Raw genomic sequence first — 57,671 nt, 5'->3', positions numbered from 1 at the left:
GCAAGCGCCGTCGCGAGGCAGGCCGGCAACGGCGAGGGCCCGCCGCCAGTGCTGGTGGTGCACGGGCCACCAGGGCTCGGTAAGACCGCGCTCGCGGTGCGGATCGCCGACGAACTACACGACAGCTTCCCCGACGACCGGCTATATCTGGACCTGCGCGGCACTGACGTGGATCCGCTGTCAGTTGGTGAGGCCCTCCAGCGCCTGCTTCGAGCCCTCGGTATGGACCAGCGACGCATCGCGCATACGGACGACGAGCGGTCGGCCCAACTGCGGGCGGTGCTGCGTGAGCGGCCCTGCCTGCTGGTCCTCGACAACGCCGGATCGGAGGCGCAGGTGCGACCGCTGCTGCCCGCCAGCGGTGAGTGCATGGTCGTGGTGACCAGCAGACGAGCGCTGGGAGGTCTGGAGGGTGTCCTGCGGATCGGGCTGACGCCGCTTGCTCCGGCCGAGTCGGCCAGCATGCTGGGCATGATCGCCACCCAGGCCGCTGATCCGGCCGCGGTCGAGCAGGTGGACACGGTGGCCCGGATGTGCGGGCACCTGCCGCTGGCGCTGCGGATCGCTGGTACTCGACTCGCCAGCCGTCCACAATGGACTGTTGGTAACCTGGTCGACCGGCTAACCGATGCTGATCGGAGGTTGGCCGCCCTGACCGCTGGTGACACCGGAGTGGGCGCGGCGTTCGCTCTGTCGCACGCCCAACTGTCCGCCCCCGCCGCGGTGCTGTTTCGTCGGCTCGGGCATGTGTCGGGGGTCGACTTCGCAGCGCCGTTGGCGGCGGTGCTGACCGAGACCGGGCTGCCGGACGTCGAGGATCGGCTCGATGAACTGGTCGAACTCGGGCTCCTGCAGCCGGTTGGTGTCGACAGGTACCAGTTCCACGACCTGATCCGGCTCTATGCCGAGGAGCGGCTGCGCGCCGAGGAGTCGGCCGCCCGGGCCGCCACTGAACGGCGGATGAACGACTGGCTGCTGCAGACCGCAATCGTCGCCGGCCGCTGGTACGAGCCCGGGTACGGGTCGCTGCCCGACGGTTGGGACGGTCTGGTGCCCCTGGCCACGCGGGAGGAGGCTGGCGCCTGGCTGCGCGCGGAGACCGACAACTGGCTAGCAGCCCTCCGCGCCACCGCCGCAGAAGGCCAGCACCAGCTCGTCGCTGATGTCAGCGAGGCGCTGAAGCAGTACTCGGACGCGTCCTATCGCTGGCCTGGCTGGTATGAGGTGTACGGCCTGAGCCGTGCTGCTGCGGCCGCCCTGCCCGACCTTCGTCAGCGGGTCGAGCACCTCAACAACTACGCCTATGCCGCGCTGCAGAGCGCGCGTCGCTTCGACGAGGCCGCCGAGGTGGCGATCGAGGCCTATCAGCTGGCAGAAACGCTCGCGTATCACGAGGAACAGGTCCAGGCTCTCCAGGCCATCGCCTCCGCCTGGCGCTTGTCGGGCCGGCTGGAGGAGTCGCTGCGGGCCTACGGCAGGGCACGCGACCTGGCCGATCAGATCGCCGACCACGACGCGTACGTCGCGCAGTTCTACGGCATCGGCGTCGCGCTCATCAGGCTGAACCGCTCCGCTGAGGCTATCGACGAGTTTCGTGTGGCGCTGGCTGAGGTTGACCGTCGCCCGCTGTCGCCGCTTCGTGTCCTTCTCGTCCGCGCAGCAGCGTTGTCCGGCATGGCCATGGCGTGCGGCATGCTCGGACGCTGGTCGGAGTCACAGCACCTGGCTGAGTTGGCCCTGCCGTTGGCAACCGAGCACGGCGAGCCGGGCCTGATGGGCGAAATACATGTTTCGATGGGACGAGCCCGTGCCGCCCTCGGCCGTACCGCCGAGGGCCGCGCCAACCTCACCCGTGGCCTCGAACTGATCGCCCCCGACATGTGGTATGCACCCTTCGCCCGCAAGACGCTGTCCAGCCTTGACGATTGACCACCAGAACATTCTCCCTGGTCAGCGTCGGCAACGGCAGCCCCCGGCGTCGCCTTGGCGGTCTGTCAGCGGCGGAGAGGGCCACCAGCAACCGCGGCCCGGCCCAGGCCAACGGGTGAATCGCGCGGACGGACGGTGGGAGATGGGTAGGCTGATGGCCTCGCGGCCGAGGTCGAGATCTCGGCCCGGCACACGGCTCCTTCCAAGGGACGGGGCGCCGCGCGGCTGCCAGGCTCGTTCGCCGTCGACCGCGGTGAACTGCGACAACGCGGACAGTCGCCTTCCGCGGGGAGTGCCGTCCGCACCTGCTCGACGGCTGTCCGGAGACGTTCTTCGGCGACCCCGAACACGGCAGCGGCCGCCGCGCGTCGGCTCACACGCGCCAACGCATCGGTGGTCCGGGCGGGGCGGGCAAGCGGGCCGCAGGCCCACAGGTGATGCGCGAGGCGAGCGGCGACGGGCCCGGTGTCTCCGTCGGGATGCGCGAGCGCGTGGGCTATACGCAGGTGAAGCCTGGCAGTTCGCCGTTGTGGTGTGGTCATGGCGACCGACTCGCGCGCCAGTTCGTGCGGGAAGCGGACCGAGGACGGATCGACGGGTTCGAGCAGTCCGAGGGCTTCCAGCGACTCGAGGCGGTCGAGGCACGTCGGTCCGTCGATACCGGCCGCGCGGGCGAGTAGCGCGAGCTCGACGTCGCGGCCAATCAGAGCGGCGAGTTCCAGCAGCACGAGAGCTTCGTCGTCAAGGCCCGTGGTGCGGTCGCGGACGACGTCCCGAACGGTTGGTGGGACCGGGATGGCGGCTACAGTTTCGCCGCTGATGATACCGCCGGGCGGCAGAAGTCGGCACAATTCCCGGACGAAGAATGGGTTGCCCCCCGCGCGACTGTGGATGGCGCGGGCGGCATCCGCGTCGGGCCGGTGTCCGGTCTCGCGGTAGAAGAGGTCGGCCACGTCGCCGACGCACAGCGGGCCGAGCCGGATCCGGCGATGAGAGGCAAGCCGGCTGGCCGCGGCGAGCATCCGGGTCAACGCGATCCGAGGAACGGGCGCGCGGTCGCGCAGCGCGCTGATGGCGACGGTGCCGGGCGGCAACCGGGTCGCCAGGTGAGCGAACATCTCGAGCGACGCGGTGTCGGCCCACTGGAGGTCGTCGACGACGAGCACGACCGGCCGCACCGCCGCGGCCTGAGCGACGAGGGCAACGGCCTGCTCGAACAGGCGGAACCGGGTGTCGCCGACGAAAAGGTCGGGGACTGCGGGGTCGGGGCGGCGTGGATCCAGCAAACAGCCCAACTCGCTGGCGCGCCAATCCTCGCGTGCCGCATCCGGAAGCGAGTCCAGCAACGTGCGACCTGCCTGGCGCCACGGCCACATGCCCGGCGTCCCGTCGCCCGCCAGACATCCGCCCCACGCGATCAGCGCGCCACGTCGGTTCGCCTCAGCGACGATCTCCTTCAACAAGTGGGTCTTGCCCGTTCCAGGTTCACCCTCGACGATGGCAAGCCCGGCACCCCCGGCGAACGCCGATTCGACCGCCTGACGCAGCACGGCAATCTCGTCTTCCCGCCCTACCAGGCCGGAGGCCGATGGCTGGGCCGCGGGTGTCGTACTCACCGTTGCCCGTGGCCGGTCGTCGGCTTCGACCGTCGTCGGTCGGCTCAGGACGGCGTGGTACGCCGCCTGCAACGCCGGGCCAGGATCGACGCCGAGCTCGTCGGCGAGCCGGGTGCGAACCGTTTGGAACACCGACAATGCTTCGGCTTGCCGGCCGGCAGCGTCCAGGACGGCAATGAGACCGGCCTGCACTCTCTCGTGCAACGGCGCCATTGATGCCGCCAGCCGCACCTGCTGGAGCACCAGATCGGGCCGGCGCTGTGACACGGCCACCTGTGCGGCCGCCACAGAGGCATCGAAGAACTCCTCATTCAGCGCGGTGAAGACCGACATCGCCTCCAAGCCGAGCGCCAGTCCACCGCCCGCAGGGCCTCGCCACAATCCCAGCGCCTGCGCATAAGCTTCGAGGGCCGCGTCAGACCGGTTCTCGGCGAGGCGCGTCCGGGCGGTCGCGACGAGCTCCCGGAACGTGACAGCGTCCACCATTCCGCCACGCGCAGCGAATATATAGCCGGTACCACGACGCAGCAGATACGAGCTGGTTCCGCGGACGGGCAACGCCGGCTCGAGCAGCCGTCGCAGCGCACCCACGTACTTCGAGACTATATTCACCGCCGTTGCCGGAGCATCCTCTTCCCAGACCAGGTCGATCAGCTCGGTCGTGCTGATCGGCCTGCCCGCCTGGGCGACGAGCAACGCGAGCAGGTGAGCCTGCTGCCGGGGTCCGGCGTCCAGTTCGGCTCCGCCGCGCCACAGCCGCAACGGACCGAGAATCTGCAGTGACAGGCGCTCATGCGACATGGGGATGACATCTTCCGTCGAACCGGGCGACGCGTCGTGCGGCGCGCTATCCCTATGCAACCAGTGAGGCCCGAGCTAAGCCATGCAGGAAATTACGCAGGAATGCTGCCGTTTGGTCGCGCCAGACGCCCGCCTCCGCCGGAGTCGCTGGATTCTCCCATCGACGCCCCCCGGGGACAGTCTTCACGGCCGCAGCCTGAACCCTCGCTGCCGGATGCCGCGAATCTACGCAATCGCCGGGATCACTCGTCTCTGGTGGCTCCGCGTTTCCGGCTGCTCGGCGGCGATGATCGCCACTCGCTGATCCCCCTACTGTTCGTGCCTCGCGGCGGGTCGGCGCCGTATTGTTGCGGCTCCGGGCCAGGTTTGTCGGCCGCGCGTCGCGGGCGGTTGCGATCTTCTTCAGATCCCCGGTTGTGAACCGGAAATTCCAGTATTCGTTCACAACCGGCCCCTACGGTTGACGACCGGCGGCTTTCGTACCACGCCGTCGGTGCCACTCCCAACACTCGAGAAGTCACGAGTTGTAAGTCGCCGGGCGTTCTGGCTGGGCTGCGTCCGGCTTCGCATGCTGATCCGGTGTCGCGCGTGCGCCGGTAATTGACCGGGTTGGGTTGACGACTGCCCGTCTCCAACCTGCGATCGCGAGCAGGGCGAAGAGGACGCCGGCCGCACCGAGCAGTGAAATGGCGCAGCCCACGCCGACAGCGTCGGCGAGCAGCCCGGCGAGGAACGCGCCGACGCCCTGGGATGTCGCATTCATTGAGCCTGCGACTCCCATAGCCCGTCCCCGCTGATCGTCGGGTAATAGCCCGGCGAACGACGTCACCGCGATGACGGTGAGCACGGCCCACGCTGCTCCGCTGATCCCGAAAAGGATCAGGATTTTGATTGGATCGTGGACTACGACCACCGGCAGCAAAGGTAAACCTGGCGCCAGGAACGAGATCGGGAACGCCCGCAGGTATCGGTCGGCACTGACGAATCTGCCAAAGGCGGCGAGACCAATCACGGAGAAGAGCCCACCGGACGCCATGAAGAATCCGACCCACCGGGCACTGAGACTCAGCTCCGACGCGAGCGGTGCCGCGAGCGCGTCCGGGCCCAGGAAGAACAGACCCGTGAAGGTCGTAAGGAAGACGGTACGCAACACCGGCGAGCCCCAAACGAGGCGAACGGTCCCGGCGACCGTACTCCTTTCCCCGCCCGAGAGCGCCGCAGGCCGCGGTCGGACGAAGATTCGCAGTGTGAGCGCTGAGCCGACGAAGCTCGCGCAGTCGAACAGCAGGCATGTTCCCGGACTGAAGATAGAGGCGAGTAGACCGCCTGAGAGGAAGCCCAGCAGCTGCGCCCCCTGGGACAGCGACTGACGCAGGGCCATCCCGGCGCCGTATTGATCCTGTGACAGGACGTCACGCAGGAGGGCGAGACGAGCCGCCGAGTAAGGCCCGTTCAGAAATGCGCAGAAGGCAACGAGAGACCACAGCACAACAAGCGGTGTGCCCGGCGCGACCATCGCCAAGACGGCCGCCCCACGCAGGACGTCGATCGCGATCAGCGTGGAACGGCGCGGCCGCGTATCGGCAAGCGGTGACAGGAGCAGGCCGCCGGCGACGGTAGGCAGGAAGGTCAACGCGTACGTCAGTCCACCCAGCCCGGCCGATCCTGTCCTGTCGAAGACCAGTAGCGCGAGCGCCACCCGTGTCAATTGATCCCCGACCGTCGACATGGCCTCAGTCAGCGCCATGGCCCTGAACTCTCTGTTACGCAGTATCGGTGCGAACAAAGTGACCTTCTTCCGGTCGGATGAGATTCTGACCGTTCCACGGTTGACTGATTTCCCACTTAACGCCGGGGGATGGCAACGCCATCACGTGGGCAGACGGACTACAGCCGGCGTCAAGTCGGCGCTGATTGACTCAGGAGGCACAAGCTCAGGGAGGTGAGTCATGGAGAAGAGCAGCCCGGATTGGTGACCTGACCCGCCCAACGGCGCGGTCTGAGGCCTGATGCGCGCCAGGGAGGCACTGCACATCCGCGGCGATCCGTCACCGATGATGGTTCGCCGCGGATGTTGCGTGTCAGGGTCCAGCTCGACGCCGTCTCAGTCCGCGAGCGATCGAAGAGAAGAATTGTGTGAGGATGCGTGGGGTCCTCGCTCAAAACAATGCCGACCCGACTGGTCATCCTCGAGACCAGCGGGGGACTTCAATGGCATCGAGGATGCCGGGGACGTTCCGGGACGCGGTGACGAGGCTCCTGAATGACGAGACGGAGAGCAGATGAGTTTCGCCGACGACGTACGGGCCACGTTCCGCCGAGGCGACACCGCCGAAGTTGAGCGGATGGCGGAGGCCGAGATCGAACGAGCCCGTGCGGCTGGGGACCTCGGCCGCGAGGTCGAACCGCTGTACGCGATGTCCCGGGTGGCGTTGCGCGGAGGCGATCTCGCCCGCTCCCGGCAGCTGGCGGTCCAGGCACTGGACGCGGCAATTCGGTCCGGTGACCGGCGGCTGGAGGAACGGCCGCGGCATGTGCTGGCTGCGGTTACCCGGATGTCCGGCGACTACGCCAACGCCCGCGACCTCTATCTGGCCAGCATCGCGCTCAACGAGGAACTCGGGCAGCCGGAGCAGGTGCACTCCGAGTACCACAATCTCGCGTTCACCGAGCTGTACCTGGGCAACCTGGGTCGGGCGCGGGAGCTGTTCTTGCAAGGCCGAGAGCGGGTGTTCCGGGAGGGCTACCGCTCGTTCGTGCCGTACCTGGGAGTCGCGGCTGCGGCGCTGGCGTCGGCCGAGCGCGACCACCTCCAGGCGGCCCGGATGATCGGGTTCACCGACACCGCGTACGCCGAGCTGGGTCAGGTTCCCGACCCGGACGACGCCGAAGAACTGGCCAAGGCGCGCGCCGCCGCCCTCGCCTCGCTGGGCGAGGACCGCTACGCCCCGGAGTACGCCGTCGGTGCCAAGCTGAGCGACACCGCGGCGTTCGGGCTCACGTGGCGTGCGTGAACCGGCTTGGACGACCCGGGCGTGCCGCGAGGATTGTAGAGCTGGTACACCCCCAGTGAAATTTCTCTTTACGTCAACGAGGTCAGGAACGCCTCGGCACGGCGCGCAAACAGGTGCGCTGCGCGCCGCTCGGACAGGCTTCGGGCGCGCTCGGCGGCAGTCAGGAGGGCCGAGAGCGCCGCGTCACGAGCCTGCAGCAGGCGCGCGCATCTCGGCAAGCAGACCGTGCCACAGAGCGACGCAGGACCGTGGCTGATCGACCAGGTTCGCGTTGATGATCTGTTCGGCCTCGTCCGCCGCGGCGAGCGGGTCCGCGCCGGTCAGGGCGATCTCCCGATGGCTGGCCACGGCGGCCTGGATGGCGCCCCGGGCGTCGGATCGGGGGATCGTCGTCGACCCCGACTTCTCTTTCGTGTTCCTCGGCACCTATCAGCGGTTGGCCCGAACCTGGTGAATGTGCGGAGAGCGTCGGTGAGGCCGAGGATCTTCTGAATCAGCCGGCATGGGTGAAGTTGACGGCGTCTGCACGGGCTCGCTGCCGCAGTTCATTGCCAGGTAACAGCCGCTCGCTAGCTTCTTCGGCATGACTGAACATGCGACGCGCGAAAGCTGGTCGAAGCTGCGGATGACGGTTGGTGCCGGGGTCGTGGCGGCGGTGACCGGGACGGCGCTGCTGGCGGGCACGCCGGCGCAGGCGACGCCGCCGGGACCGGGTGTTAGCGGCAGGATCCTCTCGCAGTACACGGTCGCAGGGACGGACTACATCCTGCGGGAGATCACCGTTCCGGCGGGTCAGTCGACCGGGTGGCACTGGCACCAGGGCGTACTGTACGGCTGGGTCAAGCAAGGCACGCTGAGCCACTTCGACTCGGCGTGTGAGTCCGATGGGGTCTACCCGCGCGGCAGCTTCATTCAGGAGCCCAAGGGCGCCGACCACGTCCACATCGGGATCAACCGTGGCCGGGTCCCGGTGGTGCTGGAGGTGTTGTACGTCCTGCCGGCCGGAGCACCGCTGTCGGTGGATGCACCCAACCCGGGATGTTCGTTCCAGTAAACGTTCGTGTCTCCGGCGGCATCCGGTACGCCGCACATCGGGTGAGGCCGGCCTCTTCTACAGGTCAGGAATGATGAATTACTTTGGCGAGCTGACGGATGTCGTGCAGCTGCTGCGCCGCAACGCAGACGAATACCCGGACCGCCCCGCCATCCGCGTAAGCGGGCAGGGCATGCTCACCTGGTCCGAGGTGGACGTTCGGGCTCGGATGGTGGGCGGGCTGCTCGGCCGCACGATCGTTCCGGGCGATCGCGTCGTGCTGTCGTTCGACACCGACGTGGATTTCCTGTCCGCGCTGTTCGGTTGCTGGTACGCCGGTGCGGTCGCCGTGCCGGTACCGCCCGGCCGGGCCGGCGAGCGGGCCGCGCATCACGCGGGCGCCTCGATGGTCCTCACCACCGAGGACGTCGGCATCGCGGTCGCCAACAAGCTGGCGGTGACTCCGGACCGCGCCAATCACCACCTCGCCCTCATCCAGTACACCTCAGGTTCGACCGGTGCTCCCAAGGGTGTCCAGGTAACGCACCGCAACTACATGCAGAACCTGCGGATGCTCGATGAGTTCTACCGATCGATCGCACCGCATGTCACCGACCTGCACATGGTCTGCTGGCTGCCGCACTTTCACGACATGGGCTTTGCGCTGCTGATGTATACGGTGTTGCGCGCCGGCACAGCCACGCTGATCTCGCCGATGAGCTTCCTCAAGGACCCGTCCGTGTGGCTGCGGACGATCGGCGAGGTCGGCGGCAACCTGTCGGCGGCTCCGAACTTCGCGTTCGACCTTTGCATCCGCAGAGTCCCGGCCGAGATCTTGAACCTCACCTCGATGGGCGTGATCCTCAACGCCGCCGAGCCGGTACGACCCGACACTGTGGAAAGGTTCGCGGAGCACTTCGAGCCTGCTGGCTTCCGGGCGGAGATGATGGCGCCCTGCTACGGACTCGCCGAGGCCACGGTGTTCGCCAGCGGCGTTCGATACGACGGCCGCCCACGTATGGTCCGCTTTCATCGTGGCGCTCTGCAGACCGGCTTCGCCGTCGAGGAGGCCGGCACCGGACGGCCGTTGGTCAGTTGCGGGCGCCCGGCCGACGGGTTGGTGGCGAGGATCGTCAACCCGTCAACCCGCGTCGAATGCGGGCCCGGCGAGCTGGGTGAGATCTGGCTGCACGGGCCGAACCTCGCCGAGGGGTACTGGCGCGACGACACCAGCCCGGCTGTCTTCGCGGCACAGATGTCCGGCTTCGACGACACGCCGTACCTGCGTACGGGGGATCGGGGCTTCCATTGGCGGGGGGAGTTGTTCGTCACCGGCCGGCTCGCCGACCTCATCGAGGCCGACGGCTGGCTGCTGCAGCCGGAGGACATCGAGCACACCGTTGAGCGCAGCACTCAGCTGCTCCACGGCCGGCGCTGCGCGATCGTCCCGTACGGGCCGAAGTCCGATCGGCTGGCGCTCCTCGCCGAGGTCCGGGTGCCTCTCCCGCTCGACGGGCAGCAACGGGCGGAGCTCGAATCCGCGATCCGCGAAGCGGTCACGATCGAGCACGACATCACCATCGCCGAGATCCGGCTGGTGCCGACCGGCACGATCCCGGTGACCACCAGCGGCAAGGTTCAGCGCGTGAAGGCCCGCGACCTGGTCGCCGCCATCGACACGGAGGAACCGGTCCGGTGAATCCCGTCCTCGATCCCGCCGCTATGACGGGTCCCGCCGGAGGCGCGGGGCCCGCTGGCGTCACGGCGACCGAGGACGAGCTGGCGGCTTGGGCGGCGCCGGGCACGTGACGGAACCGGCGTTGGCGCCCGACGACATCCCCGTGATGCGGAGCTGCCGGCCACCGCGATCGGCAAGATCTTCCGACCGGCGTTTGCGCGCCGATGCTTGGGCAGACCGCGACGCACGCGGATGGGGTCTACCTCATCGTCGGCCTCGGTCATAGGTCAGGGCGCAGGACTGCCGGCCGCCACGTTACGAGGAGACCTATCCCAAAGGGCGGCCCGATCCCTGTCAACGGTCCACCGGCGCCGCCCGGCCCGGCGACAATACCCCTGGATGCGCCGGTACGCGATGACCCAGCCTGGCCTGACTGAGACCGAGGTGACGACGGCGGTCCAGTTCGCCGACTACTGGCGGCGCCGGGCGCAGTTAGGCCGCCTGGGCACGGCCGTCCTTGGCGAGAGTCTCGATGTCCGCTCGGCGATGCCTTGGTCACCGCGCGAACGCCAGTGCAGGCGGGCGTCCACAGTTTCGCCTTCGGGCGCGAGCGGGCCGTAACGCTGCGGGCGGGCATTCCGGGGGGCGAGCCTGGCGGAACGCGCCATCGCACCTGCGGTGCGCTGCTGTGGTTCCCTCGGCCGGCGCTTTCCCGGCGCCGCGGTGGGTTCTCGGGCTTCGCAGCCGCGCGTACGGGCTCCAACAAGGGCAACGCTCCCGGTACAACCCGATCGATCGTCAGATCACCGTGCGTCGCCGAACGTCCGGTGGCTTATTCAGTTCCGCGCGGCGGACAATCGGGGAGGACTCATCGTGAGAAGGAGTCCTCCCCGTGTTGGCTGAGGTAAGGGTCAGCCCGCGTTGGCGTCGGCGGATTCTGCAGGCGCGGTGACCCCGTGGTCATACTGCGGAACGTCAAGTGCCGGCATCCACGGCTGGCGGCTCCAGGTGTAGATCTCTGCCTGCGGTGCGAACCATTCGCTGAGCTGATCGAGGGTGCCTTCCTGGACGAAGACGCCACCGGGGAAGTCGGCCAGTTCGTTCGTGAACACCCGGGAACCGCACGCGACACAGAAGACGCGGGTGAGGCCGTTGCCCGCGCACGTCTCAGAGTTCTTCGGGTAGTAGAAGCCCTTGGTCTCGCCGCTGAACACGGTGAAGTCCGAACTGGCCACGAGGCCGAAGGTGGCCATCTCCCCGCCAGAGGCCCGCTTGCAGTCCGTGCAGTGGCAGTTCGCGACGAAGGTAGGTGGGTTATCGAATCCGTACGTCACAGAACCGCAGGCACAACGACCGCTGTACTTCTTGTCCATTCCTGCTCCATCAAGTGAGACTGCCGCCTGATCGGGTCGGCCAAATGTCCGTGGTGTCGATATCGACCGCCGCAGCGATGCTAATCAGAGTGAGTTGACGATCACTGAACATCGGTGGATCGGCGTCGCTCGACGGATCGGGCTCCGGTGAGGGCTCGTGCTGGCTCAGGCACTGGAGGAGCCCGTCCGCCGGTCGACGCGCCTCACCCGGCCTGTTGGGCAGTAAGGCCACAATGTCGCACGCCCGCACCGGATCGGTGAGGGCGCGCGACGAGGATGGGTTATCACGGGGGTGATGCTCGATGGGTCTGGTCGGGCCTGGTCAGAGCGGTCCGCACGTCATTGTGCCCGTCACCAACGGGATGAGCGCGTCGAGAAAGCCATCGGGCTCCTCGATGTGGCCGAAGTGGCCGCTCTTCTCGAGGGTCACCAGGCGAGAGCCTCGGATACCTTCGTGCAGCATGGTCGCCCACACCGGACCGCAGATGAAGTCATGCCGGCCTGTGATGACGACGGTCGGCGCGACGATCTGTGCGAGGTCACTGCGATAGTCGATGTTCTTCGACCCGAAATGGAGGTGCCGCGATCGGACGGCTTCCCGTAGTGGCTCGAATTCGGCGCGCCGGCCCCAGAAATCGGCGAAGTAGACGGGCAGGCAGCGCCGCAGGACGGCTGTCTCCGCCTCATCGGTCTCGACGTCGTCCCATTCCCCGAGGGCCTTCCCGATTTCGGCAATTTCTGGGATGTCCGCGTTGCGGTCCAGGTACGCCGCGGCCTCGACCTCCTCGGCCTCCCAGAATTCGGGCGTGGTGGTCGGGCTCGTGCTGTACAGAGCTAGTCCCGCGGTCCGCCGCGGGTGCAGGATCGCGAAGCGCAGAGCGACGAAACCGCCGTGCGAGTGACCGAGCAGATGCACTCGCGACACTCCGAGATGCTCGACCAGGGCGTGCACAAAGGCGGTGTAGGTGTCGACGTAGGTCGCGTCCGAGGGGAGCGGACCTGAGGCGCCCGTCCCCGCCGGCTCCAGGTAGACCATCGTGAAGTGCTCTTCGAGCCCCTGCGAGCGCAGATAGGCGTACTCGACGCCAGGTCCGCCGGAATGGGCGATCATCACTGGGCCGCGGCCCGCGACGTGATAGACGAGCCGGGTTCCGCCGGCGGTGAAGGCGTGGGCACCGGTGCTGAGGTTATCCATCTGTTCTGAGTTCACCGCTCGAAAGCTAGGCCGCTGCTGTTGACGACGAATGGACGGCGACGCGGGTGTACCGCAGGCACCCCCGGTCCGGCTTGGACGGAATCCGGCTGTCCACGGGCGGATCCGGGTCATCAGCTCAGTTCCCGCTTCAAGGGCTTGCCAGTGGCCGTCAGCGGAAGGTGGTCGACGAACGAGACGATCCGCGGATACTTGTACGCGGCCAGCTGATCCCGGCTCCACCGAATGACCTCGTCCTCGGTAACGCAGGCGCCCGGCTTACGTACGATCACAGCCTTGACCTCTTCGCCGTGGCTGGGATGCGGCACGCCGATCACCGCGGCCAGCGCGACGCCTTCGTGGGTCATGAGCACGTCCTCGACCTCCCGGGGATAGACGTTGTAACCGCCTCGGATGATTACGTCCTTAGCCCGGTCGATGATGTAGTACCAGCCATCGGCCTCCCGGCGCCCCAGGTCACCGGTGTGCAGCCAACCGTCGCGCAGCACCTCGGCGGTCTCGTCCGGCCGGTTGTGGTAGCCGATCATGACGTTGTGGCCGCGTACCGCGATCTCACCGATCTCATCGGCGCCTTCGATGGTCTTCCCGTCCGGGCGAACGAGCTTGACGTCGGCGCCCCAGATCGGCACGCCGACCGATCCCGGCCGGACCGGGGAGTCCGATCGGCTGAACGTGACGGTCGGCGAGGTTTCGGTGAGCCCGTAGCCCTCGTGGATGGGGATGCTCACGTGCCGTGCGAACGCCTCGTTGATCGGCACAGGGAGGGCAGCGCCGGCCGAGACCGCGCACCGTAGTTGCCGGTCGGCCGGCAGTAGGCCTATCTCGTTGAGCAGCCTCCAATAGACGGTCGGCACACCGGCGAGGAAGGTGACTCGCTCGCTCTCGATGAGCTGCCACGCCGTCCGGGGGTCGAACCGAGGCATGAGCACGAGCGTCGAGGCGGTGGCAAAGCCGGCATGCATGTTCACCGTAGCGGCGAACACATGCGAGAGGGGGAGCATCACCAGGTGGGTGTCGAGCAGCATGGGGCTGTTCAGGAGCCGGTTGGCGGTGATCGCGTGCAACAGCAGGTTCGCGTGGGTCAGCACCGCGCCCTTGGCCTGCCCGCTGGTGCCGCTGGTGTAGAGGATCGCCGCCGGATCGTCGGCCGCGCGCTGCACTGCCTGACGCCGCTGGAGAACGACTGCACCGCGAGCGGCAGTTCTCGTTCAGTCGATTGCGCAACGATTGGCGCCGTTCGCGCGGCGTCTCGTGCCGGTGACGTCACGGAAGCTCGATGACCTGGGCCGCGTACGCCAGGCCGGCGCCGAAGCCGACCAGCAGCGCGGGACCGCTGACGTCGGGCAAGGCGGCCATCGCCTGAGGGATGGAGGCGGCGCCGGTGTTGCCGTTGGTGGTGATATCGGTGGCGAGATGGACCTGAGGGCTCAGCTGCAGGGCCTTCGCCGCGGCCAAGGTGATGCGTAGGTTGGCCTGATGGGGAATGAACGCAGCGAGATCGCCCGCGCTGAGACCCGCCGCGTCAAGTGCGCGCCGAGCCACCTCCGGAATGACTGATGTCGCCCACCGGAAGACCTCGGGCCCGGCCATGCGGAGGATGCCTGTCTCGTCGAACCTCAGTGCCTCGTGTCGGGCGCCGTCCGCGCCCCACACCACGGGACCTATACCGCATCTCGCTGCCGGGCCAACCACCACGGCGCCAGCCCCGTCGCCGAAGAGGAACGCCGTGCTGCGGTCGTGCTCGTCGATAATGTCGGTCATGCGTTCGGCGCCGACCAGGACGACGTGATCGGCCGCGCCACCACGAACGAGTGTGTCGGCGGTCGCCAGGGCGTAAGGGAAACCGGCACATGCCGCGCCCAGATCCAGGGCCCCGGCCTTGCTGGCGCCCAAGGCATCGGCCACCAAGGGCGCCACGGTCGTCGCACGGCCGCGATGAGACATCGTTGCGACGAGGACGGCTGAGACGTTGCCGGGGTCGATACCGGCGTCGGCGAGGGCCTTGGCGGCAGCCGCCGTGGCCATAGTGGCCAGGTTCTCATCGATGGCGGCGTGACGGCGGGACTCGATACCACTGCGGCGGCGGATCCAATCGTCGCTCGAGTCGATCAGCGCGGCGACCGCCTCGTTACTCACCTCGGTACGAGGACGGTACGAGGCGACACTGAGGATCCGCGAGCCGGGGTGGCCGTTGCGGCTTTGCAGAGAAATAGACATCGCCGGACCACTGAAGCAGGGCGGACTGAGCGGATGCTGAAGCGTTCGTCCAATAGTAGTTCACAGTCGTACGGCTTAACGTCTGCAACGCGACCCAGCGAGTGTCGGCGACCGACGGGATCAACGGTCGGCGGGAAGCGACGTGGTCCTGGGAGCGTCGGAGGGACAATGGCCGTAGCCGATCTGAGCGACGCGACGGCTTGTCGGTCGAATCGCATGGCTCGGTAGTGCGTGTGGTTGCGCGAGCGCCGCCCACGCGCGTGCGACGCGCTGCGGGCATCACCGTCATGGCTACAGCGAATCAAGTCTTCTTTCACACGCGCTGGCTAGTCTCCTCCGGCAAGACGGGCATAGGCCGCGGATCCGGGGGAAGATCTTGACGACTACACTTAATCACGACGTATCCACGCTCGGGAGTCGCCATCGGGCTTGGACGCTGGCGGTCGTTTCGATCGCGACGTTCATGCTGATGCTCGATCTGACAGTCGTCTACGTGGCGATGCCGAACATGCAGGCGACGTACTCCTCGTCATTCTCTGCGTTGCAGTGGGTGCTGGATGCCTACTCGATCGGCCTCGCGGTCTTCCTGCTGACCGCGGGATCCCTCGCAGACCGCCTCGGCCGCAAGCGGGTGTTCCTGGTCGGCTTGCTCATCTTCGTACTGGCCTCGATGGTCTGCGGTCTGGCTACCGATGTCGTGATGCTCTCGGTCGCCCGCGCCGTGCAGGGCATCGGCGGCGCCGTGCTTTACGCCATCGGGCCGGCCCTGATCGGACACGAATACCGGGGTCGGGAGCGGGCGACCGCCTTCGGAGTGTTCGGGGCGGTGACTGGTCTGGCCATCGCGCTCGGTCCGTTGATCGGAGGTGCGCTGACAGCGTGGGACTGGCGCTTCATCTTCCTCATCAACGTGCCGGCCGGGCTTGTCGCACTGGTTGTGGCACAGCTGAGGCTGCGTGAGTCTCGAAAAGCCGACGCGCGACGGCTTGACTGGGCCGGGTTGGTCATCTTCTGCCTGGCGCTGTCGTTGCTGGCCTTTGCCGTACTGCGCGGTGAGGACGAGGGCTGGGAGAGCGCGCTGATTACCGGTGCCTTCATCGGTTTCGGAGTATTGCTGGCGCTCTTTGTCGTCGTGGAACGACGGGCTGGCGAGCGGGCGATGCTCGATCTGCGGCTGTTCCGCAACCGCACGTTCGTCGGCATGAGTGTGGCGACCGCGCTGTGCGCTGGCTCGTTCATGTTCGCGATCTTTATCTTCACCTCCTATCTGCAGAACATCCTGCGGCTGTCGGCCTGGGAGGATGGGGTACGGATGCTGCCGCTGACCGTCAGCCTCTTCGTTAGCGCAGCGGCGTCGGGTGCCTTGGCATCAAGGGCGCCGGCCCGTCTGGTCGCGGCTGGGGCGCTCGTCGCGATCACCGCAGGGCTCTTGCTGGCCACGGCCGTAGCCAACGGAAGCGCGTGGACGGCCCTGCTGCCGGCCTTCGTCATCGGTGGCCTCGGAATGGGACTATTCACCGGTCGTCGGTCAGCCATGGCGATCGCCGTCGTAGATCCGTCCCGGGCGGGCATGGCGTCCGGCATCAATGTCACCTTTCAGCAGATCGGAACCGCGATCGGCATCGCCGGTCTGGGGGCGATCTTTCAGCACAGGGCGAGCCATCAGTTCCTGGAGTCGTCCGCTGGTCGCGAGCTCGGTGGGCGGGCCGCGGCATCGGTGGCCGCCGACGGCGGCGCCGGGCTACAGGCCTCGATTCGTCAGCCCATTCTGGCCGCGCAAGCCCTGCGCGCGGCGCAGGAGGCATATCTGACAGCTTTCGACGTGGTGATGGTCGCCGCCGCGGCCATCGCTCTGGTGGGCGCGGTGGTGGCGGTTCTTCTGATCCGTACCCGGGACCTGCATGAGAGCGCTACGGAGGTCCCTGTGCTCCCGGCGGACTGAAGTTCGAGTTCATCCCGGCCGACAGGCCACCGAGGTCGAAGTTCGATAAGTACGTCACGAAGATTGCGAGCGTTATGACTGCGGTTTCGATCAGACTCGTCGGCGATCCAGTTCTGCGGCGACCGGCCAGCCCGGTGGAAGTTTACGACGCCGAGTTACGGAAGTTGGTGCGCGACCTGCGTGACACGCTTCAGAAGGCGGGTGGTGCGGGTTTGGCCGCGCCGCAGATCGGTGTGGGGCTCCGGGTCTTTGTGATCAGCCCCGCGCTCGGCGCCGGCAAGGTGGACCACGTGGTCAACCCGATGCTGTCGTTTCCGGACGAGACGGAGCAGGACGGCCCGGAGGGTTGTCTCTCCCTTCCTGGCATCTACCTCGACACGAAGCGCCGGATGAACGTGGTGGCAACCGGCCATACGGTCAAAGGCGACCCGGTCCAGATCGTGGGCGAGGGCCTGCTGGCGCGCTGTATACAGCACGAGACCGATCACTTGGATGGAGTGCTGTTCACAGACCGGCGGGACGTCGAACGCCAGCGGCGGCTGGTAGCGGCCGTACGAGACGCCGTTTGGAGCGACAACCGCGATGTCGTCGTCAAGACGAGCCCTCATTGACATCCTCGGTTCCGGGTTTTCCGGACTCGCATAAGAGGCCTTTGACCAGCAACGCACACGCGATCAGCGCTAGCGGAGCGGCCGCGCCCGGTGAGTTCCGTACGTGATCGGCTCGTGGCACCAGCTTCGCCTGCACCCTGATCAGCCCGCCGATGGTGACCGCGGGACGCTGCGTCGAACGACAGCGCCCGCATCCGTGGGCAATGTGGACCAGGAGGACACGGCGGTGCGGATTCCCGTCGCGGCCGTGCCCCGGGTCGCTAGTCGAAGCAGTGTTCCGGCCGGTCCACTGCCTCATCCGGTGCTCACCAACCCCGCGATCAGCAAGCGGCTGGCCGTTACAGAACTCACCGTAGCGGCGGAAGGCTAGGCCCAAGGCTGCCAACCGAGGCCCTCAGTCGGGCGGTCTGGCTAGCGTACGTATCGCTCGTAGCTACGCCGGAACAGTCGAGAATCTGTTCAGTCCGAATCGGCCTTTCGCACCTTTGTGTTCCAGTCGGGTATGAGAGAAACGGAACCTCGATGTCGAGGACCGTCGCGCGGATCGCACTCGGCAGAACGCCTACATGCTGCGGCGGGTCATCATCGCGGCGGGGCACGACACCGGATGGCATTGGCATCACGGCACCGTTATGGATGGGTCAGGCAGGGTGTACCGAGTCACGACAGCTGGGACGGCGTGCATCCCCCGCGACTACCCGCGCGGAACCTTCATCAAGGAGCCGGCCGGCTTCGGCCGCGTTCGTATCGGCATCACTCGCGGGGACGGTACCGGTCGTGCTGGAGGCGCTCTACATCCTGCCAGCGGGGGTGGCGCTGTCGGTTGCGGGCGGCGCGGAAGGCCGCGGCTACCAGGCGCCGACTCTGTCAGCGACTGACCCGGCAGCTCCCACTAGGAGGCAAGCAGGAGGTGGACGGAGGAGACCGCGCTCGCGCCCTCGCCGACGGCCGTGGCGACCCGCTTGATCGAACTTGCACGGACATCGCCGACCGCGAAGACCCGGGCAGCACTGGTCTGAAACGGCAACGGCGCCTTGTGGGTACCGGCGGGAAGACGGCTGTCGGTTAGGACGAAGCCGTTGCCGTCCTTGGCGAGGCCCCTCATCCAAGCCGCCACAGGGTCGGCGCCGATGAAACAGAACAGGCCCCGGCAGTCCAGCTGGTCGAGCTCGTCGTTCCCCTGCAAGACGACCGAGGCCAGGGCGCTGTCGCCCTGCAGCTCGCGTAGAACGCTCCGGGTCCGGACGCGGATCCGCGGGTGGGCATGGATACGCTCGGCCAGGTACGCCGACATTTTCGCCCCGAGGTCGGCAGAGCGCACTACCAGGTGCACCGTGCAACCACGGGCGGCGAGGGTGAGCGCCGCCTGGCCGGCCGAATTGGCGCCGCCCACCACAGCCACCGACTGGGACTCGTAGTCGCGGACGTCGAGGTCGGCCGCGGCGTACCGAATGCATCCGCACTGCTCGAACTCCTCCCAGCGCGGGATGTCGAGGCGTCGGTAGCGCGCACCGGTGGCCGCGATGACTGCCGCGGTCTGGATCTGCGACCCGTCGCTGAGTATCACGACGGGTCGCTTTTCGTCGGAGAGGTCAAGGCTGGTGACCTCGCACGGTGAATAGATCTGGACGCCGAACTTGAGGGCCTGCAGCATCGCCAGGCGGGTCAGCTGCTCGCCGCTGACCCCGTGGGGGAATCCGAGGTAGTTCTCGATCCGCGCGCTCTTGGCGGCCTGACCGCCGAGACCGGTGCCGTCCAGGAGAACGGTGGCGAGGCCCTCAGAGGCGCCGTAGACCGCCGCCGCCAGCCCGGCCGGTCCGGCGCCGACGACGACAAGGTCGGGTTGGTGCGTCGCAACGTGATAGGTCAACCCCTGTGACTCCGCGACCGTTCCCGGGCTGGCACGGCGTAACACTCGGCCGTTGGTCACCGCGACGGGCAGATCTCCCTCACCGACTCCAAAGGTCCGCATCAGCGCCTGCCCGGACAACGAGACTGCTTCGAGCCAGGTGTGGGGGAGGACCGGCATCCGCGACCCCATCAACCCGCCCGCCACCAACCTTCTCCCCGTCCGTCAAAACGGGGGACGCTACTTCAACACCGACGACCGCGACTTCGTCACCGCCTACAGCCGTTAGCCTTGCACGAACTCGTAGGTGTAGAACACCAGGCCGTCACCGATCTTTCGCGTGTTGACCAGGTGCAGCGGCTTCTTGTCACTGGTCTCGTCGAACATACGCAGGCCGGTTCCCAGCACGACCGGGAAAACTACCAGCCGCAGTTCATCGGCCAGGTTCTGTTCTATCAGTATGCGCACGAGCTGATAGCTGCCGTAGACCAGGATTTCCCCGTCCACTTTCCGCTTCAGCTCCGAAATCTCCTTTACCACATCGCCGTTGAGGACCGTGGCGTCGCTCCACTGAGGATCTTCGAGAGTCGACGACACGACGTACTTGGGGATGCCTTTCACTCTGTCCGCCCACTCGGGGCTTACGCGGACATCCGCGCCATCGCGCGATAGCATCCGGGACACGAACCACTCACTGCTCCGCCCGCCCAGCAGTAGCGCCTCGGCCCCCAGCGCTTCCTCCGTCTCTCGGGCGACCCAGTCTTCGAGGTCTTTGCCCCCCACGAACTGGTGGAACCAGCCGCCCCGCTCGAAGCCCTCCTCGCCGTCCGGGTCTTGGACCACTCCATCGAGTGTGACATTTGAGCTGATGACGATCTTTCCCATTCCGTGCTCCTCTGACAATGTTGTCGGCTATCACTGTTCGAGACGGCGCGCCGTCGATGCAGTCATGGCGTCGCTCACGAGCCGGCGGCTTCCATCACGGGGCCGACCTCGACCCCGCCGCCGACCCGCAGCACCGGGCAGTCCTTGGCCAGCGCCAGCGCAGAGTCCATGTCCTCGGCGGACACCACCGAATGGCCGATCATCCGGGAGCCGCTGCCGCCGACCTCGCCGAGCGAGGCGTAATCGGTCACCGCGTGGCCGACGTCCACCAGGGCCGAGCCCAGCCCGCCGAACCAGGCCTGCCACTCGGCCGGCGTCCCGGCGTTGGGCCTGTAGTTGGAGGGCACACGGAAGGAGAAAACGTAGTTGGCCATCTGCGGTCCTGTTCTGTATCCGGGGCGCGCCCCGGACTGGGACCGCCTCTAACCGGGTAGACGCCGGCACGGCCGTGAATCGGGCGCGCAGACACCGCCCAATTTGCCGAACCGGCGGCGTCTTTATCGTTGAGCGAGGCGAACGCGCCTGCGGAAAGAAGAAGAGCGAGGATGCATGCCGATGGAGATGGACACGACGGACCTGATCGATCGGGCTCGGGCCGGTGACCACAACGCGTTCCGCGACCTGGTCCAGGGCCACTCCCACGAGTTGCAGGTGCACTGCTACCGCATCCTCGGGTCGCTGCAGGACGCCGAGGACGCACTCCAGGAGACCCTCGTGTCCGCCTGGCGTAGCCTCGGCGAGTTCGGCCAGCGGTCCTCGCTGCGGACCTGGCTCTACAAGATTGCGACCAATCGGTGCCTGGACATGTTGCGCGCCGACAGCCGACGCCCGCGCATCGCCCCCCCGCTGCCCGAGGCCGCCCTGCCCGAACCCGCCGGCGCCGGCGACGCTCCGCCGTGGCTGGAACCATATCCGGACGTGCTGCTCGACCATCTCGTCGACCAACGCCCTGGACCGGAGGCCCGCTACGAGAGCGCCGAGGCCATCTCGCTGGCCTTCATCACCGCCCTGCAGTTGATGCCCCCACGCCAACGCGCCGCGCTCGTCCTCCGCGACGTCCTGGGCTACCACGCCGCCGAAGTCGCCCAGATGCTCGACGCCACCCAGGAAGCCGTAAACAGCGCCCTCAAACGCGCCCGCGCCACCGTCGACAACCACCTCGCCGACCCCAGCGGCACCGGCAGCCGCAGGCCTGTACGCCAACCCGACACCGCCGCCGAACACCGGCTCGTCGCCCGGCTCACTGACGCCCTGGAACGCGCCGACCTGGACGCCCTGATCGAACTGCTCGCCACCGACGTGAGACTCTCCATGCCCCCGGCCATGCTGGAATACCGCGGCATCGAGTCAGCCCAGCGCCTCTTCGCCGCCGTCGTCTTCCGCCCCGGCCGCACCTACCGCGTGGTACCCACCCGCGCTAACGGCCAGCCAGCCTTCGGCGTCTACGTGGCAGACCCCCACGCCAGTGTCTACCGCGCCTACACGCTCCTGGTCATCACCGCCGACGACCACATCACCACCATCACCGGCTTCAGCAACACCAACGTCATGGCGCGCTTCGGACTACCCCGAACCCTTCCCGAAACAGATTGACAGACTTCTGGCGCCACCCTGTTGTCCCGCGCCGGGAGGCAGAACTCGGATCGTTGCCTCAGGCTTCTTCGACGAGGTTCCGGCGCGGGACGCCGTGGCCTCGCCGTCACACCGGCGAGCCGCGAACAGGTGCGGGCGGCCATCATCCCGTTCGATTGGCGGGAACAGCGCTAGCGCGGAACAAGACGATCGTCGGCAGCGAGGCCATGGCCAGGACGGCGATCAGCACGCTCTGCAGCGACTGGACGAACCGTCGCTCATGCGCGAAGCGGCACATAGCCTCTACCCGCATGGTCCCGGCTGAGACGACATCGCGGCAGGGCTCCGCCGCCAGGCCGATGCGCTGGAAAGCCAGTCATAACGGCAGAGCATGTAGGCGCGGTCGTCAAGCACGCCCGCGACCGCGCCTACAGAGCCTGCTGTTAGGGCAGCGCGTACATCCCCGCCCTGATGGGTAGCTGTGTTGATAGGGCAGCGCGGCGTTGGGTAATGGTTCGTGTTGACCCCGACACACACCAAACCCCAACACTCCAGGTCAAGCTCAGTTTCGAGGCGTTGACCTCTGCGCGGACTTGAACCCCAACGGGCTTGTGCTCGGTCGCATTCTCCGAGATCCTTGTTCTTACGTGTCCGATCGATCACCTCGCATGCCTCACATAAGATACGAGCATGCTGGGCTCAGAGGTCGCGCTGCGGGTCAAATGGACGGAAGCTTCGATGACAGGTACGGCTCATGCGCTTCCGTGCCGGACAGCCCTCCCCGACGGACGTCCTCCGTCGCCCCTGCGGCGTCGCTCGGTGCTTCAATGACCGCGACATCGAGCTCAGCGGTGCCGACCGACGAAGAGCGCGCCATCGGCGACGAGATCGATGAACTCCTCGGCTGACCGCGGCCTGCCGAGGAGTTCGTCGACGGTGGCGAGCCGGGACTCACCGGGGCCCTCCGCCTCCCCGATCAACCTCCACCGGGATCGGTCAACGCACCGTTGTTGATCCCGGATAGTCGTCAGGCCTGCTCAGCCGCAGTTGCCCCAGGTGGACCGGCTGGAGCCCTCCCACGAGGTGAAGTACAGGATATCGCCGCTGTACATCACGCATTTGTCCACGGCGGAGCGTTGGATCGTCTCGTAGTACTTGAAGTTCCCGGACCGCTCGACCCAGGAACCGCCTTCCACCCGGATTCCGGCTTTCATCCCGGTCGCCGAGCCGATCTCCACCTGCTTGATGGTGGCGACACAGTTGTACCCGGTGGCGCTGTTGTACATCAGGTAGACGTCGCCCACCTTGGTGCCGTCCGACGCGTTGATCGACCGGTGGCCATCAGTGGTGTTGGCCCACGTGCCACCGAAATCGTTGTTGCATGCCAGCGCCGCGGAGTACGGGTTCGTCGCCGCGTGTGCCGGCGAAGCGAGCGCCACCACCGCAACGGTCGCGGTGGCCATCGAGATGGCCAGTCGTCGCGCTAATTTGCGCACACAGTCCTCCAAATATGCTCCCGCGCGGAGATCGCGCGCATGAGCCGTCATGATCTCACGGAGTAGGTCACCGGCATTCGGCGCGACGACCCGCGGCGAAGGCGGCGTTACCGTCGTTGCGCCGTCGCGTGGGCAAGTTCATCCGACCGGCCGACCGTGGCTCGCGCTGGCGGGCTCGATACCGGAACGGATCCCAACAGTTACGGCGGCGCAACGCGAGGCATTGGTGACTCTCGTGCGGGAACTCGATGCAATGCCTCCACCGGCCAAGCCGACACCGCGCCGTGTCCCGGTCGTTCGTGCTGGCCTGTACCGGGTGACGATTATGAACGCCAGACCGACTGGGCGGACATTCTGCTCCCTATGGGATGGACGCTGGTACGGACCGTCGCCGGCACCCGGTACTGGCGGCGCCCGGGTAAGCGGGGGTGGGACGTCCGCCTCAACTGGGCGGGCCGAAGATCGGGACAGGCTGTATGTCTGGTCCACCAGCACTTTGTTCGAGCCGGAGGTGCCAATCACCAAGTTTCACGCCTTCGCACTGCTTCAGTTTGCCGGGGACCACGCCGCCGCGGCTGCCGCGCTACGGCAGGCTGGGTCCGGCAGCCGCACTAACAAGCCCAGCCCCGTGGTCGATCACCCGCCGGCCGAAGCCAACGGCACCAGGCCAAATCCGATCGGCGATGGAGTGTCCCCGACGGTGACGTCGACGCGGGTTGTGCAGCCGCCACCGCACGTGGAGACTTGGGGGCCGAGCGAGGACGGTCTGGCCCGTGCGTTGGTGGCTCACCATGGCCATGAGTTGCGGTACTGTCCGCAGCGTGGCCGGTGGCTGGTGTGGACCGGATATCGGTGGTTGTGGGATGAGGCCGGGCGGCATCGGGAGTACGTTCGGGCGTTCGCTCGGCAATTGCCCAGCGGCGAGGGGTGGTGGCGGTTCCGGGCGCGAGCGTTGTCCGCGGCCGGGGTGTCCGGGATAGCCCGTATGGCTCAAACGGATCCATCATTGACCGTCCATGTAGGGCAGCCGGATGCCCATCCGTACGAGCTGAATACGCCCGCGGGGATCGTGGACTTACGATCGGGCGAGTTGCGGGGGCCGGATCCTACGCGGCTACACCCACGGATCGAGGCTTAGACAACGCCAAGTGTTCGGACAAGCCCGTGTGCCTCACAGGATCAGGGTCACATACGATCGCCAGTCGCAGTACCCGGTATTCTTCTCGCCCAGGTTACGACGGGCCGTTGCCCTCGGCGACGATCTGCATTACTCCGTGGTCGAGGCGGACGGTGACGCGATGCGTGCCTCAGCGGAAGCGGCGGCCTTCGTCCCGGTGGTAGGCCCAGGCGGCCATCGCTCCGGCGGCCACTGTCCACACGCCCAGCATGGCGACCGATAGTGGACGGAGCGGAAAGTCGCCGACCGCGGCCCACATCAGTTCGACGGCACCGCGGGTGGGCAGGTACGGTGCCACAGCCTCCACAAAGGATGGAGCCTGCCGCGGTGCGGAGAGCAGCCCCCCGAGGAATGCCAACGGGAAGAAGATGATCTGAGCGACTGCCAGTGCGGCCTTCATCGGTAGGGCGTAGCCGATGGCCAGACCCATGAACGTGAACGGGACCGCGGCCACGAACGCCGCGCCGACGCCGAGGAGTAATCCGGCCACCGTGGTGTGGGCCGCGGTCAGGAAGGCGGCGATCAGGAACACCGGCAGCAGGGACAGGAAGGTCATGGCCAGCCCGGCGATGATACGCCCACCGAAGCGGGGGCCGGGCCCGGCGGGCAGGGTGCGGGTGTACGGGTCCCAGGGCTCGGCGCGGTCGGCCGCGACGCCCACACCGTACCCGAACAGGTTGCTGGTCATCACGGCAAACGTGACCATCGAGGCGGTCGCGAAGGTGGCGCCGGCTGGGTCGTCGCCGGTGAACGGGACGACGAAGAAGAGCATCGAGGCGGCGGGGAAGAATGTGGAACCGAGGACGGCGATCGGCACGCGGAGCGTCTCGAGCAGGTGGAACCGCGCGTTGGTGAGGACCAGGCTCACGGGGAAACCTTTCAGGCGGCGGTCAGTTGGAGGAAGGCTTCCTCCAATGTGGTGGGTCGGATCTCGATGTCGCGGAATGGCACCGTCGCGGTGACGAGGTCCCGGACGAGCTGGTCGGGATCGGGGGTCAGCAGGTGCAACCGGCCGTCTGACTCCGATGTGGACACCACACCGCGCAGGCGAGGCAACGGGGTCGAGGCCATACTCACGCGGTGCACGCCGACCAGTCCACGGATGGCGGAGACGGTGTCGTCGGCGAGGATCCGCCCGGCGCCGAGCACGATCACCCGGGTGGCGAGCGCCTCGACCTCTTCGAGATTGTGGCTGGTCAACAGGACCGTGCCGCCTTCGGCGTGGAAGGCGCGGATCACGTCCCACAGGACATGGCGGACCTCGACGTCGAGTCCGGTGGTGGGTTCGTCGAGGAAGACCAGGCGTGGTCGGCCGACGAAGGCCAATGCGATGGCGAGCCGTCGCTTCTGGCCGCCGGACAGGCCGCCGGCCTGTCGCTTCACCAGCCCGTTCAGGCCGAACCGGGTGAGCACCTCGTCCCGCTCGAGCGGGTTGTCGAAGTGGGCGGCCACGTAGTCGATGCACTCGCCGACGCGCAAGGTGGGCGGGAGACCGGTCTCCTGCGGGGTCAGACCGATGTGCTGACGGCGGGCCGGTTCGCGCGGGTCGCCGCCGAACAGGGTGACGGTGCCGGAACTCGGCCGCCGCAGACCGGCGAGCAGGTTGACCAGTGTGGACTTTCCGGCGCCGTTGGGGCCGAGCAGGCCGATCAGCTCACCGGGCTGAATGTCCAGGCTCACGCCGGCCAGCGCGATTTCGGCGCCGTAGCGACGGGTGACGTCGACTGCGCTTGCCAGGGTCATGGAGTCTCCTCGGATCCGACATGGTCGAGCAGGGCGCGGACGGCTGCGGTGTACTCGTCGAACGCGAGCCGGCCGCGGCGACTCAGGCTGAGCAGGGTGGTCGGGGTGCGCCCGCGATGGGTCTTGGTGACCACGATGTACTCGGCGTCTTCGAGCTTGCGGAGGTGGACGGACAGGTTGCCGCCGGTCAAGCCGAGCAGTTCCTGGAGTCGGGGGAAGGCCATCTGGTCGCCCTCGCGCAGCACCGAGAGCGCTGCGACGACACGCAGTCGGACCTGGGCGTGGATGACCGGATCGAGCTCCGGCAGGGGCGCGGTCATGTGTGATGCCGCCAACGAAGCCACTCGGCGAACCCAGCCACCAGGAGTCCACCACCGCCCGCCACCGAGATGACCAGCGAGTGCCAGCCGGGCCCGGCCAGCACGCCGACGATGTTGCTGATGGTCAGCCAGATGCCGAGCACGAACAGATCCCGCGATTGCCAGACCGCGCTGCCGGTCAGGTAGAGCACGCCGACCAGGCCAACCGACGTGGCTGCCCACAGCAGGCCGACCTCCGGCGCGGGCAGGAGCTTACTGAAGTGGGCGCAGACCACGGCGTTGCCGGCGAACCCGGCGAGCCAACTCAGCCCGTACCGCAGCCCACGGACTGACGAGTCGCCGCTGATCTGCCGGTTCGCCCGCGCACCGGCGACGCCGGATACCAGGAGGGCGATGATCATCAGGGCGAACAGCGTGGCCAGTGGCAGCGTGTCCGGCATGCTCACGCGGATCTGCTCGTGTGGGCCGTGGCGCAGGAACAGTAGGCCGAACCCGACGAGCCAGGCCAGACCCCACGGCCAGTAGATGAACCGCGGATCCGGGCGCAGGCTGCGTACCGCGGCATCGCGCTGCGCCTCGATCAGTTTCAGCGACTCCGCTGCGCTGACCGGCGCTGCCTCGTCGTCGCCCATGCGCGTCCCCTAGGTTGGCCATAAACAACTTTGAAATACAAACTCAATGTACTTTGAAACGCAAACCTCGGCAACCCCGAACCGGCGGCACGAGCAACAGCGGGCGCGGCAGGCCGACGATGATCACGCCGGGCAGCGGCACGGATGGCAGGTCGGTTCCGGCCGGCCGCGCTCGGCGCGGTGACCGCGACCGCGACCGCGACCACACCGACGGCCTGGGGGCGGGTCGGGTCGCCGCCGAAGGGGCACGGGTAAGGCCGGCGCGGGCGGGAAAGGCGGTACGGATGGCCGCGCATGCGAAGTACGGCGCAGCCCGCGCGGCGGCGATGATGCGCCAGAAGGCCGGGCGGTCGGCGCGGGTTGACAATCGGGACGTTGATGCTTTGCGGAGAAAGCGGTCGCTTGCGGCACAGCGTCGAGGAGATCGCCCGGTCCCTGGTGAACCGGGCTGTACCGAAGGCACGCGCGGAAACTACTGCGCCACGATGGCCACCTCGGGGTAGCAGGATGACGCGGAGCCCAGCAGGTGCTGCGGGATGTGTCGAAGGTGCCGGTCGAACATCGCCAGGGTGTACCGGCGAGTGATCTCGATGGAGCGCAGGCCCGTCATGGTCGCACCCAGATCCAGGCCGATCTCATCGGCAAGGCACGTGACTTCAGCTTGCGGGAGTCCACATACCGCGTCCGATCATCTGGGAGCTGCGAATGCGCGGTCGCGGTCGGTCGGTGGATCGGGCGGGAGACGCGGGCGTTGCGGGAGGCGCCGCGAATGAGCGTCCGTGCGTTCGCCGACCATCTGGGCTTGACGATGGCCACGGTGTCGGGTGGGAGCGTAAGGCTGCTCCGGCGCCGCCGAGGTTGGCCAGTCAGGCGGGTGTTGGATCAGGCGCTCAAGTTGGCTGACGTTGATGCGGTGATTTCCCAGGGGCCTGCAGTACGAGTGAGACTACTGCTGTACCTCGCCCGGTCACCGGCGGTCCGGAATGGCGGCCGAGATCGTTGATCGTTGGTCATGGGTATGCACTTACCCATGGCCCAACTCGGCGACCGTCCGTCACGGTTGGTCGGCTGTGGATGGGGTCGCGGCGCCGGGTCCGGATGGTGACACTGCCCGGACCCGGCCTCGCAGACCGCGCGGGTCAGCTCTCCAGGTCGCGCTGCGCTCGGACGGCGGCGTTGAGGATCGCCCGCCGCTGTGCGTCGGTGTGCCGGCCGGCGGTGACCCAATCCGCCGAAGTCTGCAGTACCCGTTGAAAGAAGTCCGAGTACCTGGCAAACGGCGCCTCGGCCCAGACCCGGTCGAGGAAGGTCTCGCCGTCCTGGTCGCGTACGCCGTCGTTGGGCACCCCGGAGCCGTATGAGCCGAAGACCACCTCTGGCTCGATCCGCTGAACGTACGGGTGGTAGGCGTCGAACTGGCCGGGCACCGGGTCGGAGATGTAGTACGGCCTGAGCGTGTAGCCCTGCGTAGTGAACTGCATCGGCACGTCGGTCGGCTTTATCGAGCTGGCCAGGTCGCCATTGAGCTTGAGGTCGCCATAGAAGGTGAAGTCGCGGTAGCTCGGGGTCGCGTCGAGGACCACCATCAGCGTCGGGCCGTACATGATGGACTGGATCGCCTTGTTGTCGATGGCCATCTCCACCCGGAAACTCATCGGCATCTCAATGTCGATCGTGTCGCCGGATTGCCAGGTCCGGTCGATCGTGACGTAGCTGCTTGGCTTGGCCACGAGCGACTGGGCTTGCCCGTTGACCCGTACCGTGTAACCCTGCGTCGCCCACGACGGCACCCGCAGCCGGACCTTCAGCCGCCCGGCGCCCTGCTCGAAGCGCAGCCGGCTCGACCCTTCCGTCGGATACTGGGTTTCCTGGGTGATGACGAAGCCGCGGTCCTGCCAGTTGAGGGTCGAGGCGATGAAGAGATTGACGTAAAGAGTCTGGTTGTCGTCCGCGTGGAAGTAGATCGTCTCCTGGCACTTGGTGTGGCTCTCCAGGCCGGTGCCGTTGCAGCAGCTGCCGTTGCCGCCGTAGCGGCTGTATTCGATGGTGCTGCCGATTTTGCGGGAGCGGCCCGGCCACATGTTCTGGTGGTAAGTCACCTCGGTGGCGGTGACGCTGTCCACGTCGTGGCGGGAGCTGAGGATCTGGTTGTGCAGACCCTTTTCGTAGTAGTCCATGTACGCCGGGTCAGGGTCGAGGAAGAAAAGGTTCCGCGTCAGCCGCAGCATGTTGTACACGCAGCAGGTCTCGGCGTGCCTCGGGTCCGACGACGAGGTGAACCCGGTGGTGATGATGTCGCGCGGGCCGAAGTGTTCGGCGCGCCCGGCCCCGCCGTTGCTGAAGGTGCGGTGCGGCACCACCATCGACCAGAAGTGCTGCGCCGCGGTGTGGTAGTCCTGATCCCCGGTCTGCTCGAAGATCCGCAGGTAACCAATCTGCGGCGCCATGTACTGGTTGGCGTGGCGCCCGTCGAGCTCGTCCTGCTCGGCGATGGAGGCGTTGAAGAGCGTGCTGAAGGTGAACATCTTCGCCGTCGCCAGATACTGCGCCTTCTTCTCCGAGTCCTGCGCATGCGCCGAGAGCTCCGCCATCACCTCGTTCATCGACCCGGCCTCGCCGGCGCTGTAGGTGTTCCACATCTGGTCCAGCTGGTCCGGGCTGTACCGGCGCAGCCGCTGGTAGGCCCAGTCGCCGATCCGGAAGGCGATGTCGAGGGCCTCCTCGTTGCCGGTCAGGTCGTACGCGTTCAGCAGCCCACGCATGATCTTGTGGCAGGTGTACCAGGGCGCCCAGACCGCGTTCGCCCCGCTGTTGGGCTGCACCATCGGCGGCTCGAGGCGGCTGTACTGCCCCTCCGGAAACGCGGCCAGGAACCCGGGGTAGCTGGTGCCGACGATCGTCGCGTCCCGGTGGTTGCCCGAGTAGTCGACCGCCGTCTCGCCCTCGGCGTCGAAGCGGTACCAGGCGACCAGGTCGGCCGGGGACGCGGCCGTGGCCGACGGATCCTCCGCCGCGAGCGCCTGGACCTCGGTCCCGTCCAGGGTTCGGCGATAGATCCGGAAGTCGTCCACGCTCGTGTTCAGCAGCGGGTCGCTGTCGCTGGGTCCCCGCCCGATCCAGTTGTTGCCGGTGGCGCCGAGGACCGCCGGAGTCAGTGTGACGGCGGCGGTGCCGGCCTCGACCCCGTTGACGTAGAGCCGGCCGGTGCCGTCGGCGCCGGAGAGGGTGACCGCGACGTGCGCCCATTGCCCGATCGGGATCGGCATGCTGTCGCCGGTGATCCGCTGCTCGCCACCGGAGCCGTGGTTGGTGATCGCGAAACGTGGGCCGGGGTTGGTCGCCGACACCCGCGCGATAAGCGAAAGGTAGACGTTGGTGCCGGTACCAAAGCTGAAGATCTTGGGGTTGTTCTGCGCCGCCGCGAGGTTCACCCAGGCCGCGATCGTGACGTCCGCGACGTCGGCGAGAATGCCGGCGGGGAGTTGGACGTACTGGTTGGGATGCGGGTCGCTGAGCTGTACCGCCAGGCCCGACCGGCCCGGGACCCGACCCACCGGCCGGGCGTCCAGCGCCCGCTGACACTTGCCCAACTCCTCGACCAGGTAGTCAAGCTTGTCGAGGAAAATCTCCTCACCGGTGTCGGCCCAACACTGCGAGAGCATCGACATGTAGTGACCGCCGAAGTGGCCGCGTAGCAGCTGGGTCGGCGTGTCCCAACCGCCCGGCCAGGTACCCGGAGCGGGCAGACCAGCGTTGACCCGGAACGAGTACAGCATGCGGTCCGGCCCGTCGAAGACCCCGCCGGTGCCGGGATAGTTGCGGGCGTAGTTGAGCATCCGGTCGCGCTTCTGCTGGAAGATGCCGTCGTGCAAGGCGACCTGGTTCAGAGCGAAGGGCCTGACCTGCCAGTTCGGAGCCTCCCAGCCCGGCCGAGGGTAGTTGCTTCCGGCGCCGCCCCGGTCGGGGCCCCCGTCGGACGCTGACGCTGACGCGGGCGAGGTTGGCGCGAGGGCCATCACGGCCGGGGCGGCGGCCGCCAACGCGCCGATACGCAGCACGTCGCGCCGCGAGAACTGCTTGCTCACATCACTCTCCTTACTTCTGCGTTGTGATCAGGTCGCTGGCCGGGACGGCGCACTCTGACCACCCCAATCGTCGGGCGGTATGTGAGCGCGCCGCAACGGCATCATGTCGTGGATGGCGAACTGGAAGCGCAACGGTTGGCGTAGGAAGGAGGGCCGACCCGTCAAGAACGAGGACCTGTGTGGACCCAGGGCGAGGTGCCGGGCTCGTCGCCGTAGGGCGCCTGGGCGGAGATCCGAGTGCACAGCCAGTGCACTAGCGGTCCCGTCCAGCAGTGGACGGGGCCGCTGGCTCTACACCGAGGGCGCGACGGTCGAACACGACGGCAGGATCTGGACGGCGCAGTGATGGACGCGCAATTAGGAGTCGGGCGCGTCGCCGTACCGCCCGTGGAAGCTGGTTGGCGCCTGCTGACCGATACCTGCCGTGAGCCCATTGCCGAGGGGCCTGTAGTCGCGAGCGTCCGCGACCACAGGCCCTCGGCGGCGTCAACACCCCCGGAGCCCGAGTATGCAGGAACCGGACGAGATCAGCTGGGTTGCCGGTCCGCCGGAGCTGCGCGACGCGGTGCTCGATCTGCGCGACGAACGTGAAGATCTGATCAACCAGGGCATCCTCGTGCGGGTGCAGGTTCGGGGCGACCACCGACACCAACCGGTGAGGACGGTACCGCCGCGGTTGTACGCCGCGGCAGGACGGCTCCTACCAGCGGTGTAGGCGTCATTGAGCAGGAGAACAACCGCCGCTACAGTGACCGCGGGTATCAAGACCCATGACTACCGCGGGGGTGGTTGTGGACTTCCGGCTGCTGGGCCCGCTGGAGGTGGTCAGCGCTGGACGCGTGGTACGGCTGAGTGGCACGAGACTCCCGGCCGTGCTCGCGGCCCTGCTGCTGAACGCCAACCACACTGTCACCGTCGAGTATCTGGCCGGCATCGTATGGTCCGAGCCGCCGCGCGCCGTCGAGTCCAACGTCCGGACCTACATCGCCCAGCTGCGCGCGGCGCTGGGCAGAACCGGCGAGTCCGAGTGCCGGGTGGTGACCGAGTCGTCCGGGTACCGGCTGGAGATCCTGCCCGGTGAGCTGGATCTCGCGACCTTCGACGGACTGGTGCTGGACGGGGACGCGGCACTGGCCCTCGGCCGGGTCGACCTGGCGCTGCGCCAGCTCCGCGGAGCGCTGGACCTGTGGCGTGGCGAGCCGCTGGCCGGCGTAACCGGTGCCGCTCAGCTCGGGGTCGAGGTGGCCCGGCTGGAGGAGCGCCGCCTGCAGGTCGCCGAGCGGTGGGCCCGCGTCGCGCTGAGCGCCGGCCGCCCGGACGAGGCGTCGGCCGAGCTGACCCGGCTGGTACGTGTGCACCCGCTGCGCGAGCAGCTGTGGGCCGCGCTGATGCTCGCGTTGTACCAGGGCGGACGGCAGGCCGCGGCGCTCACCGCGTACCGCGACGCCTACCGGCTGCTGGACGAGGAGCTGGGTGTCCCACCCGGCAAGGCGCTGCAACAGCTGCACTGGCAGATTCTCAACGCCGACGCCGCGCTGGACGCGTCGCCGCTGCTGGTCGCGTCCACCCTCACGGCGGTGGCGATCCGCCCCATGCCGTTCGCGGCGCCCCCGTCCGGCGCCGCGCCGCCGGGCACCCCGAGCCCGCCGGGCACCCCGAGCCGGTCATACCCCCCGGACGCCCCGAACTTCCTGGACGCTGCGGACCCACCGGACCGGCCGGCCCCGCCGCCGCGCCCCCGCCAGCTGCCCGCCGACCTGGTCACCTTCGTGGGCCGGGCCGAGCAGCTGCACACCCTGGACTCGCTGCTCGACCACCGGCGCGAGGGTCGGCCCGCGGCGCTGGTCATCGCGGCCATCACCGGTACCGCCGGGGTGGGCAAGACCGCCCTCGCTGTGCACTGGGCGCACCGGATCGCCGACCGGTTCCCGGACGGGCAGCTGTACGTCGATCTCGGCGGATTCCATCCGGCGGGTACCGTGGTGAGCCCGGCCGAGGCGGTACGTGGATTCCTCGACGCCTTCGCCGTGCCGCCCGACCGGATCCCGGCGAGCCTGACCGCGCAGATCGCGCTGTACCGCAGCCTCCTCGCGGACAGGCGGGTGCTGGTGGTACTCGACAACGCCCGCGGGGCCGAACAGGTCCGGCCGCTGCTGCCCGGCGCCCCTGGCTGCCTGGTCGTGGTGACCAGCCGTACCCAACTGTCCAGTCTGGTCGCGGCCGAGGCGGCGCACCCGGTGACCCTGGACCTGCTGTCAGCCAGGGAAGCGAGCGACCTGCTGACCCGGCGGCTCGGCGCGCGGCGGGTCGGTGCCGAACCCGAGGCGGTACGGGACATCATCGCGCACTGCGCGCGGCTGCCGCTGGCACTGTCCATTGTGGCCGCTCGTGCCATCACCCACCCCAGCTTCCCGCTCGCCACCATCGCTGCCGACCTGCACCGTGGGGGTGGCGGGTTGGACGGGTTCGGCTACCCCGACACGGCCACCGACGTCCGGCCGGCGTTCTCCTGGTCCTACCTGGCGCTGGGCGCACCGGCTGCGGGACTGTTCCGGCAACTGGCGCTGCACCCCGGGCCGGACATCACCGCGCCGGCCGCGGCCGGGCTGTCCGGCATGCCGCTGCCCAGGGCCCAGGCGTTGCTGGCTGAGCTGTCGCACGCGCATCTGGTCACCGAGCACGTACCGGGGCGGTTCGCCATGCACGACGCGCTGCGGGCGTACGCCGCCGAGCTGTCCCGGGAGCGCGATCGCGAACCCCACCGGCGTGCCGCCCTGCGACGGGCGCTCGACTATTACCTACACACCGCGCACGCCGCCGCCGAGGTGCTGGAGCCGCGCATGGTGCCGCTGCCCCTGGCGCCGCCGGCTCCGGACGCCGCCCCGGAGCGGTTCGGGGGCGCCGCGGCGGCGATGTCCTGGTTCGTTGCCGAGCACGCGGTGCTGCTGGCCACCGTCGACCTGGCCGCCGGTACCGGCTTCGACGCGCACGCCTGGCGGCTTTCCTGGATCCTGCGGCCGTTCCTGGAACGGCACAGGTCCAACGCGCTGGACATCCGGTAGCCGGCCCGCCGGCCGTGCACCGAGCACGGCCGCGCGGTTCGACACAAGCGCCAAGCGGCGCCCGCGCCGGTTCGACACAACCGGCGCGGGCGCGCTTTCCGGAACGGGCTACGGGGCACTCACCCGATCCCGCACTGCCCCCCGTAGCCGCCGTCGAGGAGACCGGCCTGGCGCTCGTACCTGTTGTGGCAGGCGTTGAAGCCGGTCCGCACCAGCTCCAGCAGGTACATCGGGCCGAAGCCGTACCCGTTCACCCGCCACTGGAGGTCACGGTGCCGCTTCTCGTGGGTGAGGACATTCGGGATGTCGTCCGTGGGGTCGCCGGGGCCGGTGACGAACGAGTCGCCGTAGGTCGTGCCGCTCCCGCCGTAGAGGTGCAGCAGCGTGTGGCACACCCGGATGCCCTGCTGGCTACCGCAGGAGCCGCCGGTGTCCAGCACGATCACGGCCGACAGGGCGCCCACCACGGCCGACTCCAACCTGTAGGACTCTCTGAGGTACGCCTCCGCGGCCTTGGCGCCCTTCTTGGCGAGCCAGGGGACCCAGGAGTGCGGGTCGCCCCAGTTGAAGCCACCGCGATTCCGTTTGGCCGCCTGCGCCTGCTGCTGCATGGCGCTCTTCAGCCGCTGCAGGCCGGTCATCAGGTCCTGGTTGAGTTTGGCCGTGTTCGCCGCGATCAGGTTCAGCGCGTCGCCGAGCTTCGCCAGCCGCAGCAGGTTCTTCTTCGTGTGCGCGCTGTGTACCAGCACTCTGATTCTTCGGACGATCCGTTTCAACTCTTTTTCGATCGTCTTGATGTACCGGATGATTCGTTTGATCACGGTCTGCAGGTGCGGTACCGCATAGCTGCCGAAGATCATGCTGAACACGATCAGCATGGTGACGACGAGCAGCCGCTCTATCTCCACCACGCGGCGGATCAACGTGCGGTACACCGTCTTCCAGGTGATGACGGTCTTGGTGACGTAGTAGTTTCCATCCGGGTCGGTGAAGGTGACCGGGTTGTTGCCGGCGTAGGCGTACCCGTTCATCTGCTGCGGATCGGTGTAGTCGACCTCCGGGTCGACGGACACGAACCGGCCGGTCGAGGCGTCGTACTCGCGGGCCCCGAGCGTGGTCAGCCCGGAGGTGTCGTCGCTGACGCCGCCGACGAATCCCCGGTCGCCGGCCAGCGCCGTGACGCCCGTGCCGCGGACGTTTCCGTACGGGTCGTGCCGCTGCCGCGTGACGGCCTGGGTCGCCTCGTCGACCGAGGCCTCGGCGGTGCCGTGCTGGTCGGTGACCAGCCAGGTCAGCTTGTTGGTGGACCCGTCGCGCATGGCCACCGTGTGTCCACCCGCGCTGTAGTAGCGCGTACCCACCGGCGTGCCGGCCCCGTCGACGTGCAGCTCGGTGTCGCCGAGGTAGAGGGTGCCACCGCTGGGATCATGCTTGATCAGCAGGTTGCCGAGCGTGTCGTAGACGTAGGAGGTGGTCTTGCCGTTGGTGGTGACGCTGGCCAGGTTGCCCTCCGCGTCCCAGGTCAGGGTCTGGTTTCCACCGGTGCGGGTGCGGCTGCTCCGGTTGCCGGCCGGGTCGTAGCCGTACCCGTCCGTGGTGGTACCGCTCGACGTGGTCGTGGTGATCTCCTGCACCGCGTGCGGCTGTGCGGTGCCCGGCGCGTTGTAGGTATAGCTGCTGCTGATCGTGCTGCCGTCCGTGCCGTGGCGGGTCTCGGTCTTCCGGTTGCCGGTCGCGTCGAACGTCCAGGAGTTCCAGTAGGGCGCCGGACCGCCCAGGGCCGCCGTGGTCGGTGCGGTCGAGCAGTCGCCATTGGCGGGCGTCCAGGCGTCGGTGAGCCGTTGTAGGTAGTCCACCGTGAAACACTGCGTATCGGTGGTCGACCCGGTCCCCGGATCCGGTGCGTCGGTCATCTTGCGTACGTTGCCGCCCGGGTCGTAATCGTAGGTCACGTCCGAGATGAGCGAGGGAGCCACGTCGCGGCGGGCCGAGGCCTCCAGCAGCCGCCGGGTGCCCTCCTCGTAGCGGTAGTTCTCCTTCAGCGCCTTGCCTCCAGCGCTGAGGGTGACCTGTGCCTCTTCGCCGTAGTCGGTGTACTGGGAGTCGGTGACGTAACTGGTCGCCCCGGTCAGGGTGGTGGGCAGGCCGAGGTCGTTGTAGCCGTACTGCAGCGTCTCCTTCGGCAGGCCGCCGACGCCCGGTGACGTGGTGGTGTCCACCTCGCCGTCCGGCCGGTAGCTGGTGGAGAACTGGTACACGCCGGCCAGCTTCCCCTCCTGCTCTGGGATGGTGATGGTTTCGCCGGTCGGCTTGTCGTCGGCGTCGTACCCGGTGATCGCGGTCGTGTACGCCGCGCTGCCGACGAAGTGCGTCGAGGTGCCGAGCAGGCCCGGTACCGCTGTGCCGTCGGACAGCTTGTCGTAGGTCCACTGATCGAGCAGCGGCCCGGTCGCCGTGCCCTGGTGCACCGCCGTACGGCGGCCCAGCGCGTCGTAGTCGTAGGCGAGGGTGGTGCCGCGTGCGTCCGTCTCGGTGCGCATGTTGTTGTCGTCGGTGTAGGTGTAGGTGGTGGTACCGGCGTCGGGGTCGTCGGTGCGGATCTGGCGACCGCGGGCGTCGTAGTGGTACCGCCACACGTTGCCGGCCGGGTCGGTGACGGTCTCGACCTGGCCGCGCGCGTTGTAGGTGTACTTCGTGGAGTCGTAGTCCCCGTCGGCGGTCGCTCCCTTGTACTGCCGGAGTTCGACCAGCCGGCCCTGAGTGTCCAGGATCCGGGTGGTGGGCGTCTCGCCGGCCGGCGGGTTGGTGTCCTGCCGGTCGAGGTAGTTGACATAGGTGGTGTGCCACTTCTCCGACCCGTCGACCTTGAAGATCTCGGCGGTCGGCCGGTCGGCGCCGTCGTACAGGGTGACCTTCTGCGCGGGCAGCACGGTCTCGTCCGGGATCAACAGGTCGGTACCGGGTGGGGCGTCGTTGTAGTACGGGCCGTTCTCCTTGACCTGGCGGCCCGCCGAGTCGTACACCACGTCGGTCACGTCCCGGCCGCCATTGGGCGCGGGCGCCTGCGTCTGGCGCAACCGCATCTGCCCGTCCAGCAACTGGTACTCGGTGCGGTAGCCACCGTTGGACTCCAGCGTGCTGGCCGCCACCACGTTCGGCCCGTTATTGCGCACCACGTACTGGTACTGGGCGCTGGGGCTCATCGACGTATCCCGGCCCGCCTGCCAGGTCTTCGTGATGCGGCCCAGCGGGTCGTACTGGGTCACCTCGCTCTTGCCGCCTTCCGTGGTGGCGGTCTCCACGCCCCAGGCCGGTTCCAGGGTCTTGCTGCTGGTCTGGTTCAGCGGGTTGGTGTTGTCCACCTCGGTCACCGGGCCGGTGGCCGGAACGTAGGTCAGGGTGGCGAACCCGCCGTTGATGTCGGTCTGCTTGATTGCCCGGCCGTACGGGTCGTAGCTGGCGCGCATGTCGGTGATGTAGGTCTCGACGCCGCCCGAGTAGCCGGCGAACTCGTCCTTGCGGGTCACGTCGCCGTGAACCGGTGCGGCGCCGAGCGTGTCGCTGTTGTCGTAGTAGTAGCGCTCGTCCGAGACGATGTCGTCGTCCTTCGCCGGCGTCTGGTCGCACCCGCCCACCGTGGTGAGCTTCTGCGACGGCAGGCCCAGGATCCACGCCGTCGCGTTGCGCGCGTAACTGTAGTGGGTGCAGGTGTCGTCCTTGGCGTCGGCCAGGTTGTTCTGCTCGTACTCGGTGCGCAGGGTGCCGTCGGTGTCGTAGGTGTGCGTGGTCGCGGTCTGCAGCCACGCTCCGGCCTGGGTCTCGCCCTGCGTGACCTTCTGCTCCTGAACCTGGTTGGCGGTCGTGGTGCCCCACGACTTGACCCGTGTCGCCGACGCGGGCGACAGCCACGGGTCGGTGATGGTTCGGGACAGCATCGTCCCGCCGTCACCGGTATAGGTGATGCTCTCCCGGACCACGCCGGCCAACTGGTCCGTGTCGGGCCAGGGGGTGTTCGTCGAGTCTGTGATCTGGACGTGTCTGGTCACTCCCGCGGTCGCGGTGGCATCCCCGTCCATGCCGCGGAAGTAGTGGTTCTCCACCATCGACCGGACGTCGTCGCCGCTACCCTTGCGTACCCGCACGGTTTCGTACCCGCGCCATTGGCTCCACGTCTTGCGGTCGTCCGGGACCATGCCGTCCTCGTCGTCGTGCCGCCACGCCGCCGGCCCGACGTACTCGATGTTGGAGACCTCCGACGCCAGTCCGGTGGTGCGGTCGGACTGGGTCACCTGGGTCACCACGTACTTGTTGAACCAGTCCGTCTGTTCGGGCAGGGCCGGGGGAGACCAGCGCAGCGGCCCGCAGCGCAGACCATTGTTGTCCGGCTGGGGCAGGTTGGTCTGGTAGTTGCACTCCTGGGGGGAGTAGCCGACCCGGATCTCGTTGCCGGTCTCGCTGCGTACCGCCTGCAGCCGCCACCAGTTCATCGGCGGGATGTGGTCGGTGCCGTCGACCCGGTTGGGTAGCTGCTGGCCGTCGAAGTTCACCGGTGGCAGGCTCGCCGTTCCGCCCACCAGGCCGGTGTGTTGTAGCGAGGCCAGCCACAGCCGCGGCGCCGTACCGTCGCCGGGGTCCGGGTACGACTGGGTCAGCACCCACTTGTCCACGTCCCGGGCCGCGGTGCCGCCCCACACCTGGGTCTTTACCGTGTCCAGCCGCTTCTGCGTCCAGAACGTCGGGTCGAAGTGGTTGTTGCAGTTCGTGGTGCTGGCGCAGTTCTGGTCCCAGGGCACGTCCGGCCAGTTCGCCGGCTGCGCGGTGGTGCACGTGGTGCCGGGGATGCACCGGTCGGCCACGGTGAACAGCACCCTGCCGACCCACGGCGTGGTGTAGACCTCGCCGTCGCGCTGGCCGTACTCGATGTGCTCCAGGTAGCCGCTGCGCACATAGGTGGAGACCTTGGTGGCCGTCAGGTCCCGCGCGTAGTGGTTGGTCTCCTGCTTGTAGTACAGGCTCATCGTGTTGCCGTGCGGGTCCACCACGTAGTCCAGGTTCCACCGCCAGGCCTGGGCGCAGGAGGACGCGTCGAACGTCGAGGCGTGGCATGGCTCCCCGGGGTTGTTGCCGAACACCGGCACGGTCCAGACCGACTGGGTCTGGGCGTCACCGCTCGCCCACCCGGGCAGCTTGTTGAGCCCGAAGTAGTACTGGGTGCCGTCCCGGTCGGTGACCCGCCAGTACTCGCCGTCGAGGTCGCCGTTGCCCAGCGCGGTGTTCTTCAGCTGCTCCACTTTGGACCCGTCGTCCACCCTCGGGTGCCAGGTGCCCGTCTGGTCGTCGCGTATCAGCTCGGTGCCGTGCCCGTTGAGCGTCACGGTCAGGTTGTCCGAGCCCCAGCACAGGTCACCGGTCGAGGTCTTGTTGTTGGCGCCGCTCGTCTTCATGTCCTCCGCGCACGGCGTGTACCGGCGCTCCACGTAGCCGCCCGGCGAGAACTCGAAGCCCTCACCGACCCAGGAGGGCTGGTTGTTGGTGCCGGTGGTGCGGCCGTCCACGTCGCCGGAGGAGTAGTCCAGTTGCAGCTGCGGCGTCGGCCCGCCGAGTCCCGGCGGCGTGGCCATCGGGTACTGCCAGGAGAAGTCGCCCGACGGGCCGCCGGCCTGCCAGGTCGCCGACGGCGACAGCGACGAGGCGCCGAAGTCCCCGGCGGTACCCGCGGCATCCGCCATGACCGCGAACAGTCCGGCGGAGCCGGCCGGCGTGGCGGCCGGCACGGTGACGTCCCCGCTGGCCATGCCCGAGCCGTTGTTGACGGTGGCCAGCGTGGTGCCGCGGCAGGCCGGATCGGCCGGCGTGTCGAGCGCGCAGTCCGGCAGCGACACCAGATGCAGCCGGGTCGCCCAGTCCCCGCCGTAGGCGTTGCGGAAGGCGGAGTAGTCCACCGCCAGCGAGGCCGGCGCCGGCCCGGTACCGCCGTCCGCGCGGTGCAGCCGCACCAGCAGGGCGTCGCCCTTGCGGCCCAGCAGTTCCACCCGCACGCTCGACGGTGCCGACGCGATCGCCGCCTTGGTGAGCGGGGCGGCGCCCCACGAGGCGGCACCGGTCGGCGCGCCCACGAACACCGGCAGCGTGCCGGCCTTCGTGCGCCCGGCGGAGTCCCTCGCCGCCGCTGTCGCGCCCTTCGAGGCCGGGGCGGCGGCGGTCAGGTTCACCACCGCGGTCGCGGCCGCCGGCCAGGAGACCGCGGGCGCGGCGCGCACCGCCTTCTGCTCGGCGGGGTCGGGGGCGAGCGGCTTGGCGCCGGCGTCGGTGACCGGCACCGATTTCTCGCGTTGTAACGGCGGTCCGGCCATGGCCACCGCCGCGAGCAGCGGCAGGCTGCCGACCATGGTCAGAACGAACGAGAGCCCGATCACCACGGCCAGCGGGCGGAACCAGCGGCGTACCCGGAGCAGGCGAGTCCGGACGACCATCACGACGCCTCCCAGTAGACAGAACGCGACTATCGCCAATAAGCCGAGGGAAGCATGGCAACCGGCGCGCACAGGCTGCGCACAGAAATCGCACAGCCCGGACAACCGTCCCCGCAGCCGACTTCGCGCGGGCCGTTTCCGCCCTACGATGCTGCCTCACCGGCCACGTGCTCCGGCGGGGCTCACCGAACGCGAGAGGGACGAGCGGATGGCTTCCTTTCCAGCGGCGCGGCTGCTGACCACCCTTGTTTCGGGGGCACTCGCCAGCGGCCTGGCACTTCCGTCCGGGGCCCCGGCACACGCCCGGCCGACGGTACCCGCCCGCCCCGCGGCCGCGGCGGCAGGGCCCGGCACGACGGCCGCCACCGGCGTGCCGGACGCGGCCAGCGCGCTGGCCATGGCCCGCCGCACCGGACGGCCGGTCGAGATCACCAGCGAGCGCACCGAGACCGGGCAAGTGTTCGCTAACCCGACCGGTACCAGGACGCTGGAGCAGTACGCGTTGCCGGTGCGGACCCGCCGGGACGGCCGCTGGGTACCCATCGACACCCGGCTGGTGCGCAACTCCGACGGTACGGTCTCTCCGGGCGCGACCGTGACCGGACTGCGGCTGTCGGGCGGGGGCAGCGGCCCGCTGGTCAGTGCGGCACAGGGCGACCGGCGGCTGTCGCTGTCCTGGCCGGCTCCGCTCCCGGTACCGGTGCTGGACGGCGACACGGCGACCTACCGCGCTGTGCTGCCCGGCGTGGACCTGCAGGTGCGGGTCGACGCGATCGGCTTCTCCGAGCTGCTGGTGGTCCACGACGCCGCGGCGGCGCGCAACCCGGCCCTGCGCCGGATCCGGCTGCGCACCGGGACCGAGGGACTGACGCTGCGGGCTGATCCGGACGGCGGCAGCACCGCGCTCGGCGCGGACGGCAGGGCCGTCTTCGTCTCGGGTACCCCGATGATGTGGGAGAGCCGCGGCGCGGACCCGGACCGGACCCCGACCGCGACACTGGACGCGACGCCGGCCGCCGCCGCGACCGGAAGCGATGGAAGCCGGGCGCCCCGGCAGCGGGCGATGCACATGGAGGTCGCGGCCGGACAGCTGACCGTGGTACCGGACGCGACGCTGCTGTCCGCGCCGGACGTCCGGTACCCGCTGTACATCGACCCGTCCTACAGCGCCGCCCAGTACCGCTGGACCATCGTGTCCGGCTCCAGCAAGACCACGTCTTACTGGACCGACTCCTACTATCACGACGACATGCGGGTCGGTCTCACGTACGGCACCGGCGAGGGGCCGTGGCGCACCTTCTTCCAGGTGAACACCGCGCCGCTGGCACACGCCACCGTCTCGCAGGCCTGGGTATCGGTGAGCATGACGCACTCCGCGAACTGCGCCGCGACCAGCGTCGAGCTGTGGCACACCAACACCATCGACCCGACCAAAGCGGTGACCTGGAACAACACCGCCAGTTCCTGGTTGGGCGGCAAGGCGTTGGACACGCAGAGCGGCAAGGCGAACAAGCCGGCGTGCGGCCAGTCGCCGATGCTGATGGAGTTCGGCGTGACCAACGGCTCGGTCCAGGCGGTCGCGCAGGACGCGGCCACCGGCGCGGCAGGCCCGCAGGAGGCGGTGGCGTTCGGCTTGAGGATTCCCAGTGCGCACGAGTCCGACGACTTGTACTGGAAGCGGTTCGACCCGGCGACCGCCCGGCTCAACGTCGTCTACAACACCCCGCCGCTGGCGCCGACATCGGTGTCCACGGTGCCGCCCACCCCGTGCGGTACGGTGGGCGCGCCGACCCCGCTGAACACCACGACGCCGACCTTCGGCGCTGTCGGCTACGACCCGAACGGCGACCTCATCTCCGACGACCTGGACATCCTGTCAGGCAGCACGGTGCTGGACACGGAGAACTCCGGCACGGTCGGCTCCGGGGACGCGGCGAACTGGCTCACCGTCCCGGCCGGCGTGCTGCCGAGCGACCAACCCACCGCCGTGTTCGGCTACCGGGCCCGCACCCGGGACGGCACGCTCGCCGGACCGTACTCGACGCCGTGCTACTTCACGGTCGACACTACCCGCCCCACGCCGCCGAGCGTCACCTCAACCGACTACCCCAACGGCGTACCGGTCCGGTCGGTGGGTGAACTCGGCACGGTGACCTTCACCAGAGCCGGCGGCGACACGGACGTGGCCAGCTTCCAGTACGGCTTCACCCCGGACGCCACGACCATGTCGGTGGTCGCCGCCACGGACGGCACCGCCACGGTACCGGTGACGCTGTGGCCGGCGGTCGCGGGCGACGGGTCCGATGTCAGCCGCACCCTCTACGTGCGCGCGGTGGACCGCGCCGGGAACGTCAGCCCGCTGAACGCCGGCTGGGTGCTGGCCGAGCACGGGCGGGTGGTGACCGCACCGGCGGCGCGGGCCGACCTGAACGGGGACCGGCGCGGCGACGTCAGCACCGTGGTGGACCAGGGCTACGACCGGACCACCGTGTGGAACTGGGTGGCCGGGCAGGGCGGCTTCTCCACCGGGTACGTCGGCTGGGACAGCGGCATCAACGGCGGCTTCGGTACCAGCCGGATCGCCAGCGTCGACGGCGACTTCAACGGCGACGGCCGCACCGATGTCGCGATGTTCCGGGAGGACCCGGACGCCCAGGTCCGGCTGTTCCTGCTGCTGTCGGACGGCACCCGGTACAACGCGGCCAGCCAGCCGGTGTGGACCGGCTCCGGGTGGCGGGTCAGCCACCTGAAGCTGGTGGCCGGCGACTTCAACGGCGACGGCTACGACGACATCGCCGCGTTGCAGGGGCTGGCCGGTGGGCAGAGCAAGCTGTGGGTACAGCTGTCCAACCGGGGAGCATTCGGCAACCCGGTGCTGCAGTGGGACAGCGGCGCCGGCAACCTGGCGCTGGAACAGGCGAACCTGGTGGCCGGCGACTTCGACGGGGACGGCTACACGGACATCGCCGACGTGGTCGACGCCGGCGGCGGGGTGAGCCGGCTGATGGTGCACGCCTCCAACCACGGGCAGTTCGGGGCGCCGGTCACCGCCTGGGCCAGCGCCGCGGGTACCTTCTCGGCGAACCGGGCCCGGTTCGTGGCGGGCAACGCCGACGGTGACGCCGCGCACCGGGACGAGATCCTCGCCCTGTACGACGACGGCTCCGCCACCGCCCACCTGGCCGCCTTCACAGACCAGGGCGGCACCTGGACCACCGGCACGTGGTGGAGCAGCGGCGCCGGCGGGTTCGATGCCTCCCACGCGGTCACGTTCGGTGCCGGCGACTACGACGGCGACGGCCGGACCGATGTCGCCGCGCTGTACGACACCGGAGCGGGCACCCGGCGGCTGTACACGTTCACCTCGTCCGGCATCGGGTTCGCCGACAAGCAGGACCGGTGGGACGGGTACGTCGGCGCCGCCCTGCCCGCGCCGCACATCGACCAGACCCGCAAGTACCGCATCCAGCCCTCGTACGACAGCAAGTGCCTGGACGTGCCGGGAGGCAGCACGGCCGACGGTACCGCGCTCGACCAGTGGGACTGCGTGGCCACCGCGACCTGGGAGCAGTTCGCGCTGGTACCGGTCGGCGACTCGCCGTACTACGAGTTCAGGACGGCAGCCGGCAAGTGCGTCGAGGTGCGCGGCTGGAGCCTGCTCGATGCCGCGCCGATCGACCAGAGCCCGTGCGCGGCCGGCGGACCGGCCCAACCCAACCAGCACTTCCGGCTGGACTACGTCTCCGGCAGCGGCCGGGACATCCTGGTGCAGATCCGCGACGTGCACAGCGACGCCTGCCTGTCGGTGACCGGGTCGGGTACCGCCAACGGTGCGGCGATCGTACAGGCGGCCTGCGGTGCCCCGGCGCCGGCGAACCAGCTGTTCTTCGTCCGGGTCGACCCATGACGCCGGTCCCACCCCGCCGCGACCGGCTCCGTTTCTGGCTGTGGACGTTGATCCGGATGATTGGTCTGAATCGCGGCGGCAGCATCGAGTGCTATTTTTTGGGCGGCTCAACCGTTTGGCAGTAACTGTCCAAGTTGGACGCCACGCTGATGAATGCCCAGGCCGCGCCGGCATCCCCCAACAACGCCATGACGCGGGCCGTCAGGGATCAGATCTACTTTGGCGGCCAGCATTCGCCAACGGCGCTCTTGGTCTTGTCGGCATGGATTGTCGGCGGGCTGCTTGTCATCGGCATCGCCGACTGGGTCCATCTTCTGCATCGACGCTACGCGGTGCACAGTCTCGCCGATATCTGTGCGCCAGAGTCAGATTGTCTGTGTGACCGTCCTATGTGAACTGACTAGTTGATCAAGGCGGCATCATGACCGCTGCCGCCGCCGTCGTACCGGAAGACTTCTGCTTCGGCCCTCGTGGGTTCACGATCGCCGCGATGCCGCAACTGTTCGCGGTCATGGCGGGGTTGAACGCTCGCCGGGTTGACTGGTGTCGGTCGTAGGATCGCCGTGATGAAGCTGTGGGAGCGGTCCGGACCGTTGGCGCAACTGGAGGAACTGCTGCATGACAGTGGTCGGGCCGGCATGGTCGCGCTCGTCGCCGGTGAGGCCGGCATCGGTAAGTCGGCGCTCGTTGCCACGTTCGCGAGCCAGTGCCGTGCCCGCGCCCGGTTGCTGCTGGGTGTCTGCGACCCGCTGGTGACGCCGCGGGCGCTGGGGCCGTTGCACGACATCGGGCGCCAGGTGGGCGGGCGCCTGGCCGAGCTGTTGGACGCTGGCGCGGACCGTACCGAGGTGCTCGGAGCGCTCGTGGTCGAGCTGGCAGGCCCGCGCCAGCGGCGGCGGCCCGTTGTCGTGGTGGAGGACGCGCACTGGGCGGACGAGGCCACCATGGACCTTCTGGTGTTCCTTTCTCGGCGGATCGATCGGCTAGCCGCTCTGCTTGTGGTGACATACCGCGACGACGAGGTCGGCCCGGATCACCCGCTCCGGGTGGCGCTGGCCGCGATGCCGCGGGCGGTTGTGCGTCGGATCCCGGTCCTGCCGCTGTCCGAGGCGTGCGTGGCCGACCAGGCCACCAGCGCCGGGCGGGACGCGGTGGAGGTGTACCGGCTGACCGGCGGCAACCCGCTGCTGGTGACCGAGGTGCTCGCGGGCGGCTCGGCGGTTCCGGACACCGTGCGTGATCTCGTACTGGCCCGGCTGCGGGGCCTGCCAGAACCGGCCCGGGAGCTGGCCCGGCTGGTCTCGGTGATACCAACCCGTGCTGAGCCGGCCGTGCTGATTGGACGCGAGGCCGCGGTCGAGGGGTGCATCGCCGCCGGGGTGCTCGTGCCGGCCGGTGACGGAGTGGCCTACCGCCATGAACTGCTACGCCGGGCTGTGGAGGAATCGCTGTCCCCGGTCAGCCGGGCCGCGCTGCACCGCGAGGCACTGGGCCTACTGGCCGGTGTCGACGGTATCGACCCGGCCCGCCTCGTCCACCACGCTCGGCTTGGCGGGAAGATCGACGCGGTGCTGCGCCACGGTATGGTGGCGGCGGCGCGTGCCGCCGGGCAGGGCTCGCACCGGGAGTCCGTAGCCCATTATCGGGCGGTGGCGCCGCACGCAGCCCGGCTGCCTCCGGCAGAACGGGCGGAGTTACTGGAGGCGTACGCCGTTCAGGCGTATCTGGCCGGGGTGTCGACGGAGGGCCTGGACGCGTGCCGGGCGGCGCTGCGGGAGTGGACTTCGCTGGGCGAGCGGGACCGGATCGGCAGATGCCTGCGCTGGATCTCACGGCTGGCGTGGTGGAGTGGGCAGGGCGGACCGGCCCGGGAAGCGGCTGCTGAGGCCGTTGTGGTCCTCCGGGCCGGCCTGCCGGACCGCGAGCTCGCCATGGCCTTCAGCAACCGGTCCCAGCTGCACATGCTGGCCCACGAGTTGGAAGCGGCACTGGAGTGGGGCGAGCGGGCCCGTCTCCTGGCGGACAGCCTCGGCGACGCGGAGACGGCGCTGCACGCGAGCGTCAACATGGCCACCGCCCGCGTGCTGTCCGGCGACGTGACGGCGGCCGACGAGCTGCGCCGCATCCACCGCTCGGCCGCCGCCGCGGGACTGACCGACCACGCCGCCCGCGCGCTGGTGAACCGGTCCTCGTCCCTGCTGGAACTGGCCGACTACAACGCCGCGGCAGCCGCGCTGGACGAGGCACTGTCCTACGCCACCGGGGAAGACCTCGACGGATACGTGCAGTACCTGCTGGGCCTGCGGGCAATGATCCGGCTCGAACGGCTGGACTGGGAGGGTGCGCTGACCGATGCGCACGCCTCGCTGAGCAGGCCCATCGGGCTTGGCGTCGCCGTCGTCCCGGCGTTGGTCGTGAAGGGGCGCATCCTGTCCGCGGGAGGCAGCGACGGCGCCCTGGCCACCTTGGACACCGCCGCCGCCCACGCCTACGGGCTGGATGAGTTGCAGTGGATCGGGCCGGTTGCGTCGGCTCGAGCGGAGTATTTCCTGATGGTCGGCGAGCCGGAACGCGCCGTGGCGGAGGCGCGCCCGGCGTGGGAGCTGGCTTCCGCCCGGGGGCACAGCGCGCTCGCCGCCGAACTGGCGTTCCGGTGCTCGCAGGCGGGTGGCGCTGCGGGCGAACCCGACGGTGAACCCGTGCGGCGACCAGAGCCCTACCTCAGTCTCATCGGCGGCGACTGGTCCGGGGCGGCCGCCGCCTGGGCCGCCCGGGGACGCGGATACGCACGGCTGGAGGCGCTCTCGTACGGCGACCGGACCGCCGTCACCGAAGTGCTCACTGTTCTGGATCGGCTGGGGGCGGTGCGCGCCGCGGCCCGGTTGCGGGCGGCGCTACGCCGACGGGGCGTCACCGGGGTACCGCGCGGCCCGCGCCTGACCACCACGACCAACGCGGCCGGACTGACCGCCCGGCAGGCGGAGGTGCTGCGACTGCTCGCACAGGGACTATCGAACACCGATATCGCCGCCCGGCTGACGCTGTCCACAAAGACCGTCGAGCACCATATCTCCGCGGTGCTCGCCAAACTCGGGGTGACCAGCCGCGGCCAGGCGGTCGCCGCAGCCCACGGACGTCACCTGCTCGGCTGAGCCCGCCGCACGCGCGGGCCAACACCCGCCAGCAGTGAGCACCAACATGGGGGATTTCCCCCAGTACCCCCAAACGGGCCGGGCACTACGGTGCCGCCCATGACGCTTCTGCGGACACCGGAAGCCTCGGCGCTCTGCGGTGCCGACCACCACCGGTTGGGATACGTCCCGCACTACACCCGGGTGTTCGCACCCGGACCTGCCATCTACGCCGCATGGACGCAACTCGTCACCGCCTTGTGGGCGGGCATGGACGAACGCCGCGACGAACTGGTGAGGCACGCGGCGGCTCGCCGGCTCAGGGCGCGGTACTGCGTCCTCGCCCACGCCACAGTGCTCCAGAGCACGTTCTTGGACACCGACAGTCTGCTCGCCATCGCCGTTGACCGGCATGGATCCGACCTCGACCCGCTGCGCGCGCACCTGTCCAACATGGAGATCTTCCACGTCGTGGCGGCCGTAGCAGCCTGCCGGTTCTGCACCGCCGTCCTGGACGCAACACACACCACAACCGACGACAGCTACGACGCTCTCGATCCCACACCGCGCGCAGCTCTGCTCCAACCGTGCAACGGAGGCCACCATGACCAGTAAGGCCGTTGTCAGCCTCACCACGGGGCTGGAGGATCCCGAGAAGGTAACCGTCGCGTTCCTGGTCGCCGTCGGGGCCGCCGAATCCGGCCGGCAAACCCTGATGTTCCTGACGAAGGAGGCCACCAGACTCGCACAGGCCGGCGTGGCAACGGCCACGGCCTGCGACGGCTGCCCGCCACTGTCCGACCTCGTCGCCCGGTATGCGGCCGCCAGCGGACGGTACCTGGTCTGCCCGATCTGCTTCGACGCCCGCCGGCTGGACAAGAGCCAGCTCATCGACGGTGCCGACCTCGGCGGCACCGTGCCGATGTGGCAATGGATCGGCGACGAAGGCGCCACCACATTCAGCTACTGACCGCATGATGAACAACAGATCCCCTCGCAGCGAGACCTCCAGGATCGGCGTGCCCACGCCCGTGACCCCTTCACCCCAAGTCAGGTATCACGCGCATCCTATGGAAGCCTGTCGCTCTTTCGGGTTCCGTCGTTGGGTCGATTTCATCGGGTGCCCCGGGGGCGTAGGCGCTCGGGCAGCCGGGTCGGACTGGGTGGCCGCCGCGCCGGCGACACGTAGCCGATCAGCGCCGGCGACAGGCGTGGTGGAAGTACCGCCCAGCTGCGTCGCCGACCAAGTTCGGTAGTGCCGGGTGGCCTCGAAGGCGGCCAGGACGGCCAGCAGGATGTGCGCCGTGCCTGGCTTCTGGTCCAGGCGGCTGGCTTGTTCGACAGCTTCAAGCCCGAGCCAAGCTGGAAACCGGCGTTGAACGCTGGGTTTTCGTGGTGTCCGGGTGCGGGGGAGGGCTCAGCGCGAGCAGCGTGACGGCTGCGGCGGGCGACGCCGCGCGTAGTGCACACGGCAGCTGTGCGACGGCACGGATTAGGGGTGCAGCCTAGCGGTCGGACGATCGTCCGATGAGGCTATACGCGGCTGTTGGCAGATCCCCAGTTCTGGCGAACCTGGTTGAGCACCAGCGTTGCGCGAGGTTCTCTTGTCGTTAGGCCGGTCTGACCGGACCGGGGAGTCCGTCACGGTTGGCGGTGAGGAACTCCCCGGGCGAGTGTCGGTTGTTCTGGCTGAGCAGGGCGTGCCGCGGTCGCAGCCGCCGAGCCCACAACTCCCGCGCCGTACGCGGACCGCACGCGCGCTACCCGAGCAGCCTGACCCCAAGATCTCTCGCGGACGCGCAGCATCACCAGCGCGAACACCACGGCCGCCCAGAAGATCAAGGCCGCTAGTTGCTGGAGATGATGGCGCCTCCGTCAACGGTGAGCACGGTTCCGGTGACGAAGGGGTTCTCCATCAGGTACAGGTGCGCCGCGGCGATTTGGTTCGCTTCCCCGATCGACTTGGTGAGCGTCTTATTGGCGAGGGCCGTGAACAACGTGGCGCGCTGCGGCTGCGGAACCGGGTCCCACAGCGGCGTCCGGATTGCTCCCGGCCGGACCGCGTTGACGCGGATCGGGGCGAGTTCGGCGGCCAGTCCTCGGGTCAGGCCCTCGATGGCGGCGGCGGCGCCGGCCGCGAGCGCTGTGCCGGGTGCGGGGCGAACAGCGACCGTTCCGGACGTCAGCACGATCGAGCCTCCCGGCCGGATGCGCGGCGCCGCGTGCTTGACCGCGGCGGCCGCTCCCCAGAAGCGGACCTCGAAAAGGTCCCGGGCGGCGTCGAGTGGCAGGTTCGCGAGCGGCTGCGGACGTACCGTGTCGCCGGCTGTGTAAACCACGTGGTCGAGCTCGCCGACGCGGGAGAACAGGGCAGCGACGTCAGCCTCGTCGCGGGTGTTGACGACGGAACCGTCACAGGTGTCCGGCAACTCGGCGAGCGCGGCCTTCAGTCGCCCCTGGTCGCTCGACGCGATCGTGACTGCCGCGCCGGCCGCCGCTGCGGCGCGGGCGGTGGCCAGTCCCATCCCTGAACTACCGCCGATGATGACGATGCGCTGGTCTGAAAGAGCCATGGTTCCCACTCCTATGCCTCGACCCCGTGATGACTCACTGAGTCATCAGCATAGCAGAGATGATAACTCACTGAGTCATCACTGGTACGATGGTCGCCATGCCGCGATGGGACCCGCGCGCCGAAGACCGGCTCCGCGAAGCAGCGCTGGAGCTGTTCCTCAAGCATGGATACGAGAACGTCACCGTCGCGCAGATCACCGAGCGGGCCGGGCTGACCCGGCGCTCGTTCTCCCGTTACTTCACCGACAAGCGGGACGTGCTGTTTACCGGATCAGAACAACTCCCGGCCGCCCTCGCCCGCTCCGTCCGGCATGCCGACAGCACCCTCTCGCCCTTCGGCGCCCTCCTGACCGCTCTCATGGACATCTCCAGCGTGCTGGCCGACCAGGCCCCGCTCGCCGCGCAACGACGCGCGGTCGTCCGGGCCAGCCCGGAGCTGCAGGAACGGGGTCTGACCAAGTTCGCCGCAGTCACCGACGCGGTGGCGGACGCGTTACGGGACCGGGGCACCGCCGAATCGGAGGCGACGCTGCTCGCGCAGGTCGGTGTCGCCATCTTTCGCACCGCGTTCGACCGCTGGACCGACCAACCGAACGACGTCGGCCTGCCGGCCTACATCCGAGAGGCGGCTGCCGAGCTCGCCGCCAGCCTGGGCAACGTGGACTTCGCCGCGCTGCCCCGCCCGTGACGCGATGACCGCGCCACTGTGGGCCCGCAGGCAGCCCATGTCGACAGAATGGCCGGGCGTTGGGCATTGGTTCGTGTTGCCCCTCGGACACGAACCCCATCCTCCTCAGGCGCCAAACACGATCTCGCTGTCGTGCACGGGCACCGGTGGGGTCACAGTATCGATCCGGCCTCGGGCACGATTCATTTCTCAGTTGTGTGGGCGCTGCCGGTGTGACGGTCGAGTTCGGTTTGGGCGCGGAGGCGTTCGGCCTGGGTTTGGGTGATCCAGGTCGTAACGAGTGCTGGGTCGCCGCCTGCGTCGAGTACGGCTCGGTAGCGTGCGATCTTCGCGTCGCATTCGGTGTTGGAAGGACTTCGTCGGTGCGCTGTTTGTTCCAGACTTGGTGGCCGGTGTAGGGCCTGTATCGAAGTCGGCGGCGGGTGGGCTGCTGCGGTCTCTCGGCCGCGTGCGGCCTGGGCTCGCTCACCCTGCTCCGGCACGCCCCACCCGAGTCGTCCAGCCACCGGTCTAGCGACTCGGCGACAGTGGTGGCCGAGGAGCAAGGTGCGCCGGTTGATCCGGGCGGCCAGCAGAGTGATGGCCGGAGAGCCGACCATCACCCCGACGGCGTACGCGGTGATCGCGTACGCCGCGACCGGGATCGACACGTCTAGATCGGACGCGAACAGCTGGATGATGCCGTTGCTACCGAATTCGCCGGTGCCGATCGCGAAGGTGCCCAGCGCCAACGCGAACAGGGTCGACTTCGGCTCGCTGATGGCCGACTTCGCGGACGTGTGCCGCCGTTCCTCGGCGGTGCACTGGCCCTCGTACGCGCGCTGATGCATCGTCTCGTCCTCAAGAGGCAGCGCGCATGATGAGCTCGGCTGTCGCCGCGGGTTGGGAAATCATCGCGACGTGTGAGGCGGCGACCTCGACGGTGCGTGCGCCGGCCCGCCGCGCCATGAACCGCTGCGCCGCGGCGGGCAGCACGTTGTCGTCGCGGGCCACGAGGTACCAGGAAGGAGTCGCCTTCCAGGCCGGGACGCCAGACGGCTCCTGCAGCGTGCGCAGGTCGGCCGGTCGCTGACTGGCCCACATCAGATCGGTGGTCGTCCTGGGGACGTCTCCGGCGAATACGTCTCGGAAGACCGCCTTCTTGATGTATCCATCGACGCCCGCACCGTACGGACGGAAGTCCAGCGCCGTCTCGCTGAGCTTGCTTCCCGGGTACCTGGTCTGCAAGCCCAGCAGCGTCTCACCCTGATCCGCCGCGAAGGCGGCCACGTAGACCAGCGCCTTGACATTCGCGTTGCCGGTCGCGGCGTTTGTCACGACGAGGCCGCCGTAGGAGTGCGCGGCGAGCACCAGCGGGCCGTCGATGGTGGCCAGGACGCTGGCCAGATAGGCGGAGTCGGCGGCCACCCCGCGCAGCGGGTTCGCTGGGGCGATGACCGGGTAGCCGGCGCGGATGAGCCGCCCGGCGACGGCGTTCCAGCCCGAGGCGTCCGCGAACGCGCCGTGTACCAGTACTACGGTGGGTTTCTGCATGCCGTCGCGCCCTGAGTATGCCTGCGCGGGCGCTCCGAGCGCCGCGCCGGCTGCGGCTGCGGCCGCTCCGGCCAGCAGCGTACGGCGAGTGGTCGTCATCGGTGTGGATCCCTTCAGCTTCAGTTCGTTGACCAGCCGGCTCACCGTACGAACGCCTACTTGATGGGTACTGAACGAAGCCACACACGCGACGGCGGGCGGATCCGCGAAACAATTCCGTACTCGTCAAGTACGTGGACCTACCTTGCGGGAATGAGACCGAACAACAGCGAAGCCGCTCGGAATCAGGGCCTACGGGTCCACGTTCTCCGCTGGCCGTCCACATCGAACACCAGGCATTGAGTTGTCGATCCTCCTCGAGTTCGCGCGCGATCCGTTGACGGTCGGCGCGGTCGCGGCGAGCCCGGCGCTGGCCCGGGTGGCGACCGCGGCGGTGCCCCGAACCGCGCCCGATGTTTTCCACCCGCCCGGCGTCTGGTCCGATCACGGCGGTCGCGGCTCGACGAGTCCGTCATCAGCCGGACAGAATGGGTCAACCTCGCGCCCGCCCTGGTGTACTACTGCCGCCGCCCTTACCCCAGGCCATCCATCGAAGCCGAGCCCGGACGACGCGGCCGGACAACGCCAAACCATTGAGGAGTTCGCGATGCCAACCAACGTCAACCGGCAGACCGTTGATCTGTCCGCCTACCCTGATCTCCTGGTCCTCTACCTCGGCATGCGGGTGAACCACCTTTACGGGATCCGGACGTTCTTCAGCTTCGGCCGGAAGATCAGTCAGTCGGTGGCAGACAAACCCGACGGACTACTGCTGCACGAGCCCGTGTACTACTCGTTCCTCCCGATGAACATGGGCATGCGACAGTACTGGCGCGACCTGCCCTCACTACTCGCCTTCGCCCGCTCGGAGCCACACCGGCAGTGGTGGCTGAAGTTCCTCCAGGACTCCGGCGGCACAGGCTTCTGGCATGAGACGTACTCGGTGAGGGGCGGCATGGAGGCCGTCTACGACGATGTGCCCAGGCCGCTCGGTTTGGGGCGGTTCGCTGGGCTCCGGCGCGCCCGCGGACCTATGTTCGGCTCCGCGGCCCGCCTGGGACGCTCCGACAGCGGTAGCCCAGCCATCTCCGAGACGGAACTCTATGGATCTTAATCACCGGGCGGTGGAACCCTCCCAGGCGAGGTATTCATCGACGTCCGCCAAACCGCCGACTTCAGACCACCCGTCGGCCGGCGGGGAACGCCATGTCCAGGCACTGATGCGGCCGGTCGTAGTCGGTGTGCGGGGCTTGGTGTTCCGGGCCACGCGGCGACTGTGTTTGGGTCAGCCCTTGCGCGGCCCTCGGCGTCGCCGTCCCCCGACGAACCGTTCCCGCACGAGAACACTCCGGCAGAGATTGTCGCCCGCGACCGGGCCGCCTGGAACGGCAACTGACCGGGTAGTGCGGCGGGTCGCGCCGTCGGCTGCCGACGCCGTATCCGTCGCGCGACGACCCGGCGAGTCGGGCGTACAGGAAACGTACGGTCGGCGTACAGCCCTCTCCTAGGCTCGCCGCCATGAGGCTTTCGCGTTCCCGGCCCGCCGCCGGTGTCGGGCTGCTCGGCACCGTGCTGGCCGTTGTGGTTGCCGGCTCGCCATCCGTCGCGACCGCGGATCCGCGGCCCGCCGCGGCCGCGTCCCCGGCATCGAGCGACGAATCGGCCGCGCAGGCGGCCGCCCACCGCTCCGGCAAGCCGGTCGAGGTGCTCGCCCGGCGTACCGAGACCAGTGAGGTGTACGCCAACGGGGACGGCACCTTCACCCTGCGGCAGCACCTGCGGCCCGTCCGCGCGCTGGTCGACGGGGTGTGGAAGCCGACCGACGCGACCCTGCACCGCGCCGCGGACGGCATCGTGGCACCGACCGCCACCACGTACGGGATGCGGTTCTCCGGCGGCGGTGACGGCCCGCTGGTGGTGATGGATTCCGACGGCGGCCAGGTCGCGCTGACCTGGCCGGCCCCACTGCCGGCGCCGGTGCTGAACGGGAGCACGGCTACGTACCCCGACGTGCTGCCCGGCGTCGACCTGCAGCTGATCGCGGACGTCGACAGCTTCTCCGAGAACCTGGTCGTGAAGAACCGGGCGGCGGCAGCCAACCCGGCGCTGGCCGACCTGCGCTTCGGCGTGCAGCCGCACGGGCTGGACCTGGTCAGCGGCACGGACGGCGCGTTGCGGGTGGTGAACGGCGCCGGCAGCACCGTGCTGTCGGTCCCGACGCCGAGGCAGTGGGACGCCTCGCCGCGCGGCACCGGGGTCGCGATGACGACCCGGGTCGCCGACCACACCCTGCGCATCACCCCGGACCGGAGCATGCTGACCGCCCCGGACACCACGTACCCGGTGGTCATCGACCCCAGCTTCCCCAGCGGGTACAAGAACCACTGGGCGGTGGCGTACAAGTCGTCGACGTGTTCGAGCTGCGCCGGCACCGCGTACTACGACGCGAAGAACAAGATCGGCAGCGAGTCGCCACCCGAGGCGCGGGTCGGCCACGAGAGCGACACCGGCGGCACGGCCCGGGCGTACTTCGAGATGAACATCGACGGCTTGCAGGGCTCGCACATCATCTCGACCACGTTCAACGTGGTCAACGCGTACTCCTACAGCTGCACGAAGGAGCCGGTCGAACTGGGCTGGACCGGGAAGATCAGCTCGTCGACCACCTGGAACAGCCAGCCGACCTGGCAGACCGTGCAGACCAAGTCGTTCGCCCACGGGTACTCGTCGTCGTGCCCGGCGGCCGGCGAGGACTACACCAGCGCCACGCTGACCAGCCTGGTGCAGGGCGCGGCGGACGCCTCCGCGACCAGCGTGACCCTGGGGCTGCGTACCACCGACGAGACGAACACGTACACCTGGAAGCGGTTCACGGTCAACAGCACCAACCCGGTGCTGGAGGTGACCTACAACCATGCGCCGACGGTGACGGCGAGCACCGCGTACCGGGGGCACTGGACCAACACCGCCGCGGACCAGCCGCTGGCGTGCGCCACCGACCCGGCCGCCGGACCGGTTGTCGGACTGGCCGGCACGACCCTGACCGCGAAGGTCAGCGACGCCGACAACCAGTCGCTGACCACCACGTTCACGGTCAGCGAGTACGGCGGGGCCACGGTGGCCACCCGGACCGCCACGACCGCGAGCGGCGGTACGGCCAGCACGACGATGACCGTGGGCACCGCGGCGGGGCAACTGCTCGACGGGCACAGCTACGTCTGGACGGCGAAGACCAGCGACGGCACCGACGCCTCCGCGACCACCGGGTCGTGCGGGTTCACGGTCGACGGGATCGCCCCGACCACCCCGGCGGTGACGGCCACCGACGGCCACGCGCTGGACGTCGCCGAGGTTCCGGCGCGCCAGCCCCGCACGATCAGGTTCAGCGCCAGCGACGCCCACCTGTCCGGCTTCTGCTACACGCTCAACCAGACCCTGTCGGTCGGCGGCGCGGTCTGCGCGGGCGGCACCTTCGTCGCGGCCGGCACCGACGGCACCGCGACGGTGACCGTCGTGCCGCCACGCTGGCCGGACAACCAGCTCGTGGTGGTCGCGTACGACACGGCGACGAACAGCTCAGCCAACGACGGCTCGGGAACGGTCTCGGTACTGACCACCCCGGCCGTGTTCGTCGGCGAGGGCGGGCAGCCGGCCAGCGGCGACCGGCGCGGTGACTTCACCGGCGACGGGCAGGTCGACCTGATCTCGAACAGTTCGGGTGGTGGCCTGGCGGTCTACCCCGGTACCGGCACCGGGGCGCTGAGCAACGGCCAGGTGATCGCCTCGTCCGGGTTCACCGGCGCGCTGGTCGCGCACGGCGGCGACTTCATCGGCCCCGCGACCGGGCTGGGTCCGGACGGGTACGAGGACGTGGTGGCCCGGTTGAGCGACGGCAGCCTGACCATCTACCCGGGCGACGGGCTCGGCCACCTGCTGACCGGTGCCGGACGCCAGTATCCGCACCCCGGCGGTACCACCTGGTCGGCGGTCACCCAGATCGCCACCCCCGGCAACATCGACGGCTTCCTGGGCGCCGACCTACTCACGGTCGAGGGCGACAGCCTGACCCTCTACCGGGGCAGCGCGCAGGGCGGCCTGGCCACCGACGCCTCGGGCGCCGTCTCGCCCGGGCTGGTGCTGGCCACCGGCTGGAGCGGTTGGGACCTGGTGGTACCCGGCGACGTCACCGGGGACGGCATCGTGGACGTGCTGGGCCGCAAGCACACCGACACCACCACCGACGCCGCCTACGGGAAGCTGTACCTGTTCGCGGGGCAGCGGGCCGGCGACGGCAGCTACCAGCTGGCCGCCCCGGTCGTCTACGCCGCGTCGGGCTGGGCACCGGCCGCCGCGCCGCTGCTCGGCGGCAGCGGCAACGCCCAGGGCACCGTCGTCACGAACACCGACGGCAGCAAGCAGTTCCAGCCGACCGCGGGAGCGGGCACGCCCGACTTCTGGAACACCGCGCCGGGCGGCACCGCGGGTACCGGCCAGCTGTTCTTCGACCCCGGTACCCCTTCGGCGCCGGGCACCGCCGTCAAGATCGGCGACGGGAACTGGACCACCATCATCACCCGCATCGCCTGACCTGGTGCCCACCGCCCCGTACTCAGCTGGGAGTGAAGTTTGACATCCTCCGCCGCCCTAATGGGCGGGGATTCCCTTGGTCGCCCTTGGGTTTTCCTGCTTCGACGCCGGCCGCCGCATCCGGGCGTTCGCCCGTTGAGGTCTTACGCCAGCTCCACAGGCAGCGGCCGAGAGCCCCTCGGCCAGAATGTTGCGTGCCGCGTTGACGTCCCGGTCATGGGTGCTACCGCATCGGCAGGTCCACGCCCGCATGTGCAGCGGCAGTTTCTCCGTCAGTGCGCCACACGCCGAGCACAGCTTCGACGACGGGAACCAGCGGTCGGCGACCACAAGGTTGCGGCCGTGCCAGTCGGCCTTGTACTCCAACATGCTGCGGAATTGCCGCCAGGCCGCGTCGGAGATAGCACGGGCCAGGGTGTGGGTTTTGACCATGTTCCGTACCGTCAGGTCCTCGATCACGAGCGTTTGGTTTTCACGCACGAGACGAGTCG

40 protein-coding genes (1 of these 40 running past the window's edge) are annotated in these 57,671 nt (G+C 68.8%); 19 read left to right on the top strand and 21 right to left on the bottom strand.

What is annotated here, in order from left to right; translation table 11 throughout:
* Positions 1-1,929, top strand: the 3' portion of a protein-coding gene (locus Raf01_RS43370) for an ATP-binding protein (protein ID WP_239134432.1). The gene continues 321 nt to the left of window position 1, outside the view; the window shows 1,929 of its 2,250 coding nt (coding positions 322-2,250); its start codon lies off the left edge, out of view; it ends in the stop codon at positions 1,927-1,929.
* A 65-nt stretch (positions 1,930-1,994) separates the two neighbouring features.
* On the opposite strand, the gene Raf01_RS43365 is transcribed toward Raf01_RS43370, so the two are convergent.
* Positions 1,995-4,346 (bottom strand): ATP-binding protein, encoded by a 2,352-nt coding sequence (locus tag Raf01_RS43365; RefSeq protein WP_203923987.1) that lies wholly within the window; start codon positions 4,344-4,346, stop codon positions 1,995-1,997.
* Positions 4,347-4,863: 517 nt separating this feature from the next.
* Positions 4,864-6,132 (bottom strand): MFS transporter, encoded by a 1,269-nt coding sequence (locus Raf01_RS43360; protein WP_275413189.1) that lies wholly within the window; start codon positions 6,130-6,132, stop codon positions 4,864-4,866.
* A 496-nt stretch (positions 6,133-6,628) separates the two neighbouring features.
* Here Raf01_RS43360 and Raf01_RS43355 point away from each other — a divergent pair, with 496 nt between their 5' ends.
* Positions 6,629-7,360, top strand: a complete 732-nt coding sequence (locus Raf01_RS43355) for a tetratricopeptide repeat protein (protein WP_203923985.1) — start codon at positions 6,629-6,631, stop codon at positions 7,358-7,360.
* Between the two features lie 183 nt (positions 7,361-7,543).
* On the opposite strand, the gene Raf01_RS43350 is transcribed toward Raf01_RS43355, so the two are convergent.
* On the bottom strand, positions 7,544-7,786 hold the full coding sequence (locus tag Raf01_RS43350; RefSeq protein WP_203923984.1) for a hypothetical protein: 243 nt from the start codon (positions 7,784-7,786) through the stop codon (positions 7,544-7,546).
* A 157-nt stretch (positions 7,787-7,943) separates the two neighbouring features.
* On the opposite strand from Raf01_RS43350, the gene Raf01_RS43345 reads away from it, so the two are divergent.
* Together Raf01_RS43345 and Raf01_RS43340 are read left to right on the top strand one after the other, a co-directional pair.
* Positions 7,944-8,414 (top strand): cupin domain-containing protein, encoded by a 471-nt coding sequence (locus Raf01_RS43345; protein WP_239134431.1) that lies wholly within the window; start codon positions 7,944-7,946, stop codon positions 8,412-8,414.
* A 70-nt stretch (positions 8,415-8,484) separates the two neighbouring features.
* Positions 8,485-10,092 carry a fatty acyl-AMP ligase gene (locus tag Raf01_RS43340; protein WP_203923983.1) on the top strand — a complete coding sequence of 536 codons (1,608 nt, stop codon included), beginning with the start codon at positions 8,485-8,487 and terminating at the stop codon, positions 10,090-10,092.
* An 890-nt stretch (positions 10,093-10,982) separates the two neighbouring features.
* On the opposite strand, the gene Raf01_RS43335 is transcribed toward Raf01_RS43340, so the two are convergent.
* The 4 genes from Raf01_RS43335 to Raf01_RS43320 all read right to left on the bottom strand — a co-directional run bounded on the left by Raf01_RS43335 (position 10,983) and on the right by Raf01_RS43320 (position 14,874).
* Positions 10,983-11,444 carry a GFA family protein gene (locus Raf01_RS43335; RefSeq protein ID WP_203923982.1) on the bottom strand — a complete coding sequence of 154 codons (462 nt, stop codon included), beginning with the start codon at positions 11,442-11,444 and terminating at the stop codon, positions 10,983-10,985.
* A 322-nt stretch (positions 11,445-11,766) separates the two neighbouring features.
* Positions 11,767-12,654 carry an alpha/beta fold hydrolase gene (locus tag Raf01_RS43330; RefSeq protein WP_239134430.1) on the bottom strand — a complete coding sequence of 296 codons (888 nt, stop codon included), beginning with the start codon at positions 12,652-12,654 and terminating at the stop codon, positions 11,767-11,769.
* Between the two features lie 116 nt (positions 12,655-12,770).
* Complete coding sequence (locus tag Raf01_RS43325; RefSeq protein WP_203923981.1) at positions 12,771-13,817, bottom strand: AMP-binding protein; 1,047 nt, start codon at positions 13,815-13,817, stop codon at positions 12,771-12,773.
* A gap of 103 nt (positions 13,818-13,920) precedes the next feature.
* Positions 13,921-14,874, bottom strand: coding sequence for a beta-ketoacyl-ACP synthase 3 (locus tag Raf01_RS43320; protein ID WP_203923980.1), 954 nt, complete (start codon positions 14,872-14,874; stop codon positions 13,921-13,923).
* A gap of 376 nt (positions 14,875-15,250) precedes the next feature.
* Here Raf01_RS43320 and Raf01_RS43315 point away from each other — a divergent pair, with 376 nt between their 5' ends.
* Together Raf01_RS43315 and def are read left to right on the top strand one after the other, a co-directional pair.
* Entirely contained in the window at positions 15,251-16,816 is a 1,566-nt protein-coding gene (locus Raf01_RS43315) for an MFS transporter (protein ID WP_275413188.1), read from the top strand.
* 74 nt (positions 16,817-16,890) lie between these two features.
* Positions 16,891-17,427: a peptide deformylase gene (def, locus tag Raf01_RS43310; RefSeq protein WP_203923978.1), complete on the top strand. Its 537-nt coding sequence runs from the start codon at positions 16,891-16,893 to the stop codon at positions 17,425-17,427.
* Between the two features lie 892 nt (positions 17,428-18,319).
* Here the strand turns inward: def and Raf01_RS43305 are convergent.
* From Raf01_RS43305 to Raf01_RS43295, 3 genes are all read right to left on the bottom strand, one after another.
* Positions 18,320-19,456: an NAD(P)/FAD-dependent oxidoreductase gene (locus Raf01_RS43305; protein WP_203923977.1), complete on the bottom strand. Its 1,137-nt coding sequence runs from the start codon at positions 19,454-19,456 to the stop codon at positions 18,320-18,322.
* A 105-nt stretch (positions 19,457-19,561) separates the two neighbouring features.
* Positions 19,562-20,161 (bottom strand): dihydrofolate reductase family protein, encoded by a 600-nt coding sequence (locus tag Raf01_RS43300; protein WP_203923976.1) that lies wholly within the window; start codon positions 20,159-20,161, stop codon positions 19,562-19,564.
* Between the two features lie 74 nt (positions 20,162-20,235).
* Positions 20,236-20,535 (bottom strand): hypothetical protein, encoded by a 300-nt coding sequence (locus Raf01_RS43295; RefSeq protein WP_203923975.1) that lies wholly within the window; start codon positions 20,533-20,535, stop codon positions 20,236-20,238.
* Between the two features lie 181 nt (positions 20,536-20,716).
* Between Raf01_RS43295 and Raf01_RS43290 the strand changes: the two genes are divergently transcribed.
* Positions 20,717-21,754: an RNA polymerase subunit sigma-70 gene (locus Raf01_RS43290; protein WP_239134428.1), complete on the top strand. Its 1,038-nt coding sequence runs from the start codon at positions 20,717-20,719 to the stop codon at positions 21,752-21,754.
* A gap of 1,016 nt (positions 21,755-22,770) precedes the next feature.
* On the opposite strand, the gene Raf01_RS43285 is transcribed toward Raf01_RS43290, so the two are convergent.
* A complete protein-coding gene (locus Raf01_RS43285) occupies positions 22,771-23,229 on the bottom strand; it encodes a hypothetical protein (RefSeq protein WP_203923973.1) in 459 nt (152 codons plus the stop codon).
* Between the two features lie 49 nt (positions 23,230-23,278).
* Between Raf01_RS43285 and Raf01_RS51090 the strand changes: the two genes are divergently transcribed.
* Positions 23,279-24,367 (top strand): hypothetical protein, encoded by a 1,089-nt coding sequence (locus Raf01_RS51090; protein WP_373319758.1) that lies wholly within the window; start codon positions 23,279-23,281, stop codon positions 24,365-24,367.
* Between the two features lie 169 nt (positions 24,368-24,536).
* Here Raf01_RS51090 and Raf01_RS43275 read toward each other — a convergent pair whose 3' ends face one another.
* The 6 genes from Raf01_RS43275 to Raf01_RS43250 all read right to left on the bottom strand — a co-directional run bounded on the left by Raf01_RS43275 (position 24,537) and on the right by Raf01_RS43250 (position 31,186).
* A complete protein-coding gene (locus Raf01_RS43275; RefSeq protein ID WP_203923971.1) occupies positions 24,537-25,274 on the bottom strand; it encodes an ABC transporter permease in 738 nt (245 codons plus the stop codon).
* A gap of 11 nt (positions 25,275-25,285) precedes the next feature.
* The gene (locus Raf01_RS43270; protein WP_203923970.1) at positions 25,286-26,149 is read right to left on the bottom strand and encodes an ABC transporter ATP-binding protein; all 864 of its coding nucleotides are present in this window, start codon (positions 26,147-26,149) and stop codon (positions 25,286-25,288) included.
* A complete protein-coding gene (locus Raf01_RS43265; protein ID WP_203923969.1) occupies positions 26,146-26,469 on the bottom strand; it encodes a winged helix-turn-helix domain-containing protein in 324 nt (107 codons plus the stop codon). The genes Raf01_RS43270 and Raf01_RS43265 overlap by 4 nt, the downstream gene beginning before the upstream one ends.
* Positions 26,466-27,101 (bottom strand): transporter, encoded by a 636-nt coding sequence (locus tag Raf01_RS43260; protein ID WP_203923968.1) that lies wholly within the window; start codon positions 27,099-27,101, stop codon positions 26,466-26,468. The genes Raf01_RS43265 and Raf01_RS43260 overlap by 4 nt, the downstream gene beginning before the upstream one ends.
* A 472-nt stretch (positions 27,102-27,573) precedes the next feature.
* Complete coding sequence (locus Raf01_RS43255; protein WP_203923967.1) at positions 27,574-27,711, bottom strand: hypothetical protein; 138 nt, start codon at positions 27,709-27,711, stop codon at positions 27,574-27,576.
* 529 nt (positions 27,712-28,240) lie between these two features.
* Positions 28,241-31,186 (bottom strand): beta-L-arabinofuranosidase domain-containing protein, encoded by a 2,946-nt coding sequence (locus Raf01_RS43250; RefSeq protein WP_203923966.1) that lies wholly within the window; start codon positions 31,184-31,186, stop codon positions 28,241-28,243.
* Between the two features lie 508 nt (positions 31,187-31,694).
* Here Raf01_RS43250 and Raf01_RS43245 point away from each other — a divergent pair.
* Entirely contained in the window at positions 31,695-31,901 is a 207-nt protein-coding gene (locus Raf01_RS43245) for a hypothetical protein (RefSeq protein ID WP_203923965.1), read from the top strand.
* 55 nt (positions 31,902-31,956) lie between these two features.
* Complete coding sequence (locus Raf01_RS43240) at positions 31,957-34,248, top strand: AfsR/SARP family transcriptional regulator (RefSeq protein WP_203923964.1); 2,292 nt, start codon at positions 31,957-31,959, stop codon at positions 34,246-34,248.
* Between the two features lie 119 nt (positions 34,249-34,367).
* Here Raf01_RS43240 and Raf01_RS43235 read toward each other — a convergent pair whose 3' ends face one another.
* Positions 34,368-40,721 (bottom strand): RHS repeat-associated core domain-containing protein, encoded by a 6,354-nt coding sequence (locus Raf01_RS43235; protein ID WP_239134435.1) that lies wholly within the window; start codon positions 40,719-40,721, stop codon positions 34,368-34,370.
* Between the two features lie 208 nt (positions 40,722-40,929).
* On the opposite strand from Raf01_RS43235, the gene Raf01_RS43230 reads away from it, so the two are divergent.
* The 5 genes from Raf01_RS43230 to Raf01_RS43210 all read left to right on the top strand — a co-directional run bounded on the left by Raf01_RS43230 (position 40,930) and on the right by Raf01_RS43210 (position 48,729).
* Positions 40,930-44,628 carry an RICIN domain-containing protein gene (locus Raf01_RS43230; RefSeq protein WP_203923962.1) on the top strand — a complete coding sequence of 1,233 codons (3,699 nt, stop codon included), beginning with the start codon at positions 40,930-40,932 and terminating at the stop codon, positions 44,626-44,628.
* Between the two features lie 134 nt (positions 44,629-44,762).
* Positions 44,763-45,023 carry a hypothetical protein gene (locus Raf01_RS43225; protein ID WP_203923961.1) on the top strand — a complete coding sequence of 87 codons (261 nt, stop codon included), beginning with the start codon at positions 44,763-44,765 and terminating at the stop codon, positions 45,021-45,023.
* A gap of 171 nt (positions 45,024-45,194) precedes the next feature.
* Positions 45,195-47,780 carry a helix-turn-helix transcriptional regulator gene (locus Raf01_RS43220; protein ID WP_203923960.1) on the top strand — a complete coding sequence of 862 codons (2,586 nt, stop codon included), beginning with the start codon at positions 45,195-45,197 and terminating at the stop codon, positions 47,778-47,780.
* A 99-nt stretch (positions 47,781-47,879) separates the two neighbouring features.
* Positions 47,880-48,374 (top strand): carboxymuconolactone decarboxylase family protein, encoded by a 495-nt coding sequence (locus Raf01_RS43215; RefSeq protein ID WP_203923959.1) that lies wholly within the window; start codon positions 47,880-47,882, stop codon positions 48,372-48,374.
* Complete coding sequence (locus tag Raf01_RS43210) at positions 48,364-48,729, top strand: DsrE family protein (protein ID WP_203923958.1); 366 nt, start codon at positions 48,364-48,366, stop codon at positions 48,727-48,729. The genes Raf01_RS43215 and Raf01_RS43210 overlap by 11 nt, the downstream gene beginning before the upstream one ends.
* An 877-nt stretch (positions 48,730-49,606) precedes the next feature.
* Here the strand turns inward: Raf01_RS43210 and Raf01_RS43205 are convergent.
* Positions 49,607-50,332 carry an SDR family oxidoreductase gene (locus Raf01_RS43205; protein ID WP_203923957.1) on the bottom strand — a complete coding sequence of 242 codons (726 nt, stop codon included), beginning with the start codon at positions 50,330-50,332 and terminating at the stop codon, positions 49,607-49,609.
* Between the two features lie 98 nt (positions 50,333-50,430).
* Here Raf01_RS43205 and Raf01_RS43200 point away from each other — a divergent pair, with 98 nt between their 5' ends.
* Together Raf01_RS43200 and Raf01_RS43195 are read left to right on the top strand one after the other, a co-directional pair.
* Positions 50,431-51,021 carry a TetR/AcrR family transcriptional regulator gene (locus tag Raf01_RS43200; RefSeq protein WP_203923956.1) on the top strand — a complete coding sequence of 197 codons (591 nt, stop codon included), beginning with the start codon at positions 50,431-50,433 and terminating at the stop codon, positions 51,019-51,021.
* A 546-nt stretch (positions 51,022-51,567) separates the two neighbouring features.
* A complete protein-coding gene (locus Raf01_RS43195; RefSeq protein WP_203923955.1) occupies positions 51,568-51,846 on the top strand; it encodes a hypothetical protein in 279 nt (92 codons plus the stop codon).
* Between the two features lie 15 nt (positions 51,847-51,861).
* Here the strand turns inward: Raf01_RS43195 and Raf01_RS43190 are convergent, their stop codons facing one another.
* A complete protein-coding gene (locus tag Raf01_RS43190) occupies positions 51,862-52,653 on the bottom strand; it encodes an alpha/beta fold hydrolase (RefSeq protein ID WP_203923954.1) in 792 nt (263 codons plus the stop codon).
* 547 nt (positions 52,654-53,200) lie between these two features.
* Between Raf01_RS43190 and Raf01_RS43185 the strand changes: the two genes are divergently transcribed.
* A complete protein-coding gene (locus tag Raf01_RS43185; RefSeq protein WP_203923953.1) occupies positions 53,201-53,707 on the top strand; it encodes a monooxygenase family protein in 507 nt (168 codons plus the stop codon).
* A 404-nt stretch (positions 53,708-54,111) separates the two neighbouring features.
* Entirely contained in the window at positions 54,112-57,180 is a 3,069-nt protein-coding gene (locus Raf01_RS43180; protein WP_203923952.1) for a VCBS repeat-containing protein, read from the top strand.
* Positions 57,181-57,237: 57 nt separating this feature from the next.
* Here Raf01_RS43180 and Raf01_RS43175 read toward each other — a convergent pair.
* Positions 57,238-57,671 (bottom strand): RNA-guided endonuclease TnpB family protein (locus tag Raf01_RS43175; RefSeq protein ID WP_203923951.1); only part of this gene is annotated, 434 nt, incomplete at its 5' end.

Origin of the sequence: Rugosimonospora africana, assembly GCF_016862975.1 — a bacterium.
GTDB lineage: Bacteria > Actinomycetota > Actinomycetes > Mycobacteriales > Micromonosporaceae > Rugosimonospora > Rugosimonospora africana.
Note: the sequence above shows the minus strand (reverse complement) of the source record. Positions and strands in the feature narration are given on the sequence as shown.

Bases quoted from the DNA above. Each gene is read 5' to 3' on its own strand.
- def (WP_203923978.1), top strand. From the start codon at position 16,891: ATGACTGCGGTTTCGATCAGACTCGTCGGCGATCCAGTTCTGCGGCGA.
- Raf01_RS43190 (WP_203923954.1), bottom strand. From the start codon at position 52,653: ATGACGACCACTCGCCGTACGCTGCTGGCCGGAGCGGCCGCAGCCGCA.
- Raf01_RS43290 (WP_239134428.1), top strand. From the start codon at position 20,717: ATGGAGATGGACACGACGGACCTGATCGATCGGGCTCGGGCCGGTGAC.
- Raf01_RS43255 (WP_203923967.1), bottom strand. From the start codon at position 27,711: ATGACGGGCCTGCGCTCCATCGAGATCACTCGCCGGTACACCCTGGCG.
- Raf01_RS43215 (WP_203923959.1), top strand. From the start codon at position 47,880: ATGACGCTTCTGCGGACACCGGAAGCCTCGGCGCTCTGCGGTGCCGAC.
- Raf01_RS43260 (WP_203923968.1), bottom strand. From the start codon at position 27,101: ATGGGCGACGACGAGGCAGCGCCGGTCAGCGCAGCGGAGTCGCTGAAA.
- Raf01_RS43235 (WP_239134435.1), bottom strand. From the start codon at position 40,721: ATGGTCGTCCGGACTCGCCTGCTCCGGGTACGCCGCTGGTTCCGCCCG.
- Raf01_RS43270 (WP_203923970.1), bottom strand. From the start codon at position 26,149: ATGACCCTGGCAAGCGCAGTCGACGTCACCCGTCGCTACGGCGCCGAA.
- Raf01_RS43240 (WP_203923964.1), top strand. From the start codon at position 31,957: ATGACTACCGCGGGGGTGGTTGTGGACTTCCGGCTGCTGGGCCCGCTG.
- Raf01_RS43345 (WP_239134431.1), top strand. From the start codon at position 7,944: ATGACTGAACATGCGACGCGCGAAAGCTGGTCGAAGCTGCGGATGACG.
- Raf01_RS43320 (WP_203923980.1), bottom strand. From the start codon at position 14,874: ATGTCTATTTCTCTGCAAAGCCGCAACGGCCACCCCGGCTCGCGGATC.
- Raf01_RS43340 (WP_203923983.1), top strand. From the start codon at position 8,485: ATGATGAATTACTTTGGCGAGCTGACGGATGTCGTGCAGCTGCTGCGC.
- Raf01_RS43185 (WP_203923953.1), top strand. From the start codon at position 53,201: ATGCCAACCAACGTCAACCGGCAGACCGTTGATCTGTCCGCCTACCCT.
- Raf01_RS43365 (WP_203923987.1), bottom strand. From the start codon at position 4,346: ATGTCGCATGAGCGCCTGTCACTGCAGATTCTCGGTCCGTTGCGGCTG.
- Raf01_RS43210 (WP_203923958.1), top strand. From the start codon at position 48,364: ATGACCAGTAAGGCCGTTGTCAGCCTCACCACGGGGCTGGAGGATCCC.
- Raf01_RS43300 (WP_203923976.1), bottom strand. From the start codon at position 20,161: ATGGGAAAGATCGTCATCAGCTCAAATGTCACACTCGATGGAGTGGTC.
- Raf01_RS51090 (WP_373319758.1), top strand. From the start codon at position 23,279: ATGATCTCACGGAGTAGGTCACCGGCATTCGGCGCGACGACCCGCGGC.
- Raf01_RS43355 (WP_203923985.1), top strand. From the start codon at position 6,629: ATGAGTTTCGCCGACGACGTACGGGCCACGTTCCGCCGAGGCGACACC.
- Raf01_RS43220 (WP_203923960.1), top strand. From the start codon at position 45,195: ATGAAGCTGTGGGAGCGGTCCGGACCGTTGGCGCAACTGGAGGAACTG.
- Raf01_RS43245 (WP_203923965.1), top strand. From the start codon at position 31,695: ATGCAGGAACCGGACGAGATCAGCTGGGTTGCCGGTCCGCCGGAGCTG.
- Raf01_RS43200 (WP_203923956.1), top strand. From the start codon at position 50,431: ATGCCGCGATGGGACCCGCGCGCCGAAGACCGGCTCCGCGAAGCAGCG.
- Raf01_RS43335 (WP_203923982.1), bottom strand. From the start codon at position 11,444: ATGGACAAGAAGTACAGCGGTCGTTGTGCCTGCGGTTCTGTGACGTAC.
- Raf01_RS43305 (WP_203923977.1), bottom strand. From the start codon at position 19,456: ATGCCGGTCCTCCCCCACACCTGGCTCGAAGCAGTCTCGTTGTCCGGG.
- Raf01_RS43205 (WP_203923957.1), bottom strand. From the start codon at position 50,332: ATGGCTCTTTCAGACCAGCGCATCGTCATCATCGGCGGTAGTTCAGGG.
- Raf01_RS43265 (WP_203923969.1), bottom strand. From the start codon at position 26,469: ATGACCGCGCCCCTGCCGGAGCTCGATCCGGTCATCCACGCCCAGGTC.
- Raf01_RS43230 (WP_203923962.1), top strand. From the start codon at position 40,930: ATGGCTTCCTTTCCAGCGGCGCGGCTGCTGACCACCCTTGTTTCGGGG.
- Raf01_RS43180 (WP_203923952.1), top strand. From the start codon at position 54,112: ATGAGGCTTTCGCGTTCCCGGCCCGCCGCCGGTGTCGGGCTGCTCGGC.
- Raf01_RS43295 (WP_203923975.1), bottom strand. From the start codon at position 20,535: ATGGCCAACTACGTTTTCTCCTTCCGTGTGCCCTCCAACTACAGGCCC.